59 protein-coding genes and 2 pseudogenes (1 of these 61 only partly in view) are annotated in these 54,165 nt (G+C 63.5%); 29 read left to right on the forward strand and 32 right to left on the reverse strand.

The window, feature by feature from the left end; all coding sequences use genetic code 11:
• Window positions 1–96 precede the first annotated feature (96 nt).
• Window positions 97–276 carry a hypothetical protein gene (locus tag UP10_RS44440; protein ID WP_156180165.1) on the forward strand — a complete coding sequence of 60 codons (180 nt, stop codon included), beginning with the start codon at window positions 97–99 and terminating at the stop codon, window positions 274–276.
• Between the two features lie 53 nt (window positions 277–329).
• Window positions 330–557, forward strand: coding sequence for a hypothetical protein (locus UP10_RS19565; protein ID WP_044588932.1), 228 nt, complete (start codon window positions 330–332; stop codon window positions 555–557).
• Between the two features lie 1,445 nt (window positions 558–2,002).
• On the opposite strand, the gene UP10_RS19570 is transcribed toward UP10_RS19565, so the two are convergent.
• The 4 genes from UP10_RS19570 to UP10_RS19585 all read right to left on the reverse strand — a co-directional run bounded on the left by UP10_RS19570 (window position 2,003) and on the right by UP10_RS19585 (window position 4,616).
• Window positions 2,003–2,635 (reverse strand): class I SAM-dependent methyltransferase, encoded by a 633-nt coding sequence (locus UP10_RS19570; RefSeq protein WP_044589009.1) that lies wholly within the window; start codon window positions 2,633–2,635, stop codon window positions 2,003–2,005.
• Window positions 2,636–2,768: 133 nt separating this feature from the next.
• Window positions 2,769–3,362, reverse strand: a complete 594-nt coding sequence (locus UP10_RS19575) for a malonic semialdehyde reductase (protein WP_044588933.1) — start codon at window positions 3,360–3,362, stop codon at window positions 2,769–2,771.
• A gap of 80 nt (window positions 3,363–3,442) precedes the next feature.
• Entirely contained in the window at window positions 3,443–3,853 is a 411-nt protein-coding gene (locus tag UP10_RS19580; protein WP_044588934.1) for a nuclear transport factor 2 family protein, read from the reverse strand.
• Between the two features lie 28 nt (window positions 3,854–3,881).
• Entirely contained in the window at window positions 3,882–4,616 is a 735-nt protein-coding gene (locus UP10_RS19585; protein WP_044588935.1) for an SDR family NAD(P)-dependent oxidoreductase, read from the reverse strand.
• A gap of 276 nt (window positions 4,617–4,892) precedes the next feature.
• On the opposite strand from UP10_RS19585, the gene UP10_RS19590 reads away from it, so the two are divergent.
• A complete protein-coding gene (locus UP10_RS19590) occupies window positions 4,893–5,789 on the forward strand; it encodes a LysR family transcriptional regulator (RefSeq protein ID WP_044589010.1) in 897 nt (298 codons plus the stop codon).
• 450 nt (window positions 5,790–6,239) lie between these two features.
• On the opposite strand, the pseudogene UP10_RS19595 reads toward UP10_RS19590, so the two are convergent.
• The 4 genes and pseudogenes from UP10_RS19595 to UP10_RS19610 form a co-directional block, all read right to left on the reverse strand.
• Window positions 6,240–7,183: pseudogene (locus UP10_RS19595) on the reverse strand (IS110 family RNA-guided transposase); the annotation flags it as partial.
• A 24-nt stretch (window positions 7,184–7,207) separates the two neighbouring features.
• Window positions 7,208–9,046 (reverse strand): Vps62-related protein, encoded by a 1,839-nt coding sequence (locus UP10_RS19600; RefSeq protein ID WP_044588936.1) that lies wholly within the window; start codon window positions 9,044–9,046, stop codon window positions 7,208–7,210.
• Window positions 9,047–9,222: 176 nt separating this feature from the next.
• Window positions 9,223–9,720: a peptide deformylase gene (locus tag UP10_RS19605; protein ID WP_044588937.1), complete on the reverse strand. Its 498-nt coding sequence runs from the start codon at window positions 9,718–9,720 to the stop codon at window positions 9,223–9,225.
• 53 nt (window positions 9,721–9,773) lie between these two features.
• Entirely contained in the window at window positions 9,774–10,646 is an 873-nt protein-coding gene (locus tag UP10_RS19610) for a bifunctional helix-turn-helix transcriptional regulator/GNAT family N-acetyltransferase (protein WP_044588938.1), read from the reverse strand.
• Window positions 10,647–10,772: 126 nt separating this feature from the next.
• Here UP10_RS19610 and UP10_RS19615 point away from each other — a divergent pair, with 126 nt between their 5' ends.
• Window positions 10,773–11,789: an alpha/beta hydrolase gene (locus UP10_RS19615; RefSeq protein ID WP_050043744.1), complete on the forward strand. Its 1,017-nt coding sequence runs from the start codon at window positions 10,773–10,775 to the stop codon at window positions 11,787–11,789.
• A 67-nt stretch (window positions 11,790–11,856) separates the two neighbouring features.
• Here the strand turns inward: UP10_RS19615 and UP10_RS19620 are convergent, their stop codons facing one another.
• Window positions 11,857–12,420, reverse strand: a complete 564-nt coding sequence (locus UP10_RS19620; RefSeq protein WP_044588939.1) for a TetR/AcrR family transcriptional regulator — start codon at window positions 12,418–12,420, stop codon at window positions 11,857–11,859.
• Window positions 12,421–12,532: 112 nt separating this feature from the next.
• Between UP10_RS19620 and UP10_RS19625 the strand changes: the two genes are divergently transcribed.
• Window positions 12,533–13,189, forward strand: coding sequence for a glutathione S-transferase (locus tag UP10_RS19625; protein ID WP_044588940.1), 657 nt, complete (start codon window positions 12,533–12,535; stop codon window positions 13,187–13,189).
• A gap of 174 nt (window positions 13,190–13,363) precedes the next feature.
• The gene (locus UP10_RS19630) at window positions 13,364–14,620 is read left to right on the forward strand and encodes a serine hydrolase domain-containing protein (protein ID WP_044588941.1); all 1,257 of its coding nucleotides are present in this window, start codon (window positions 13,364–13,366) and stop codon (window positions 14,618–14,620) included.
• 16 nt (window positions 14,621–14,636) lie between these two features.
• Here UP10_RS19630 and UP10_RS19635 read toward each other — a convergent pair whose 3' ends face one another.
• Entirely contained in the window at window positions 14,637–15,572 is a 936-nt protein-coding gene (locus tag UP10_RS19635; protein ID WP_044588942.1) for a LysR family transcriptional regulator, read from the reverse strand.
• Between the two features lie 79 nt (window positions 15,573–15,651).
• Between UP10_RS19635 and UP10_RS19640 the strand changes: the two genes are divergently transcribed.
• A complete protein-coding gene (locus UP10_RS19640) occupies window positions 15,652–16,470 on the forward strand; it encodes a class I SAM-dependent methyltransferase (protein WP_044588943.1) in 819 nt (272 codons plus the stop codon).
• Between the two features lie 23 nt (window positions 16,471–16,493).
• The gene (locus UP10_RS19645; RefSeq protein ID WP_044588944.1) at window positions 16,494–17,015 is read left to right on the forward strand and encodes a DUF8737 domain-containing protein; all 522 of its coding nucleotides are present in this window, start codon (window positions 16,494–16,496) and stop codon (window positions 17,013–17,015) included.
• Here UP10_RS19645 and UP10_RS19650 read toward each other — a convergent pair.
• From UP10_RS19650 to UP10_RS19660, 3 genes are all read right to left on the reverse strand, one after another.
• Window positions 17,005–18,591 carry a tetratricopeptide repeat protein gene (locus UP10_RS19650; RefSeq protein ID WP_050043745.1) on the reverse strand — a complete coding sequence of 529 codons (1,587 nt, stop codon included), beginning with the start codon at window positions 18,589–18,591 and terminating at the stop codon, window positions 17,005–17,007. The genes UP10_RS19645 and UP10_RS19650 overlap by 11 nt on opposite strands.
• Before the next feature lie 96 nt (window positions 18,592–18,687).
• Window positions 18,688–19,545, reverse strand: coding sequence for a DMT family transporter (locus tag UP10_RS19655; RefSeq protein ID WP_044588945.1), 858 nt, complete (start codon window positions 19,543–19,545; stop codon window positions 18,688–18,690).
• Window positions 19,542–20,048: a MarR family winged helix-turn-helix transcriptional regulator gene (locus UP10_RS19660; protein WP_044588946.1), complete on the reverse strand. Its 507-nt coding sequence runs from the start codon at window positions 20,046–20,048 to the stop codon at window positions 19,542–19,544. Before UP10_RS19660 ends, UP10_RS19655 begins: the two co-directional genes overlap by 4 nt.
• Before the next feature lie 209 nt (window positions 20,049–20,257).
• Here UP10_RS19660 and UP10_RS19665 point away from each other — a divergent pair, with 209 nt between their 5' ends.
• On the forward strand, window positions 20,258–21,058 hold the full coding sequence (locus tag UP10_RS19665; protein WP_044588947.1) for a DUF899 domain-containing protein: 801 nt from the start codon (window positions 20,258–20,260) through the stop codon (window positions 21,056–21,058).
• A 32-nt stretch (window positions 21,059–21,090) separates the two neighbouring features.
• Here UP10_RS19665 and UP10_RS19670 read toward each other — a convergent pair whose 3' ends face one another.
• Window positions 21,091–21,990, reverse strand: a complete 900-nt coding sequence (locus UP10_RS19670; protein WP_044588948.1) for a LysR family transcriptional regulator — start codon at window positions 21,988–21,990, stop codon at window positions 21,091–21,093.
• Window positions 21,991–22,096: 106 nt separating this feature from the next.
• Between UP10_RS19670 and UP10_RS19675 the strand changes: the two genes are divergently transcribed.
• From UP10_RS19675 to UP10_RS19685, 3 genes are read left to right on the forward strand one after another with little or no spacing between them, the layout of a single operon-like run.
• Window positions 22,097–22,645, forward strand: a complete 549-nt coding sequence (locus UP10_RS19675; RefSeq protein WP_044588949.1) for a GNAT family N-acetyltransferase — start codon at window positions 22,097–22,099, stop codon at window positions 22,643–22,645.
• Window positions 22,642–23,820, forward strand: a complete 1,179-nt coding sequence (locus UP10_RS19680; RefSeq protein ID WP_044588950.1) for an MFS transporter — start codon at window positions 22,642–22,644, stop codon at window positions 23,818–23,820. Before UP10_RS19675 ends, UP10_RS19680 begins: the two co-directional genes overlap by 4 nt.
• A 43-nt stretch (window positions 23,821–23,863) precedes the next feature.
• A complete protein-coding gene (locus UP10_RS19685) occupies window positions 23,864–25,345 on the forward strand; it encodes a M20/M25/M40 family metallo-hydrolase (protein WP_197086857.1) in 1,482 nt (493 codons plus the stop codon).
• Window positions 25,346–25,396: 51 nt separating this feature from the next.
• Here UP10_RS19685 and UP10_RS19690 read toward each other — a convergent pair whose 3' ends face one another.
• Window positions 25,397–25,816, reverse strand: coding sequence for a cupin domain-containing protein (locus tag UP10_RS19690; RefSeq protein ID WP_044588951.1), 420 nt, complete (start codon window positions 25,814–25,816; stop codon window positions 25,397–25,399).
• A 104-nt stretch (window positions 25,817–25,920) separates the two neighbouring features.
• Entirely contained in the window at window positions 25,921–26,322 is a 402-nt protein-coding gene (locus UP10_RS19695; protein ID WP_044588952.1) for an Ohr family peroxiredoxin, read from the reverse strand.
• 118 nt (window positions 26,323–26,440) lie between these two features.
• Here UP10_RS19695 and UP10_RS19700 point away from each other — a divergent pair, with 118 nt between their 5' ends.
• Window positions 26,441–26,962, forward strand: coding sequence for a MarR family winged helix-turn-helix transcriptional regulator (locus UP10_RS19700; RefSeq protein ID WP_044588953.1), 522 nt, complete (start codon window positions 26,441–26,443; stop codon window positions 26,960–26,962).
• Window positions 26,963–27,151: 189 nt separating this feature from the next.
• On the forward strand, window positions 27,152–27,601 hold the full coding sequence (locus UP10_RS42145) for an EF-hand domain-containing protein (protein WP_050043747.1): 450 nt from the start codon (window positions 27,152–27,154) through the stop codon (window positions 27,599–27,601).
• Between the two features lie 8 nt (window positions 27,602–27,609).
• Here the strand turns inward: UP10_RS42145 and UP10_RS19710 are convergent, their stop codons facing one another.
• From UP10_RS19710 to UP10_RS44445, 3 genes are all read right to left on the reverse strand, one after another.
• Window positions 27,610–28,956, reverse strand: a complete 1,347-nt coding sequence (locus tag UP10_RS19710; RefSeq protein WP_044588954.1) for an ATP-binding protein — start codon at window positions 28,954–28,956, stop codon at window positions 27,610–27,612.
• The gene (locus tag UP10_RS19715) at window positions 28,953–29,669 is read right to left on the reverse strand and encodes a response regulator (protein ID WP_044588955.1); all 717 of its coding nucleotides are present in this window, start codon (window positions 29,667–29,669) and stop codon (window positions 28,953–28,955) included. Before UP10_RS19715 ends, UP10_RS19710 begins: the two co-directional genes overlap by 4 nt.
• Window positions 29,670–29,865: 196 nt before the next feature.
• Entirely contained in the window at window positions 29,866–30,249 is a 384-nt protein-coding gene (locus tag UP10_RS44445; RefSeq protein ID WP_044589015.1) for a hypothetical protein, read from the reverse strand.
• A gap of 357 nt (window positions 30,250–30,606) precedes the next feature.
• On the opposite strand from UP10_RS44445, the gene bamA reads away from it, so the two are divergent.
• The 5 genes from bamA to UP10_RS19745 all read left to right on the forward strand — a co-directional run bounded on the left by bamA (window position 30,607) and on the right by UP10_RS19745 (window position 36,318).
• A complete protein-coding gene (gene bamA, locus UP10_RS19725; protein ID WP_245321795.1) occupies window positions 30,607–33,060 on the forward strand; it encodes an outer membrane protein assembly factor BamA in 2,454 nt (817 codons plus the stop codon).
• A 129-nt stretch (window positions 33,061–33,189) separates the two neighbouring features.
• Window positions 33,190–33,741, forward strand: coding sequence for a carboxymuconolactone decarboxylase family protein (locus tag UP10_RS19730; protein ID WP_044588957.1), 552 nt, complete (start codon window positions 33,190–33,192; stop codon window positions 33,739–33,741).
• Window positions 33,742–33,764: 23 nt separating this feature from the next.
• Entirely contained in the window at window positions 33,765–34,352 is a 588-nt protein-coding gene (locus UP10_RS19735; protein WP_156180169.1) for a hypothetical protein, read from the forward strand.
• Entirely contained in the window at window positions 34,349–34,891 is a 543-nt protein-coding gene (locus UP10_RS19740; RefSeq protein ID WP_044588959.1) for a hypothetical protein, read from the forward strand. The genes UP10_RS19735 and UP10_RS19740 overlap by 4 nt, the downstream gene beginning before the upstream one ends.
• A 209-nt stretch (window positions 34,892–35,100) precedes the next feature.
• Window positions 35,101–36,318: an MFS transporter gene (locus tag UP10_RS19745; RefSeq protein ID WP_044588960.1), complete on the forward strand. Its 1,218-nt coding sequence runs from the start codon at window positions 35,101–35,103 to the stop codon at window positions 36,316–36,318.
• A 48-nt stretch (window positions 36,319–36,366) separates the two neighbouring features.
• Here the strand turns inward: UP10_RS19745 and UP10_RS19750 are convergent, their stop codons facing one another.
• Together UP10_RS19750 and UP10_RS19755 are read right to left on the reverse strand one after the other, a co-directional pair.
• A complete protein-coding gene (locus tag UP10_RS19750) occupies window positions 36,367–37,011 on the reverse strand; it encodes a Vgb family protein (protein ID WP_044588961.1) in 645 nt (214 codons plus the stop codon).
• Between the two features lie 33 nt (window positions 37,012–37,044).
• Window positions 37,045–38,265, reverse strand: a complete 1,221-nt coding sequence (locus UP10_RS19755; RefSeq protein ID WP_044588962.1) for a hypothetical protein — start codon at window positions 38,263–38,265, stop codon at window positions 37,045–37,047.
• Between the two features lie 92 nt (window positions 38,266–38,357).
• On the opposite strand from UP10_RS19755, the gene UP10_RS19760 reads away from it, so the two are divergent.
• Window positions 38,358–38,612, forward strand: coding sequence for a hypothetical protein (locus UP10_RS19760; RefSeq protein WP_050043748.1), 255 nt, complete (start codon window positions 38,358–38,360; stop codon window positions 38,610–38,612).
• A 5-nt stretch (window positions 38,613–38,617) separates the two neighbouring features.
• Here the strand turns inward: UP10_RS19760 and UP10_RS19765 are convergent, their stop codons facing one another.
• Complete coding sequence (locus tag UP10_RS19765; protein ID WP_044589017.1) at window positions 38,618–39,709, reverse strand: adenylate/guanylate cyclase domain-containing protein; 1,092 nt, start codon at window positions 39,707–39,709, stop codon at window positions 38,618–38,620.
• A 76-nt stretch (window positions 39,710–39,785) separates the two neighbouring features.
• On the opposite strand from UP10_RS19765, the gene UP10_RS19770 reads away from it, so the two are divergent.
• The gene (locus UP10_RS19770) at window positions 39,786–40,244 is read left to right on the forward strand and encodes an SRPBCC family protein (RefSeq protein WP_044588963.1); all 459 of its coding nucleotides are present in this window, start codon (window positions 39,786–39,788) and stop codon (window positions 40,242–40,244) included.
• 112 nt (window positions 40,245–40,356) lie between these two features.
• Here the strand turns inward: UP10_RS19770 and UP10_RS19775 are convergent, their stop codons facing one another.
• The 6 genes from UP10_RS19775 to UP10_RS19800 form a co-directional block, all read right to left on the reverse strand.
• Window positions 40,357–40,731 (reverse strand): hypothetical protein, encoded by a 375-nt coding sequence (locus tag UP10_RS19775; protein ID WP_044588964.1) that lies wholly within the window; start codon window positions 40,729–40,731, stop codon window positions 40,357–40,359.
• A gap of 92 nt (window positions 40,732–40,823) precedes the next feature.
• Entirely contained in the window at window positions 40,824–41,327 is a 504-nt protein-coding gene (locus tag UP10_RS19780) for a DUF6644 family protein (protein WP_044588965.1), read from the reverse strand.
• Window positions 41,327–41,824, reverse strand: a complete 498-nt coding sequence (locus UP10_RS19785) for a DUF6644 family protein (RefSeq protein WP_044588966.1) — start codon at window positions 41,822–41,824, stop codon at window positions 41,327–41,329. Before UP10_RS19785 ends, UP10_RS19780 begins: the two co-directional genes overlap by 1 nt.
• Window positions 41,825–41,830: 6 nt before the next feature.
• Window positions 41,831–42,223: a DUF6152 family protein gene (locus UP10_RS19790; protein WP_050043749.1), complete on the reverse strand. Its 393-nt coding sequence runs from the start codon at window positions 42,221–42,223 to the stop codon at window positions 41,831–41,833.
• Between the two features lie 12 nt (window positions 42,224–42,235).
• Window positions 42,236–43,018 (reverse strand): hypothetical protein, encoded by a 783-nt coding sequence (locus tag UP10_RS19795; RefSeq protein ID WP_156180171.1) that lies wholly within the window; start codon window positions 43,016–43,018, stop codon window positions 42,236–42,238.
• Between the two features lie 398 nt (window positions 43,019–43,416).
• On the reverse strand, window positions 43,417–44,058 hold the full coding sequence (locus tag UP10_RS19800) for an HD domain-containing protein (protein WP_044588968.1): 642 nt from the start codon (window positions 44,056–44,058) through the stop codon (window positions 43,417–43,419).
• A gap of 205 nt (window positions 44,059–44,263) precedes the next feature.
• Here UP10_RS19800 and UP10_RS19805 point away from each other — a divergent pair.
• Together UP10_RS19805 and UP10_RS19810 are read left to right on the forward strand one after the other, a co-directional pair.
• A pseudogene (locus tag UP10_RS19805) lies at window positions 44,264–45,227 on the forward strand (GlxA family transcriptional regulator).
• Between the two features lie 150 nt (window positions 45,228–45,377).
• Complete coding sequence (locus tag UP10_RS19810) at window positions 45,378–45,956, forward strand: hypothetical protein (protein ID WP_044588969.1); 579 nt, start codon at window positions 45,378–45,380, stop codon at window positions 45,954–45,956.
• A 29-nt stretch (window positions 45,957–45,985) separates the two neighbouring features.
• On the opposite strand, the gene UP10_RS19815 is transcribed toward UP10_RS19810, so the two are convergent.
• Window positions 45,986–46,339, reverse strand: coding sequence for an MmcQ/YjbR family DNA-binding protein (locus UP10_RS19815; protein WP_044589019.1), 354 nt, complete (start codon window positions 46,337–46,339; stop codon window positions 45,986–45,988).
• 190 nt (window positions 46,340–46,529) lie between these two features.
• Between UP10_RS19815 and UP10_RS19820 the strand changes: the two genes are divergently transcribed.
• From UP10_RS19820 to UP10_RS19835, 4 genes are all read left to right on the forward strand, one after another.
• Complete coding sequence (locus UP10_RS19820; RefSeq protein WP_044589020.1) at window positions 46,530–47,147, forward strand: PadR family transcriptional regulator; 618 nt, start codon at window positions 46,530–46,532, stop codon at window positions 47,145–47,147.
• Window positions 47,148–47,173: 26 nt separating this feature from the next.
• Window positions 47,174–47,821, forward strand: coding sequence for an O-methyltransferase (locus UP10_RS19825; protein WP_044588970.1), 648 nt, complete (start codon window positions 47,174–47,176; stop codon window positions 47,819–47,821).
• Between the two features lie 76 nt (window positions 47,822–47,897).
• Complete coding sequence (locus UP10_RS19830; RefSeq protein WP_044588971.1) at window positions 47,898–48,593, forward strand: GNAT family N-acetyltransferase; 696 nt, start codon at window positions 47,898–47,900, stop codon at window positions 48,591–48,593.
• 133 nt (window positions 48,594–48,726) lie between these two features.
• The gene (locus tag UP10_RS19835; RefSeq protein WP_044588972.1) at window positions 48,727–49,893 is read left to right on the forward strand and encodes an EstA family serine hydrolase; all 1,167 of its coding nucleotides are present in this window, start codon (window positions 48,727–48,729) and stop codon (window positions 49,891–49,893) included.
• Window positions 49,894–49,904: 11 nt separating this feature from the next.
• Here UP10_RS19835 and UP10_RS19840 read toward each other — a convergent pair whose 3' ends face one another.
• From UP10_RS19840 to UP10_RS19850, 3 genes are all read right to left on the reverse strand, one after another.
• The gene (locus UP10_RS19840; RefSeq protein ID WP_044536506.1) at window positions 49,905–50,318 is read right to left on the reverse strand and encodes a GFA family protein; all 414 of its coding nucleotides are present in this window, start codon (window positions 50,316–50,318) and stop codon (window positions 49,905–49,907) included.
• A gap of 91 nt (window positions 50,319–50,409) precedes the next feature.
• The gene (locus UP10_RS19845) at window positions 50,410–51,309 is read right to left on the reverse strand and encodes a right-handed parallel beta-helix repeat-containing protein (protein WP_156180173.1); all 900 of its coding nucleotides are present in this window, start codon (window positions 51,307–51,309) and stop codon (window positions 50,410–50,412) included.
• A gap of 6 nt (window positions 51,310–51,315) precedes the next feature.
• Entirely contained in the window at window positions 51,316–52,326 is a 1,011-nt protein-coding gene (locus UP10_RS19850; RefSeq protein ID WP_044588975.1) for a hypothetical protein, read from the reverse strand.
• 134 nt (window positions 52,327–52,460) lie between these two features.
• Here UP10_RS19850 and UP10_RS19855 point away from each other — a divergent pair, with 134 nt between their 5' ends.
• Complete coding sequence (locus UP10_RS19855) at window positions 52,461–53,141, forward strand: GntR family transcriptional regulator (RefSeq protein ID WP_044588976.1); 681 nt, start codon at window positions 52,461–52,463, stop codon at window positions 53,139–53,141.
• Window positions 53,138–54,165: the 5' portion of a dicarboxylate/amino acid:cation symporter gene (locus tag UP10_RS19860; RefSeq protein ID WP_044588977.1), read on the forward strand. Its footprint extends 238 nt past the window's final position; only the first 1,028 of its 1,266 coding nucleotides appear in the window; its start codon is at window positions 53,138–53,140; its stop codon lies beyond the right edge, outside the window. The genes UP10_RS19855 and UP10_RS19860 overlap by 4 nt, the downstream gene beginning before the upstream one ends.

Below are 54,165 nucleotides of genomic sequence, written 5' to 3' on the forward strand. Positions count from 1 at the left end.
CTGTGACTCGCATCACAGTCTAAACAAACCGGCCGCGATATTCCTGCGACACCAGATGGGAGGGAATAATCCCTTCCTCGACAGCGGGAGACCCAAATGACTGAGCGCAGCAATCGAGAGCGTAAAGAGCTGGACGACCGTGAGTTGGACGCCGTGTTCGGTGGCTTCATCAATGATGGAGGTTGCATCGGCCCTTGGATTGTTGATGGAAAGATCACCACCCATCAGCCTGCCGGGCCGAACCCATGGCTGCCTGGTGGCATTTTTCACCGCTGAGAACCACACGTTTCAACATCTTCGCATACATAACCTGGATAGGAGCGATCACAATGCTGAACTTGGAACATGCCAAATCGGAAATCATCGAACTGAATGATTCGGAACTTGAAATGGTCGTCGGCGGCAACTGGCTCGGTGACGCATTCCGTGCCATCGGCGGCGCCATCAAAGACGCCGTCCTGTGGGTCGGCGGCCTGATCTTTGGCGGCTTGCAGGGCCCAGGCAATCAGCGCGGCCCGTTTGGTCCGGGGTCGGGACCGGGGCAGCCGCCTTTCTGAGTTGCTCGCGAATTGGAGGTCGCCTCAGTTGGCGGCCTCTTTCATTTTTGACCTAACTTCAGTCCGCTTCTGGCGGCAGACCGGTGATTTGGATGACCCGATGTGCGGTTGGGGGCCGGGCTCAATGCCGGCAAGCCGATAAGGTTGCCAATAGGTCATCTGCGTCCTTCTGGTCGGTGAGTTGGACAAAGTACGTCTCCGATCGTCTGAAAAGCTAACGCAGGTTCGAAAGGTGCCTGCACGAGAATGACTAGCCTTACTATCTGAAGAGGTCGCTGCAACGATGCGTGGCATCCAGTGGAGCAGGCTTGCTGTTGTGCGGAGGCGAAAAGCGATTGAGCGGGCAAGGCAATTGGAAGATAGAATTTTAGACGACCCGCATGCATGCAGGGTGTTAAAAATCCGATCGCTGGCGTCAACAGCAAGTGAGCCGCGCAATTTGCAGGCTTAGCCACGAAGAGTCATTAGAAATACGGTTTCGGGGAAGCCCTCTTCATCACATCCACCGCTGATGGCGCGATAGGCCCCGGCGTTCAGGCATCTCTGATGGGATAGAGCGACCAAGCCTTGTTGGAGACGAGCTGGTGCTCGTGCGGCGAGATGCATGTCCACTCTAAAGCACATTACCGACACGGGCAGGATAATCTGCCATACCAGACAAGGGCCAAAAGGCGACTTGCCGGGGAGGGCAGCTCTTGGCGCACAGCGGACATTCGGTTGACCGAGAACGCAATCCGTACGACCTTTCGGCTCGACGGCGCTATCGCGGTGGATACTCGTAATTCGAAGTTCGTGAGCGCGGCTTGACACATGTCAGCTATCCGGCGAAGTGCAGATTCAAACCGGACATTGTGTCGCGTTGTTCTGATTGGAATCGTTTGGTGACGGTACTTTGCAGACGGAGATCGAACACGGCGCCGGCCGCTTCGAAGTGCTACAATCGACCGAATGATGCCGATAGCTAGCGAAACCACAAAAATATTTTTGCGATGATTTTCCCTTTAAAATCAAAAGCGTAACTTTTTGGCGGAACCCATCGTTGGAATATGTTCGGCCGCAGGAAAAATTTCGGAGGAATTTCAATATGCTGTGCGTGATTTGAACAATCGAGTGGGAGCAGGGGTCGTAGAAACGGCGGCTACGGGGTGGAATTAGAATGCTTCAGCCGGGGCATGGGATGTTCACCCCTCACGCCGAAAGCGAACTGAGGGCTGGTTCCGGTTCGACCAGACATCGCCGAAGCAACTTGCGGCGCTTACGATCGCGAGGCTCTCCGACGCGGCTATCTGGTTGGAACTCGGTCCTCTCGGCCAGCCAGATAAGCTTCACCTTCCGACCAATCACAGGCAATTACGGTGCACTGAATAGCAATTAATAAGCCGCGCAGCGGTGGAAGCTAGTTAAGTGCAGCGCATTGTAATTCATGAAGTTGGCACCGGCACCTGTTAGGGCTTCACGAACCGATAGGCGAAGCGATCGGTCTCGCCCTTGATCGAGGGATCGAATACCTTGATCGAGTGCGGATCGTCCTTGTTCGCGAGCATGGTGCTTTCCGCGTCCAGTACGAAGCCGGCTGCCTCCACTTCCTCGCGAACGGATGCAGGCTCAATCCGATGCAGCGACGGGGCGTCGCTCGTGCCCACGCCTGCGGCGGCGGCGTGGTCTACGATGACGTAGAACCCACCGGGCTTGAGCCGCTCGTAGACGGCTCGATTGAACTGGGCCGCCGTCGCGCCCCTGGCCTGGATCAGCGCGGTGTGGAGATCGTGGTAGAACAAGTGCAGCCAAAGGACATCCGCTGATTGCGTGGCCACCGGCATCGCGACGAGGTCCGCCGAAACGGCGTCGACGTTCTTTCGGCCCGGCTCATTCGCGAGCGTCCGCATGCGGCCGACCGGATCGTTCTTGAAGTGAGCGACTTCGGCCGGCACGAAGCTGTAGACACGTCCTTCGGGTCCCACGACGTCGGAGAAGAGGCGGGTCCAGTCGCCGTCGCCTGGGTAAACGTCGATGATGGTGGAGCCCGCATCTACGCGTGCGAACCGGATCAACTCGGATAGCTTGGATTGATCGTACATCGGGATTTCCTTTGCGGTTGGGCATTCGACGAGCGCACGGGGTTCGAGGCGGCGATCCACGGGTCATTCACCTTCGACCCGAACCGGTGGCGCAGACGGCTGGCGCTTTCACTGTTCGCTCCGAAGCCTGGACTTAGGCCCAGCGGCCGGCCTCCTCAAAACTAAGGCGAGGATTGCGCGGGAAAACGGAAGCCGGATCGCCGTGCCCAATGCTGCAGATGAAGTTCGACCGAACCCGCGTGCCTGAGAAGAACGCCTTATCCACGCCGGCGTTGTCGAAGCCGGACATGGGCCCGCAGTCCAGTCCCAACGCCCGGGCAGCGACGATGAGGTAAGCGCCCTGTAGCGTTCCGTTTCGCATTGCTGTCACCTCGGCCACGTCTGGTGCCGCAAAGTATCTCTGCATGACCTCGGCAGCGTGAGGCAAAAGCTTTGGCAGTTCGCCAGCGAAATCCAAATCGTGGCCGATAATGACCGTGACAGGAGCCTTCAGAATCTTCGGCTTATTCGGTTCCGCAGCAAGCCCGGCGAGCCGTGCCTTTCCATCGGGGCTACGCACCCAGACAAACCGCGCGGGGCTGCTGTTCGCAGATGTCGGGCCCCATTTCAGGAGGTCATAGATCTCGCGTACCAGATCGTCCTCTACAGGACGATCTGCCCATCCGTTGGGGGTGCGAGCGGAGCGAAAGATCTGATCAAGCGACTGATCATTTAAAGCGGAAGTCATAGGTGGGAGCCTTTTCAGGAAATGGATGATGGTCGGCACAACATCGTGTCATGCCACCACGATGCACACGTCGAACTTGACTAGGTCCTTGCGTCGATCTGCGAGGCCCGCGCCAGTTCTTGAGTGTCGATGTACTCCTGGATGCGGGTGACTTTGCCGTCTCGAACGGTTATGTCGAAGACCCACTCGTCCTTGAACGGCCTATTCGTGGCTTTGATTTTTCCCGTTGCGACGCCGACGACCATAACCCGGTCTCCCTGCGCCACGAATTCGGGGGGCTTCGGGTATTGCGTTTCGACCTCTTCGGACGCCTTCTTGAGCACAGCCGCCAACTCCGCGTGCCCGCGGTGCGTGCCTGCCAGCGGCCAGCCTTCGCCCGGAATGATCCACTCGATATCTTCGGCAGCCAACGCCAGCAGATCGCGCGCGTTGCTGCCGCCCATGGCTGCAAAGAAATTCTTCACAAGCTTGACATTCTCTTCGGTGCTCATCGTATCGCTCCGTTTTCGCTCGGCGCTTTCAGATGGCCGAGAATCCGCCGTCGACGGACAACTCCACCCCGTTCACGAAGCTCGAATCGTCTGAAGCGAGAAACAGCGCGGCTGCCGCAACTTCCTCGGGACGACCCATCTTTCCCCGCGGGATCAGGGATTCGAACATCTGCTTCGCTTCCTCGGTGAGAACCTGGTCCTGCATCGGTGTGGCGATCGGCCCTGGGTGCAGCACGTTCACCCGGATATTCCTGCCCTTGAGTTCGTTGAGCCACCCGCGTGCGAATGCGTGCAGCGCCGCCTTGCTCGCCGCATACACGCTGTAACCAGGAAAACCTTTGATCGAAGCAACTGACCCGGTCATGAAGATCGATCCGCCGTCGTTGAACAGCGGCAACGCCTTCTGGACCGTAAACAGCGTGCCGCGCGTATTCAGGCCGAATGTCGCATCGAAATGCTGCTCGGTAATCTCGCCGAGTGGGACGGCTTCGCCGATGCCGGCGCTCGCGTACAGGACGTCGATCCTGCCCTTTTCCCGCTTGACCGTGTCGAACAGACGGTCGAGGTCGTCAAGATTGGCCGCGTCGCCGCGCACGCCGGTCACGTTCCGGCCAATCAGCCTGACGGCCTCGTCGAGCGCCTCCTGCCTCCGGCCCGTGATGAAGACGTAGGCGCCTTCTTCAACAAACCGCCTGGCGCTCGCCAGCGCCATGCCGCTCGATCCACCCGTGATGACTGCAATCTTACCGTCTAGCTTTCCCATGACTTTTCCTTTTCAGACTTCGTCTTTGGCTCGTCCGGGGAGGTCCCCGACAACCTGGAAATGGGGCCGCCGGCGTCAGGCGTTGAGTGCGGAAGCGCGCACATCGGTGGTGCGAAATCGATCCGGCTGGACGACTGATGCCAGTCGCGACGATGGGGGGCCGCCATTCAGGATTGGGCCGCGCTCGTCGACATAGGCTATGATGACCGCCTGTACCGCTGTTCGATGTGCTAGATTCGGGCTTTGGAGGCGCACCGCGTGGTGCCGGATTGCACCATGATCGACTGGGATGACGTTCGCTACTTTCTTGCCGTCGCGCGCGGAGGCTCGGTACGGGCTGCCGCCGAGCGCCTCGGCGTGAACCACTCGACCGTGCTGCGACGCATCGCCCAGCTCGAGGAACGCCTCGGGGTGCACATGTTCGAAAAGCTGCCCTCGGGCTACCGCCTGACGGCTGCGGGCGAGGAGATCCTCGAGTTCGCGGACCAGATGGAAGCGTCGTCGCACCTGCTGGAGACGCGCGTCTTCGGCCGCGACCAGAGCGTGCGCGGGCTTCTGCGGGTGACGCTGGCGCCGCCCCTCGTGACACACCTGCTGATGCCGGACTTCGCCGATTTCGCGCGTCTGCATCCGGACATCGAGATGGAAATCCTGTCGTTTGGCGAGCTGGCAAATCTGACCAACCGAGAGGCCGACGTCGCGATCCGCGTCGTCTACGACCGCAAAACCCTGCCGCTCAATCTTCACGGCCTGAAGGGACCGGAGTTGTTCGGAGGCGTCTACATGTCCCGCGATCGACTAGCCGCGTGGCGTGCGGGCGCGCCTGATCCCATCCGGTGGATCGTCATCAGCATTCATGGAATCCCGGACTGGGCCAGCGAGGGTGAGGTTCGCACCACGGGGGTTCCATTCAGGACCACGGACGCCGAGGCGCAGATCGCTGCAGTACGGCAAGGGCTCGGGATCACGACACTGCCGTGCTTCGTCGGAGATGCCGACCCGCTGCTGGTGAGGGTGCCGGGTACAAACCTGCACATGTACGGAACGCTCTGGCTTCTCACGCAGGGCGAGACCCGCAAGACGAAGCGCGTGCGGCTCTTCACCGAGTTCGTATCCCGCAGGCTCGCCACGTACGCGCCGCTTCTCGCCGGGCTGTCCGTATCGCGCGACTGATGCGCGACAGGGCGCCGGCGACGCTTGCCGTAATCGCCCGGGGCGAGGGTGCTTGCACGATTTCGGAATAATGGAAGAATACCGCTGAGTTGCCCGACGTGTCAAGTGGCCGTGTCGAACGCCGGCGCCGCCGGCTACTTTGCATGGGGTTGTTTTCGATATTTTGGCGGTCGCGCTGCTCATGCGGGCTTCTGTAACGGGCCTCGATGAGTCAATCCCTTTTTGCGTTATCCACTCGCCGGGGACTTACTTCTGTACGGGATCGGCGCAAGGCCGTCGCCTGATGGAGTTCGTGGAGGATGGGCCGGCCAATCTACGAAAGCGTGATCACATCTTGGATGTGTCGACATCCCGCATGACGGCCTGACCCGATCCATCGTCCCGGCGAAGGGACTTCGCTTCGGGAAGGCTGGTGTCGTGACCCGCCCGAAGACCTGTTTCGTCTCCCTGTTAAGCTGCAGCAGCAGCGGGGTTGAATGGTGTTCCGTTGGCGAGCATGCGGTGCAGGATCACCGCGAGTTTGCGCGCCAGTGCGACCTTCGCCTTGTTCATGCCGGCTCGCTTGGCGATCCGCATAGCCCAGCCTTTGAGTTCCGAGCAGCCCTTGGTCGGCTTGGTCAGCATGACGTGAGCGGCCTGGTAGAGCGCCTCGCGCACCGATGCGTCACCGATCTTGCTAATCCGCCCGGAGCGGTCGGTTTCTCCAGATTGATGCTTCTTCGGTGTCAGCCCAAAGTGCGACCCTGCCTGTTTGGACGATTTGAACCGCGCCGGATCGTCGATCGCTGCAGCATAGGTGAGCGCCACGATGGACCCACCGCCGGGGTCGACATCAGCAGCCTGGTTCTTGCATTCAAACGCGCCATCGCACGCACTCGCCTCTCAAAGGCATTGAACTCGCGTTGCAGGATGGCACGCACCGAGAGCAGCGCCTCTCCGATCGCCTCCAGATTCGGATGGCCATCTACCAGCTCCTGGACTCGTCCGGCAAAGCTGCGTGCGGTGGTTTTGCCAACCTTCAGCCCGAAGCCGCGCAAGATCCCGCGCAAGCTGTTCTCGACATCGAGAAGCTTGGTCTGGATCAGCTTGCGAGCCGTCAGGACGGCGCGTACTTCCTGCGCATCCATCGACTTGCAGTGCACCGGCCGGAACCAGCCCAGCCGTATCAGTTGCGCGATCCCGCGCGCGTCGTTGCGGTCCGACTTCACCGGCATCGCCTTGAACGCATCACGCACGTGGCGGGTCTCCAGCAGTTCCACCGCCAACCCCGCTTCCCGCATTGCCGCATAAAGCCATTGCGACAGCGGGCCAGCTTCCAGCCCGATCCGCTCCAGGTCGAAACCAAGCGAGCCGAACCAGCCGATCAGCGCCTCAGGCTCGCTGGCCACCTTCGCTAAGCCGCCCTACAGACTGCGCGTCTATGTCGGCGTCGGCGGGAATATCACTGACCCGTCCGACCACTTCGCGCCGTCCGACGAGAAATTGAGTGTGATCTGGTTCGAAGAGTTGATGCAGCCCAGCCACAGCGTGTCGTTGAACACGGTCAGGGTCGGGGCCGCCTGGCTGGTCAAGCCCGCGAACTGCGTACTGGCGGGCCAGGACAGACCGTCGGTGGAGGAGGTGACCCGCACCTCGTTGTCGCCGTCGATGAACGCCAGCCAGAGCTTGCTGTTGAAGACCGCCAGCGCCGGCGCATACGCGCTGGCGACTTTGTACACGAGCGAATTGCTGCTCCAAGTCTCGCCGTCGCGCGATGAGCACACCAGCACCTGATTGCTGGAGTTGTTGGCAATGAACGCGACCCACAGGCTGGCGTTGAACGCGGCCAGCGCGGGGCCCGTCATGGTGGTCTGTCCGGTCACCTGCTTGTCGTCGCTCCAGCTCTTGCCGTCCTGCGACGAACAGATCAGGAGCCTGTCGCTCGGGTCGTTGGCGATGAACGCCAGCCACAATTTGCCGTTGAATTCTGCCAGAGCGGGCCGGGCCGGGCTGGTCTGGCCGGCATTCGAATCGTCCGTCCAGGTCTGGCCGTCCGTCGACTGGCAGGTGAGGATCCGGTGATCGCTGTCGTTGGAGATGAACGCCAGGCACAGGGCGCCATTGAATGGGGCCAGGCACAGCGCCGCGCTGCCGGTCTGGCTGTGAACCGAAGCGGCCGCGGTCCAATCCTCCCCGTCGTCGGAGGAGACAGCGACAATCTGGTCGCTGCTGGCGTTGACGACGTAGACCAGCGACAGCTGGTTGTCTTCGTCGTTCTGCTCGAACGGCGCCAGCGCCGGCGCGAACTTGCTCGACAGCGGCGGGTTGAGCGGCAGCGCGTTCTGCCATAGGCCCTTGGTGGGAGGATTGGTCGGCGCGTCCTTCGTGCTCGGATAGAGAGCGGCGACGAGGGCGCCGGCGGTCAGCGGCATTGCCGCGATCATCACGAGAGCCGGTATGAACGGAATCATGACCGGCACGGTCTTTGCCACCAATATGATGGCGTCCACGATCTGACCAGCGCTTGCTGTCGTGGACAAAGGCTGGCCCCATGTGCCCAGGAAGTTGAGCCAGCCCGGGTCGGGCGGCTGGTCCGTAAAGTATTGCGTGGCATTGTTGGCGACGATGACGAACGAGGCCGAGTAGTCCACCACCTTGCCGCCGCCGTCGGCGTAGTCGACCGGGCCAAACGTGATCAGCTTCCAGTCGAAGGCCCTGATCCAGAACGGGCCGCCCGGAGTGGGGCGGTTCGCGTGCGACCCTCTCGACACATACACATTGGGCTGCGTGCCGGTGAAGCTCATCTCACCCGGAAGGCACCACTGCTCGGTGGAATGCTGCGAGAAGCAGACCGCGACCGCCTGTAGGTTGCTGTTGACCCGAATGGTTACGCACTCCCAGTCGCCCCAATGATTGGACTGCGGCAGGTCCATCTCGCCCGAGAAGCCGAGCAGCGGTTCGGCCCGCAGCGTCTCCGTGCCGTTGAAGTTGTAGAAAAGCCAATACTGGATATCGACCAGATCTGCCTGGCCCTGCACGGCCTGAACGTGGACATAGGCCGTCGCGTGACCCAGATTGCCGCCCTGGAACGTGCTGGGGACGGTGCTAGGCACCGACAGGAAATCGTTCGGGCCGAATGTCGATATGTCAGTCCATTTCCAGCCCGGCGGAAGATACTGCCCGTTATAGACCTGATATCCGACCTGCGACGTGAAGTCGGTCGTCGCGGCCGGAAAAACCACTTCCTGCGAATCCAGGAATGCCTTCGGCGCGAACATTTTGACGAGTGTTGTGAGAGCGCCCCAAGCCATTTTGTCATTCCCCAATGATACAACTTATAATTGCATTATAAACGATAGCATCTGTAGGATAATTCGCAACTACAAGTATCATTGACGTATGGCGCGCGCGATAAATTGACCGTGATGACTTTGTCTTCAATCCGAGATTTATCCTAACTCCGCGACAGCTTCTCAAACCTCTTGACCAGCCGCTCGCGTTTCAGCCGGGACAGCCGCTTGATCCAGAACATACCGTTCAGCTGATCGATCTCATGTTGATGACAGACCGCGCGCAGTCCGCTCGATTCTTCGGTTCGAGCATTGCCCTCGACGTCGTGATAGCTGATCCGGACCCGCGCATGTCGCTCGATGTCGTCGTTGACGCCGGGCATCGAGATGCTGCCCTCCTGATGCATGATCATCTCGGACGAGGTCCAGATGATTTCAGGATTGACATAGGTCCGCGCGCCAGCGACGGGGTCGAGGTCGAGCACCACCACCCGCAAGGAGACGCCGATATGCGGCGCGGTGATGCCAATGCCGGGTGCGGCGTGCAGGGTCTCCAGCAAATCGCGCGCGAGCTCGCGCAGCGCGTTGTCGAACACGGTCACGGGTTGCGCCGGGAGCGCGAGCCTTGGATCGGGATAGCGGACGATCGGGCGGATGGTCATGGGAATCGTCTTAGGCCAGCGCATGGCGCCGGACAACACGCGCAGCGCGCCACTCAGAGCCGCTTTTCGAAAAACAAATCAGGGTAGGGGTCGTCGTTGAAGCGCTGGATCTCGGTCCAGCCGCTGTTGCGGTAGAGTTGACCTGCTTCCGCCAGCGCGCTGTTGGTGTCGAGCCGCAACACCGCGATACCGAGTTCGCGCGCGGCGCGCTCGGCCGCGTCCATCAGGCGCCGGCCGAGGCCGAGGCCACGCGCGGCTGGCGCGACCCAGAGCCGCTTGATCTCCGCCTGCTCAGCCCCGCTGCCTTTCAGCCCGACGCAGCCGAGCGGCAGGCCGTCCGACATCGCCACGATGAATGTGCCGAGCGGGCGCACCATGTCCTTGGCGTCGGGGTCGCGCGACAGCTTGACGTCAAACCCCTGTTTGAAGCGTCGCGCGAGCTCGGCGTAGTACGCAGACAGGCAGTAGCGCGCCTCGTCGCTGCGCGGGTCCGTGTCATGCAAGGCTGTGCCGTCGTGCCGGAGCACGGACGCGATCATGTCCATCGCCGCCAGCAAGGCCTCGCGTTGCGGGTGGTGGGCGAGGAAATCCTCGGCCTGGCGATTGGAGATCGCTTCATAGGCGTTAAACTCGCGCCGGCCGGCTGGCGTCAGCCTGATGGTGCGACGGCGCGCGTCGTCCTTGTGCGCCGTCGTCTCGATCAACCCTTCGTCTTCGAGGCTGCGCAACAGACGGCTCATCAGGCCGGAATCGAGGCCGAGATAATCTCTGATGCCGCTCACATCCGAGCGTCCATGCCCGATCGCGTTGAGCACGCGCGCCGCCCCGAGCGGCCGGCCGCGCCCGAGAAACGAGGTGTCGAGCGCGCCGACGGCTGAGGTCACGGCACGGTTGAAGCGGCGGACGCGGGAAACAGGGTCGAGCATATATCTGACTTTAGTCAGATATCATGCCGTCGTCAATTGGCCGCTAGCCCATCGAAAATTGACTGCGTCGGCGCGCGGCATAACAATGCCGCTTACAAGAAGAATCAATATCGGGGAGGGCACTTCATGCGCACGATCGCCATCGCACTGGCCGCAACGATCACGGCGGCGACGCCTGCCGCGGCTGAGTATCTGGTCAAGGAGGTCGGCAGCTTTCATGTCGGCGGACACACCGAGACGCTGAACGGACTGCCCTCGAAGGAGATCGTGTTCTCGCCCGGCGCGCCGCCGATCAAGGTCGATCCGAACGGCGAGTTCGAGGTCGAGCAGATGTATGTCCAGTTCGTCAAGCAGGCCAACCCGAAGTCGAAGCTGCCGCTGCTGCTGTGGCATGGCGGCGGCCTCTCTGGAGTCACCTGGGAGACCAAGCCCGACGGCAAGCCTGGCTGGCAGCAATTCTTCCTCAATGCCGGCTATGACGTCTACGTCTCCGACGCGGTCGAGCGCGGCCGCGCCTCCTGGGCGCGCTATCCGGAGATTTTCAAGAGCGAGCCGTTCTTCCGGCCCAAGAAGGAGGCCTGGGAGCTGTTCCGGATCGGGCCTGCTTACGAGGTCGGCGGCAAGCGCGAGGCGTTCGAGGGTGAGCAATTCCCGATCGAGGCGTTCGACCAGTTCGCCAAACAGGGCATTCCGCGCTGGGCCACCAACGACGCTGCCACGCAAAAAGCCTATGACGCGCTGGTGCAGAAGATCTGCCCGTGCATCATCATCGTGCACAGCCAGGGCGGCAATTTCGGCTTCACGGCGGCGCTCAATGCGCCCGACAAGGTGAAGGCGCTGATCGCGCTCGAGCCATCGGGCGCGCCGGATCCGACCAAGGCCGATGCGGCGAGGCTGAAGGACGTGCCGCATCTGATCGTGTGGGGCGATTTCCTCGACCGGGTCCCGGTGTGGTCGAAACTCGTGGTCAATCCCACCAAATGGAGCCAGGCGATCACCGCCGCCGGCGGCAAGGTCGATACATTCGAGCTGCCCAAGATGGGCATCAAGGGCAACACCCACATGATGATGATGGACCGCAACTCTGATGATATCGCGAAGCTGGTGAGTGACTGGATCGCAAAGCAGGGGCTGGTGAACTAGGCGTCCAAGCGCGGCAGCGATCCGCAGGAACGGCCGGCGCCGATTGTTGCGGCGCCTATTTCAAGGTCTACGCCGGCAGCAGACCTGCTGCGCGATAGCCCTCGATCAATGTGTCATAGAGCGAAATATCCGAGTGGCTCCTCGCCATGAGCTGCGCGCCCGCGATCGCCGCGAAGATGGCGCGGGCCCGCTGTTCGCTTTTCCGGGGGGAAACCACGGCCGCGGCCGATAGCAGCTTGCTCAGCCACGCCACGTTGACGTCGGCAAAGGTCTCGACCTCCTGCTTCACCGCGTCCGGCAGGTCGTCATATTCGGCCGCCATGAAGCTGCAGAGGCACATGCGATTGCCGTTCGCGAGCGCTTTGCGAAACACCTCCGGATATTGGCGCAGGCAACGGACCGGATCCGGGGTTTTGGCCAGCAGGGACTCGAGATCAGCCGCCGTGTCCTCCCAATAGCGCCTCGCCACGGCCGCGCCGAGATCGGCCTTGCTCGGGAAATGATGGTAGATGCTCGCGGCCTTGATGCCGACCTCGTCGGCGAGATCGCGGAAATTCAGGCCGCTATAGCCATGCGCCTGCGCGGTCCGTTTGGCGGCCGCCAGGATGGCTTCCTTGGAGCTTGAACTCATTTCTTAGCCTCACCGTCTCGTTACCTACCAAGTGATAGATAGGCGTTGACGGGGTGAATTTGAAGGGCCTATATGAAGTCTACCAAGTGATAGGTAGAGAAAGGCCAATAAGATGAAGATTCACGACTGGGCCACCGGTCCATATCCGGCGCGCATCCGGATTGCTCTGGCCGAGAAGGGCCTGCAGTCGCGCGTCCAGTTCGTGTCGGTCAATCTCTATAAAGGCGAGCACAAGAAGCCTGCGTTCCTTGCCAAGAACTACTCAGGCACGCTGCCGGTGCTCGAACTCGACGACGGTACGTTCATCGGCGAATGCACCGCCATCACCGAATATCTTGATGCGCTCGACGGCGCGCCCGTACTCACCGGCAGGACACCGCGCGAGAAGGGCGTGATCCACATGATGAGCAAGCGCGCCGAGCTGGAGCTGCTCGACGCCGTCAGTGTTTATTTCCACCATGCAACGCCCGGGCTTGGACCCGACGTCGAGATTTATCAGAACGCCGAGTGGGGCTTCCGTCAGCGCGACAAGGCCATCAGGGGCATGCACTACTTCGATGGCATTCTGCAAAGACAGCCGTTCGTTGCCGGTGAGGTGTTCTCGATGGCCGACATCACGGTGATCGGCGGCTTGATCTTTGCGGGACTCGTGAAGCTGCCGGTGCCGGCGGAGTGCGAGGCTCTGCAAGCCTGGTACGCAAGAATGCAGGAGCGTCCCAGCGTGAAGAACCGCATAACGATGTCAGAGGCGAGCATGGCGTCGGCTTGAAATCGTCGTCCGTTATTGAGCTGTTCTGCTGTCATCGCCCGATCGAGCCAGGCGATGACACCGAGGGGCATAGGCAAGCGCGTGCGGCGACGGGCACCCCGGCGCAAACGCGGGATGTCCGTCTTGCGGCCCCATGATACGACCTCCGCATCGTCCCCTCTGGAGCCCGCCTTGATGTCCGATGCCGTCCCGAGCCAATCGCCCGCAACCGCAGCTGAGACCGATCCGCAAACGCTTGGCTGGATGAAGGGCTTTCCGCCGCCGCCGGACCGCACCATCACATTTCAGAACGGGTCGTTTCGTAGCTTCCCTGAGTTGCGCTGGGCCTGGAGCAATGTGCGGCAATTGGTGCCGACCGTGAATGTCTGGCGCGGGGTAGGGCCGGCGTCGGCGCTGCCACGGGCGGAGCGCGATATCGGCGCATCGGCGTCGATCGCGATGGACGGACGTCCGATGACGTTCGCGCGCATGCTCGAGGAAACATATACTGACGGCATCGCCGTGCTGCATCGGGGCAAATTGATCTACGAGCGCTATTACGGTGCGCTGAAGCCGCACAAGCCGCATATCGCGATGTCCGTGACGAAATCGTTCACCGGCACGCTGGCCGGCATTCTCGTCACCGAAGGCAAGATCGATCCGCAGGCCCCTGTGACCGACTATGTGCCGGAGCTGAAGGCAAGCGCATTCGGTGACGCGCGCGTGCACGAGGTCATGGATATGACCACCGGCCTCGAATACACGGAAGTTTATACCGACAAAAATTCCGCCGTGTGGGGGCTGCGGCGCGCCAACGGCATGGCGCCGATCGAGCCGGGCTATGACGGCCCGACCGCGATCTTCGATTTCCTCTGTGCCCAGAAGAAGCAGGGCGAGCACGGCAAGGCTTTTTCTTACAAGACCGTCAACACCGACGTGCTGGCCTGGATCTGCCGGCGCGCCAGCGGCATGACGCTGTCGGATCTGCTCTCCGAACGGATCTGGACGCCGATGGGAGCCGAGGAGGACGCGCATTATCACGTCGACCGCATCGGGACCGAGAGCGGTGGCGGCGGCCTGTCGACGACCTTGCGCGATCTGGCGCGCTTCGGCGAGACGATGCGCAATCACGGCCGCTTCAACGGCCGTCAGATCGTGCCGGCGTCGGTGGTCGAGGACATCGCGCGCGGCGGCGACCCCGAAAAATTCAAGCCGGCCGGCTACACCACATTGCCCGGTGCCTCCTACCGGAACCAGTGGTGGGTGACGCACAATGCGCACGGCGCCTACATGGCGCGCGGCGTTCACGGCCAGGGCATCTATATCGATCCCAAGGCGGAGATGGTGATCGCACGCTATGCCTCGCACCCGTCAGCCGGCAACGCCGCCAACGACCCGGTGACACTGCCGGCCTACATGGCGCTGGCGAAGGAGCTGATCGCGGGAGCGTGAGTGTCGGCGGGCCGCATCAACGCGTTTTCTGACTTCGGGCTTTGCCCGAGCGGCTCTTCACGTGATCGATGAAGGCGCGCAGTTTCGGCGTCATGTGATGGCGGCTGGGATAGTAGAGAAACACGCCCGGCGCCATCACTGCGAACGGCTCCAGGACCTGCACGAGCTTGCCGGCTTTCACCAGCCCGGCCGCGATCGGCCGAGGCGCTTGCGCAAGCCCCATGTCTTCCACCGCCGCGCCAACGATGGTCGGAAAATCGTGGGCGACGAGTGGTCCCGAGACGATCGCCTCGATCGGCTTGTTGCCGCTGACAAAGGACCAGGGTGCGATTGACCCGTCGGTGCGGCGAATCCGCAAGCAGGCATGCTGGCGCAGATCGTCGATACGCTCGGGCTTTCCCCGCCGGCGCAGGTAGTCGGGACTGCCGACGACCACGAAGGGGAAGGGTGGCGAGAGCGGGAGCGCAACCATGTCCGCGGCGATGAACTGGCCCATCCGGACGCCGGCATCGAAGCCTCCGGCCGCAAGGTCGACCAATTCCTCGTTCGCGGAGATCTCGACCTCGACCTCGGGATAGGCCCGGCAGAAGGATGCGATCAGCGGCTCCAGCAGGATCGGCACCACCGACCGTGGTACCGTAAGGCGTAACAGTCCGGCTGGCCGCTGTCCAAGGTCACGCGCGACCGCGCTTGCCGCGACAAGCTCTTCGAAAGCGGGCTTTGCGCGCGCGCGAAACCGCTCGCCGGCTTCACTGAGGCCGACACTGCGCGTCGTGCGGATGAAGAGTGCTGCGCCGACGCGCGCCTCAAGTGTGCGGACCGCCTGGCTGATCGCCGACGGCGTTACCCCGAGTTCCGCGGCTGCTTTACGAAAGCTGCGGTGCTGGGCCACGCTCAGGAACGCCTCGACGCCGTCGAGCGCGCCCTGCCTGACTGTGAAGTTCTGCTTCATAACCCGATGACATTATCGCGGATAGTCGATCGCGGGAAGCGGGCGTATATCAGCAGCCGACAGCCGGGAGGAACCTACGATGACCAATGTCCTTGATAGCGTGCGCGACCACTATCGCGCGACTGGCCTGACCGAGCGGCTGAAGGCGGCGCTCATGGCGCTCGGCCCGGAGGATCAGCGGCTCACGCCCGAGCAATTGGGCGCCCTCGACCAGTTTCACACCCGGGGGCTCGTGGCGACCGCAGAGCTTGCCAAATTGGCCGGGATCACTGCCGACAACTCGGTTCTGGATGTAGGCTCGGGCGTCGGCGGACCGGCGCGCTTTCTGGCTGCGGCGTATGGCTGCCGGGTGACCGGTGTCGACCTGAGCGATGCCTTTGTGGATGCCGCGCGCTATCTGACCGAGCGCACGGGGCTGAGCGCGCAGGTGTCGTTCCAGACTGCGAGTGCGCTGGAGCTTCCGTTCGACGACGGCCGCTTCGACGTCGCATTGCTGCAGCATGTGGCGATGAACATCTCCGACCGGGCGCGGCTCTACCGCGAGATCCATCGTGTGCTGAAATCCGGCGGCAGATTTGCGACCTACGACGTCGTATTGAACGGCGGCGAGCCGCACTATCCGGTCCCCTGGGCGCGAACGCCGGCGACGAGCTTTCTTCTCACCGCCGCGGCGACGCGCGAGGCGATCGAAGCGGCTGGCTTTCACGCGCTTGTATGGCGAGACGATTCGGAGGCGGCCAAGGCCTGGATCGCCCAGTTGCGCGCCTCCGGGCCGCCGCCGTCGCCAAATCTCGGCGTGGTGATGGGACCGGACTTCGCTCAGCTGTCCGCGAACTTGGGCCGAAACCTCATAGAAGGCCGGCTCGGCATTCTGACCGCAGTGCTCGAGGCCGCCTGAAACAATCCGCGATAGGAGTTCTCATGTTTCCGCAAATCCTGTTCCAGACCCATCTCGTGCTCGGATATGTCGCCTGGCTGCTTTGCTTTGGCGCGTATATCTGGCCCCGGCTCAAGACGATGGACCATTTCGACGCCCAACGTGCGATCGCGACGCTGCACAGCTTCCGCTTCTTCGGGCTGGTCTTCATGCTTCCCGGTGTCGTCGGGCCCAACCTGCCGGCCAGCTTCGCAGCTCCCGCCGCCTATTGGGACTTCACAACGGGCGTGCTGGCCATGCTGGCGCTGCTGTCGGTCAGGATCCGTCCGCTGTTCTGGCTGTTCGTCGTTGCCTTCAATCTCGTCGGGTTTGTCGACTTGCTCTTCAATTATTACCACGCGGTCCAGGTCGACCTGCCTGCGAAGGCCGGGGAATTGGGCGCCGTCTATGCGATCCCGATCCTCATCGTGCCGCTGCTGATGATCACGCACGTCGCCGCGTTCTATTTCCTGCTGCGTCGTCAGCCCAACGCGACTCAGGCTTTCGGCGGTGGCGTCACCGCATGAGCGGATGCAGTTCGTCGCGCAGGCGAGCGATCACGCTGTCCCAGTCGCCAAAGGCCGGCTGGCGGAGCAGTTTGGCTGTCGGATACCAGGGCGTATCGGTGCGATCGCGCATCCAGCGGAAATCTGCGGCATGGGGCAGCAGGATCATGACCGGCTTGCCCAGCGCCCCGGCCAAATGCGCGACCGCGGTGTCGACCGTAATGACGACATCGAGCAGCGAGATGATGGCCGCCGTGTCGGCGAAATCGCTGATATCGTCGCCGAGGTGAAGCAGGTTCGGCAGGTCGCCGAGGACGTCGCGGTCAGCATCGCGCATTTCGCTTTGCAAGCTGATGCATTGCAGGGCCGGAGTCTCGAACAGCGACGCCAGCCGTGCGAGCGGAATCGAACGGTTGGCGTCGTTGTTGTGGGTCGACGATCCCGACCAGACAAAACCGGCGCGCGGCCGGCCCGGCGGCAAACGGTTTCGCCAATGCTCCAGTCGCTCCGTGGGCGCCGCGAGATACGGAACGGACGCCGGAATGGTCTCGACCTCAGTCTTGAACGCAAGCGGAAGGCTGAGCAGGGGGCAGTGCAGGTCGACTACGGGACGCGGCGCGCCGGCAGCGATCACGCTAACGCCTTCGAGCTGCGACAGCAGCGGCTGCAACCCGGCCTGAACTTCGCAGATCACGTTGGCGCCGCGGTGCGCCAGCAGCGGTGCATAGCGGATGAACTGGATTGAATCGCCAAAACCCTGTTCGGCGTGCAGCAGAATGGTCTTGCCGTCGACCGGCTCGTGTCCCAACCATAACGGCGCCGAAAACTCCCGGTGCTGCCCGGCAAATGCCGCCGTCTTCCAGCGCCATTCATACGCGCTCCAGCCGGCGTCGAAATCACCCAGCGTCAAATGCGCCATCGCGGCTTCGAAATGCGCTTCGGCGAACTCGGGCGAGGCGGCCAGCGCCGCCTTGAAATCCACCAGCGCCTCGACCGGCCGGTCGAGCCGGCGCAGGGTATGACCGCGGTTGGTCAGGATCTGCGGATGACCGGGCATCGCCGCCTGTGCGGCGTCGTAGCTCGCAAGCGCCTGGACCGGCTCGTTCAACCTCAGGAGCGCATTGCCGCGATTGACCCGCGCGCCGACGTGATGGGGCTGGCTTGCGAGCGCGGCCTCAAAGCTCGACGCCGCCTCGGCGAAGCGGCGGAGCTTCAGGCAGGAATTGCCGAGATTGTAGAGAATCTCCGGATGTTCCGGCGCTAATTGCAGTGCGCTGCGAAAATGCGAGATCGCCTGGTCAAAATGTCCGGCGGTGTGAAGCGCGAGCCCCAAATTCGACATCGCATCTGACGACGCGGGATTGGACTTCAGCGCGGCTGCGAGAAAGCGCAGCGCCTCCACCATGTGCCGGCGCTCGAAATTGAGCAGTCCGAGCAGATGAAGCGCATCGAAATCATCCGGCCGGTGTTCGAGAATCCCGGAGCAGAATCTCTCAGCCTTGTCGAAATCGCCCTGCTGAAACGCGCCATAGGCCTTCCGCTGCAGGCGCGACAGGTTCGGTATCTCCCGAGAGGTGTTTTTCGAATTTGCCGGCAAATGACCGTGTTCCGGGAGCAAACCAAGGCGATCCGAAAGCGACCAGACTCGAATCAGCTGATGTCTGGAAAGTTAGCATTTTCTCGGCGTCTCGCGTCACTGCGACAGCACCAGCACGTTGCCGAGCAGGATCGCGGACGCGCCGGCGAGGACGGGCCAGCCCAGCGCGAGATGCTCGAACAGCGCCGACAGCACGAGGGCGACAAGCGGCACCAGTGCGAGCGTGTAGGCGGCGCGGCCGGGGCCGAGCCGGCGGACCAGCTCGAAATAGAGCATGAAGGTGATGCAGGATGCCGCGATTGCGAGATAGAGGAAGCTCACGAGATACGGCACCGACGCGTCGGCCGCGAAGCTTGCGCCTGTCGCCATAGCCCAGAGCGCGCTCGCCGCAGCACCTACCAGCGCTCCCCATCCGAGCACGGCGACGACGGGCAGCCCCGCGCGCTGATTGCGCGCACCGATCGTCGTGCCGGTGCCGGTCGCGACCGCTGCAACGAGCGCCCATGCGAAACCGGCAAGCGGCGCTGCTCCCGTCGCCGTGGCGCCAGGAACGAAGATAATGGCCAGCCCGAGGATGCCGCAGAGCGCGCCCCACACGAAGCTGGTGGAGATCGGGGCGCCAAGCGCCGCGCGTGCGATCAGGGCGGCGAACAGCGACGATGTCGACAGCACGAGCGCCGCAAGGCCACTCGGCATCCGCGCGGTCGCTTCATAGAAGGCGATGAAGGCGATGGAAAAGAACAGCAGGCCCTGCAAGGCCACCGCCGGCCGGTCTCGTGCGGGGATCGCAAGCGGCATGCCGCGAAGCCGTCCGTAGCCAAGCAGGATGAGACCCGCAAGGGCCATGCGCAGCGCCACCGACCAGGGCGCCGGGGTCACGCCGGCCTGCATCGCGGTTGCCAGCGCGCCGCCGCCCCAGAGCATCGCGGTCAGCGCAAACAGAAGGAGCGTCATGAGGCAGCGGTGCTGTCGAGGAGCGAGCGCCAACCGCCGGTGTCGATGCGCGCGCTTTCGGATTCGAGCTTGTGCAAGGCGGAGTTGAACGTCACGCGCTCGGCCCCGGTCAGGCGTGCCAGCAGTCGCGCCTCGATCGCGCTGCCAAGTGCGGCGATCCGGTTGAAGGCGGTCCTGCCGCTTCTTGTGATGCTGACGGAAGCGAAGCGCCGATCGGTCTTGCCCGGCCGCCGCACTGCAAAGCCGAGTTCGACGAGCTGGCCGATGCCGCGGCTGACCGCGAACGGATCCAGCGCGCAGGCGCGGCCGATCTCGGAGGCATTGGCGCCGTCGCGTTCGGCGATCACGGCGAGGATGCGCCAGCCGGCCTGGCTCAATCCGAAGGTCTCGCTGTAGAAGCCTTCGAGCGGGCGCGCGACCTGGGCTGCGACGAGGAACAGGCGGTACGGCAGCCAGGCGCTGAGCTTCAAATCGTCGTCGGGGGCAGGTGCGGGTTGTCGCATATCGGGAGGCTGACATATATAATTGCAGTATGCAAGTATATTGCAAGGAAGTGCCGCGACGAGCGGCGCGCGGAAATCCCGACACACTTGTCACTCCCACCATCCGTCGCCGCTGCGCCAGATTGGGCCATGAGCAACGACAAGCGACGGGCGGCGGTGGAATAGCACGTCAGTCCCGGAGTTTTGTCCCATTCGGAGGTTGAACCATCATGAGCAAATCACCCGAGAACAACGGCAGCGCCGGACAGGCCGCGATGCCCACACCGCCGATCGTTTCGCGAGAGGCCTGGGAGGCGGCGCGGCTGGAAATGTTGGTGAGGGAGAAGGCGCAGATGCGGGCGCGCGATGCGCTTGCCTCCGAGCGGCGGCGGATGCCGTGGATGGCGGTCGACAAAGCGTATGTCTTCGAAGGACCGAACGGCAAGGTCAGCCTGCTCGACCTGTTCGAGGGCCGCCGGCAATTGATCGTCTATCGCGCCTTCTTCGAGCCCGGCGTGTTCGGCTGGCCCGATCATGCCTGCCGCGGCTGCTCGCTCGGCGCCGATCAAGTCAGTCATCTGTCGCATCTGAATCAGCGTGACACCACGCTGGTCTACGCCTCGCGCGCGCCGCAGGCCGACATCATCAGGCTCAAGGCGCGGATGGACTGGGTGATGCCCTGGTACACGATCACGGACGGCTTTGACGCGGACTTCGGTGTCGGCGAATGGCACGGCCACAACGTGTTTGTCCGCGACGGCAATCGGATCTTCCGCACCTATCTCGTCAACAGCCGCGGCGACGAGGCGATGGGGACCATCTGGAGCTATCTCGATATCACGCCGCTCGGCCGTCAGGAGGTCTGGGAGGACTCGCCCAAGGGCTATCCGCAGAGCCCGCCCTACAAATGGTGGAACTGGCACGACAATTACGACGCCGAGGCCACGACTAACGCAAAATGGGACCAAGTGACGGATGCCGGCGTGAAAGCGTTCCGCGAGATCGCCGCCGAAGAGCGCAAGTCCACGTAGCGGCGAAGGAGGGGGGACGCGCAGCGTCCTCCCTAACGGCCGTCGTCCTTCGCTGCGATCGCCTTCAGCGCGGACAGGGTCTTGCGCAGTCCGCGATCGAGCCGCTTGTCGCGGCGGATCACGACGGCGAGCCGGCGGTAGAGTTTTGGCGACAGCGACCGCACGGCCAGGTCGCGTTGCTTGCTTTTCCCCGGGACGGCCATGCCCGGCAGGATGGCGCAGCCGAGCCCGGCGCGCACCATCTCCTTGATCGCCTCGACGCTGCCGAGCGACATCAAGGGCTTTAGCGAGACGCCGCCGCGGGCCAGCCATTCGTCGGCGGTGCGCCGCGTGTTTCCGCCGGGTTCGAACAGAACGATCGGCCTGGTCGCCAGCACCGCCGGCGTGATCCGCGCCGGCAACAGCATGTCGTGCGGCGCGATCAGGACGAACTCGTCATTCATGACAGGCGTAATCTCGAAGCTGCGTCCGGACACCGGCAGCGTCACGAGCCCGATGTCGATCGTATTGTCCTCGACCGCCTTGGCGATGTCAGCCGTGTTGCCCGTGGTGACCGTGATCTCGAGCGAGGGAAGCGCGGTCCGCAACTCTCTCAGGATCGGCGGCAGCAGGAAAATGCATGCGGTCGCACCAGTCCCCAGTCGCACGCGCCCCGCGGTGCCCGTCGTCTGCTGCGCAACGGCATCGACCGCCGATGCGACGGCGGCGCTGATCTGCTGCGCATGGTCCAGCAGCGCGGTGCCGGCGGCGGTGGGCCGCGCTTTTCGTCCGACGCGTTCGATCAAGGTCGCATTGAGGCTTCGTTCGAGCTGGCGCACCTGCAGGCTTACCGCCGGCTGCGTGAGCTGCAGCCGTTCGGCGGCTGCGGAGAAGCTGCCGCTTTCGATCACGACACGGAAGCTATCGAGGTAGTCGAGGTTGAGGTTCTTCATCAAAGCATCTCTTATGCTTTGTATAAAATATCAAAGCTTCACTTATATAACGTGATCCGGCATGCTCAGGCAATGCTAACGGCTTCGGCCGGATCGGGAGCAGGCAATGAACGAGATCGTGATCCGCGACGCGACAGCGGCCGTCATGGCTGATGTGCAGCGCATCTACGCCCACCACGTGTTGACGGGACTGGCAACCTTCGAAGAGGTGCCGCCGACGTTGGGCGAGATGCTTGGGCGACGCGACGCCGTGTTGGCGGCGGGGTTGCCATATCTGGTGGCCGAGGTCGACGGGCGCGTGGCCGGCTACGCCTACGCGACAGCGTATCGGCCCCGGCCGGCCTATCGCCACACGATCGAGGACTCGGTCTACGTGTCGGAGGCGCTGCGCGGCCGCCGCATCGGTGCGGCCTTGCTCCAGGCGCTGATCGCGCGCGCCGAAGCGGGACCCTGGCGGCAGATGCTGGCGGTGATCGGTAACAGCGGCAACGCCGGATCGATCGCGTTGCACCGGCGCATGGGCTTCGAACCTGTTGGGACGCTGAGATCCGTCGGCTTCAAGCTCGGGCAATGGGTCGACACCGTGTTGATGCAGCGCTCGCTTGGTCCGGGCGACGCGGCGCTTCCGTCGGCGCTCGAGGAACCGCGCAATTGATCGCACGCCGGGTCGTCGTCGCCCTCGGGCTCGGCCAATTGATATCCTGGGGCGCCACCTACTATTTGATCGGCGGCTTCGGCGAGCAGATCGGCGCGGACCTCGGCTGGAGCCGCGATATCGTCTATGGCGGCTTTGCCGTAGCGCTGCTGGTGATGGGGGTGGCGTCCCCGCTGGTGGGCCGGTTGGTCGATCGCCGTGGCGGCCGGGACGTCATGGCCGCCGGCGCATTGGTGAATGCCATTGGATGCGCCGGTCTTGCGGTCTCGCATCAGGTCGCGACGTATTACGCTTTCTGGATCGTCCTTGGCCTCGGCATGCGGCTGACGCTGTACGATGCCGCCTTTGCGGCGTTGGCGCGGATCGGCGGACCGGAGGCGCGTCGCGCCATGTCCGGGATCACGTTGCTCGGCGGATTAGCCGCCACCGTGTTCTGGCCGCTCGGCCACATCCTCTCGGAGCACTTCGGCTGGCGCACAGCGTTGCTCGTTTACGCCGGGTGTGCCCTCCTGACGATCCCGCTTCATCTGTTGATTCCGACCCAACGGTATGCCGGACCATCGAGCCATGCTGCGGCCGCACCACGGCAGCCGCTCGCCGTCAGCCAGCGGCAGGTCGCGCTCGGAGGCGGTCTCTATGCCGTGATCATGACCGGGGCCAATTTCCTCAACGCCGGTATGTCCGCCCACATGATCGCAGTGCTCACCGGATTGGGGCTCACTGCGTCGGTGGCTGTATGGATCGCGACCTTACGAGGAATCGGGCAGTCCGCAGCCCGTCTCTGCGAGATTCTGTTCGGCAGGCGGGTCGATCCGCTCGCACTCAACCTGATGGCCTGCCTGATCATGCCGCTGTCCTTCATCGCCGGGCTGTTCAGCGGCGGCTCGACGGAGATGGGAGTAGCCTTCGCGTTGCTGTATGGCGCCTGCAACGGCATCCTGACCATCACCAGGGGAACGTTGCCCCTGATCCTGTTCGACCATCGCAGCTACGGGACGCTGGTGGGCCGGCTGATCGTTCCAAGCTTCATTCTGCCCGCGGCGGCGCCACTGCTTTACGCCATCGTCATTGACCGATCGGGCAATGCGGGGGCGCTGTATCTATCGATCGGCCTCGCTATGATGACGCTGCTCGCGGCCGTCATGCTGAAGGTGTTGTTTCCGAGAGCGCCCTGAGGCCATTATACCCCTGCTGATGTACCGCATGGGGAACAAGAATATGAAACGCCTGATCAAAGGTCGTCTCGCCGCGCTGGTGTTTGCCGCAGGCCTGCTTTGCACCGGAACCAGATACTCGCTCGCTGAATCTGCCGCGCCTCCGCAATCGCAGGGCGACAAGACCGTCGCATTGCTCAAGAAACTGATCGCCTTCGACACGTCGAACGGGCCGGGAGATACGCGGGCGCTCGCCGAATATCTGAAGTCGCAGTTCGAGCCGCTCGGCGCCGAAGTCGAGATCTTCGTCGCTCCGAATGGCAAGGCCGCGCATTTCATCGCGCGGCTCCGCGGCGATGGCTCCAAGAAGCCGGTTCTGCTGGCCGCGCATGCCGACGTCGTTCCGGTCGAGCGGGAGAAGTGGACGGTGGAACCGTTCGCCGGCGTCGAGAAGGATGGTTTCGTCTACGGCCGAGGCGCGATGGATTTCAAGGGCGGGCTCGCCGTGTTCGCACGCGCGGTGATGCGGCTCGCGGAGGAGAAGACGCCGCTGGCGCGCGACGTGATCTTCATGGCCGAGGCCGACGAGGAGCAGGGGCAGTACAGCACGGTGTGGCTGGCCAGGAATCACTGGGACAAGATCGATGCGGAGTTCGCGCTCAACGAAGGCGGCTATGTCCTGCAAGGGCGCGACGGCACCGTGCGGCAGATCAACGTCACGACGGCAGACAAACTCTCCGCCACTTTCGCGCTGAAGGCCACCGGCCGCTCGGGCCACTCCTCGCGCCCGTTCCCGCCGGGCGAGATGGCCAACGATCGCCTGATCGCGGCGTTGGCGAAGCTGGCCGCGCATGATCCGGCGGTCAAGCTCGTGCCGGCGACGGAAGCCTATTTTAGGGCGTTGCTCCCGATCAGCTCGGAACAGACGGTGTCCGACATCAAGCAGCTTTTGAACGCGAAAGATCAGACCGATCTTGAAGCGGCGGGAAAGAAGCTCGTCGCCGACAATCCCAAGGACGGCCTCCTGCTGCACGCACTGCTCCGCGACACCATGGTCATCACCATGATCGAGGCCGGCATCAAGCCCAACGTCATTCCCGGCGACGCCAAGGCGATCGTGAACACACGGCTGCTTCCGGGAACGACGGCCGATCAGATGATTGCGGAAATCAAGGCCGCGATTGGCGATCCCGACATCGAGGTCAGCCTCGTGACGCCGCTAACGCAGCAGGAAGCCAGGGACATCTATCTGAAGCGCACCAACGCTCCGCCGTCGCCGGTTGACACCGCGCTTTACGCGGCGCTCGACCGCAATGCCAAGCTGATGTGGAAAGACGCCGTGCTGGTGCCCACGCTGTTCGAGGCCGGCACCGACGCCATGGCCTGGCGCGAGCACAACGTTCCCGTCTATGGCATCTACCCTTACCCGCTCGACGACGACATTCTGAGCCGGATGCATGGCAATGACGAAAGGATCGGGGTCGAAGCCATCAAGCAGGGGTCAGAGTGGATCTACAACACGCTGCGTGAGGTCGCGAAGAAGTAAATCGTCGTGCCGACGATGGAGTTGCCCCCAAGACGTCGCGCTTGCCAGGCCTCACTTGACCAAGGTCAGCAGCGGCTTTTCCTTCTCGACGATATAGGTCGCAAGCTCGCTGGCGGTGACGCTGCCGACGTTCTTGGCCGCATGAATCGTCCCGGCCGGAATGAACAGCACGTCGCCGGCCTTCAGCGTCGCCGGCGGCTTGCCCTCGACGTCATATTCGAGCGTGCCGGCGAGCACATAGATGATCTCTTCACCCGGATGGGTGTGCTGGGGGAATGCCACGCCGGGCTCGATATCGACGCGCACCTGGATGGCTTCGCGTCCGGGAGCGCTGAGGTCGTGGCGTTGCAAGTCGGTTCGCTTGATGCCGGTCGGCTGCTGCGCCTGTGCTGCGGGGAGGGCCAGGATGCTTCCGGCGACTAGAGCTGCGAACGCGACGGACCGGATCGTCTTTGCGAAGAGACTGCTCATGTCGAACTCCTGATGTCCTTGGTTTCGCTGACCCGCGCAGACCGGGCCGTCAAGCGGCCGGTCCGCACCGGGAGTCTGGATCTCATGCTGTCACTCTGGTCGCGTCAGACCAGGGTGGTCGTCACATCGATGTTGCCGTGGACGGCCTTTGAGTAGGGGCAGATGCCGTGCGCCGCCTCGATCAGCTCCTGTGCAACCTCGCGCGCCACGCCGGGAACCTGGACGTTGAGGCGCGCACGCAGGAAGAAGTCGCTGCCGGCCAGATTCAGATCGATCTCGGCGTCGACCGAGGGCTCGCTCGGCAGCTTGACCTTGCGCTGTCCCGCGGCAAGCTGGATTGCGCCGATGTAGCAAGCCGACCAGGCGGCCGCGAACAGGTTTTCGGCGGCCGGATGCGGCTGCGGCAGCTTGACGTCGAGGAAGCCGTCGCTGGAGCGGGCGGCGCCGTTGGGGCCGGCGGTGACGTGGGTCTTTCCGGTGAAGAGAACTTTTGCGGTGGCGGTCATGGCGCAATCCTTTCTGCTGGAGATATATCGTATCCGATCTAATCGGATCCGCATCGAAATAAACCGCAGACAGAGTCCTGTCAAGCACTTCCGATTTAATCGGATGCGATTTATATGGATGCGGACTTCACAAACTCCGGAGGCATCCGTGACCCGCGCTCCCAAGGCAGAACCCAAGGCAGAACCCAAGGCAGAACCCAAAGGCCGAAAACTCTCGAATTTCCTGTGCTTTGCGGTCTATTCGGCCAATCTGGCCTTTGGCCGCGCCTACAAGCCGATCCTGGATGCGGTCGGGCTGACCTACACCCAGTACATAGCGATGGTGGCGCTGTCGGAGGCTGATGACCAGACCGTCAGCACGCTGGGCGAGAAGCTGTTTCTGGAATCCAACACGCTGACGCCGATCCTCAAGAAGCTGGAGCTATCAGGCTATCTCACGCGCACCCGCGATCCCGCCGACGAGCGGCAGGTGCGGGTGAGCCTGACGCCGGCCGGCCGGCGCCTGCTCGACACGGATCTTAGCCATGCTCTGATTGGCGCCTGCGGGCTCGGGGACGAGTTCCCGGTCGTGCAGAAGAGCGTCGTCAGGCTGCGCGACAATCTGTTGCGCGCCACGAAAGGCCAAAAGCAGGACAGTTAATCCTGCTGCGCTGCTCGATCATTGCGCCGCGCGAGCAACGCATCGGTCCGAATTGTAACGAGGTGTATCGGCGCCGTGTCCTTCCCCATTTCCGCCACGGCGAACCGACAACTCCGGCTGACGTCAGGACGACGTGGAGGAGAGATCATTTTGCGCGGAAAGTCGGCATCCATCTGTGGGAAGATCGCAATGGTGAGTCTGCTCTGCACGGCAGTGCCCTTTGCATCGGCGCAACCGACCCCGGATCAGGATTCGTCGCGCCCGCAATCGAGCAGGGATCGTTCGCCGGCCGGCACGGCCGAGAGCTGGGACGCCAATCGTGACGGCGTTTATACTTGCGACGAGTGGAAAGGCTATCTCGGGCGGGCGTTCGATCGCGCCGACCGCAACCACGACGGAATTCTGACCTCTGCGGAGTTCGAGGTTGTTCGTCGGATGGGCAGTGCGCTCGCCGACGCCGACTTCGGCTATTTCGACGAAAACCAGGATGGCAAGATTACGCGCAGCGAATTCGTCGGCAAGCCGAACGAATTCATCCTGCAATACGACAAGAACGGCGACTGCCGCGTCACGCCGGAGGAACTCAAGGATACCGGCACGGACCAGAAGCGACCAGGCGGCAGAGGCAAGAAATCCTGACGCTCAGCCTATCCGGGGACTTGTTCGGGCAGCACTGGACGAGACGAGTTCGCCGCGCTTCGATCCAGTCCATCGCCACCCGCTCCTGGCAACGCAATGCGGACGGTGAGGCCCTGCGGACTATTGTCGTGCAGGGAAAGTTCGCCGCCGTGCCCGTGGACCGCGGCCTGAGCGATCGAAAGGCCGAGTCCGAATCCGCTGTTCTCATTCATGGTCCGGGCCTCTTCCCCTCGGACGAAGGGTTTCAACATGTCGGCTTTGCGGTGCTCCGGAATCCCGGGACCATTGTCCGACACTTCGATGGTGGCCTGGTCGGCGGATGCGGTCAGCCTGATATCGACTTCGCTGCCGAACCGAATGGCGTTTTCGACCAGATTTGTCACAGCGCGGCTGATCTCGCCGGGGCGGATCGTGAATGGGGCTCTGACAGGGCCCTTGTAGCGCACCAGATGACCGCAATCGGAGAATTGCTCGCAGATTGTGTGCAGCAAAGCCGCCACATTGACCAGGGTCGGCTTTGCCGCGCTGCCGCTGCTCAGGAATGACAGTACGGATTCCAGCATGGCCTGCATCTGGTCGAGGTCGTGAAGGGTTTCGGCGCGTTGTGCCTCGTTCTCGATATATTCGGACCTCAGCCGCAGCCGGGTGATCGGCGTTCGCAAATCGTGACTGATCGCGGCGAGCATTCGCGTCCGGTCGTTCATCAGGGCGGTGATGCGTTCACGCATACGATTAAGCGCGACCGCCGCGGCACGAATTTCCTCTGGCCCTGTTTCGGGAAGGGGGGCCGATGTCTGGCTGACACTGAAGTTTTCGGCAGCGCGGGCGAACGCGGATAGCGGCGCGCTGAGCTCGCGACCCGCCCATACGCCAAGCAGTGTGACGCTCACGAACAGGAACAGGACCGTGCTTGCCCAAAGTCCTCCGACAAAGGGCGGGACTTGTGGCGAGCCGATCGTTGCTTCGACCACGGCGCCGTCAGGCAATCGGACTGCGGCCAGTGTGCTCTTTGCGGAGAAATCCACATCAACGGTGTTGACGCCGGGCACCTCGGAAATGGCGCCGATAGACTGGTCCGGATCACCTTCGCGCAAGGTGAGCTGGAGGCGAGGAAAAGCCCGATCGACCGCCTCAAGAACAACCGCGCGGCCGGCCGCGGGTGTCTCGGCAAGGATTTTCGCAATCAGTTGGAACTGATGGATAGGTCTTTCCGCAAAAGATCGCGGCTTCTGGCCGACGACATAGAGCGCGATAAGCACGTGGATCAGCACGAGCGAAATCAGAACAAGCGCGGCGATCTGGCCGCTGATCCGCCGAAAGCTGAAAAGCGTGACAATCCGGTAAGTCCAATTCATGCGTCTTCCACATCAGGCGTGAAGATGTATCCGCCCGTTCGGACTGTCCGGATCACGGATGAGCCCTCGATCATATCGAGCTTGCGACGAAGCCGGCTGACCAGCACATCGATGCTGCGCCCGAATGGGCTGACAGGCCGGCTGCGCGTCATGCTCAGCAAACCGTCCCGCGTCAAAATCCTCCCGGGCCGCTCGCAAAACGCCTGCAGGAGATCGAACTCCGCGCTCGTCAGCGGCACCTGGGCTCCTTCCGGATCGCGCAGTTCGCGCAGCCGAAGATCAATGATCCAGTGCTGAAAGCGCAAGCGAGCGGAGTTCCGGCCGGATCGGTCGAGAAGGCCAGCCTGGCGACGCAGGACGGCGTTGATCCTCGCCAGCAGCTCGCGCGGATTGAAGGGTTTGGAGAGATAGTCATCCGCCCCCATTTCAAGCCCGAGGATCCGGTCGAGATCCTCACCTTTCGCCGTCAGAATGATGATCGGAATCGCCGAGTCGTTACGAAGACGGTGACACAGGCTCAGTCCGTCTTCTCCTGGCAGCATGAGATCGAGGATGACAAGATCGAGCGAATGTCCGGCCAGGTAGCGAGCCATTTCGCGACCATTCGAGGCGGTGGCGACCAGGCATGATTGATCCCGCAGGTAACGGGCAATCAGGTCCTTGGTTTGCTGGTCGTCTTCGACGATCAGGATTCTTGGAGAGCTCGTAAGCATGGTTGGGGGCCAGTGCGATGGTCATGCGCACGCGAAGGCGCGCGTCCGGCCGCCAGATTGACCAGCATATGCGTCACTTGTGGGCGGGATTGTGCCTTTTCGTCAGCATAGTGTTTCTGGACTGTAAGGGGCGCTCCCGACTGGAAACAAATCGGGAGGCCGGCGTACGACAGCCTGCAAGAGCGTTCTGCGTCTCTCAGTAAAGCGGAAATTGATCCGGGTATCCGCCGAGGTCGGACGCAGGGCTGAGCGGTGCTCGATCGAGCGGCCGGCTGTTGTTGTCCCGGGCAGACGAGGAGGCGGGTGGAAACGCATAGTCAGTGAACTTGCGCTCGCCAGGCAAGACTTCCGTCCCGGCGTCCAACCATGATCGTGTGGTCACATAGATCCGGGTGCGCGGCCCGGCCTGGTAGGAGTGGTTCGGTCCGGTCGGGCCGTAATCGTAGACGGAGCTGATTGCGGGCGCTTTCCGCCGCCGGTCTGCAGCGGCCACGCTGTTGCAGCAAAGAGCAAGCCCAAGAGAGAGCCCAACAGTGGTGACAAGCAGCACGTGTTTCATCTTGCTCGTGGTCGTACTCATCGTTTCTTTCCACCTGTCAGCGCGGAGCCCAGTTGGCTCTGGCATCGGCTGTTCCTGAAGTAAACGATCGGCTTCTTGCGCAACATTGCTGTGCGCTGGCCGGACAGGGGCGCTGGGCTGCGGATCGAGCCGCATGGAGGCGAGCAGAATAGAGCGAATGGCGGTCGTGCCGCGCAGGCGCCCGGCGTCGCGTTGCGCTCACAGTCCCAAATCACTGGAAACAGTCCCGCAACTTTGGAGCCACACCGTAGCCATCGCCGTCCCGTCACAACGAGCGTGTTGTTGGTGAGGTGTGGAATGAAGACGTGGCGGAGCGTTGTCGCGGCGATCGTGGTCGCGGGTTTGTCGATCCTGGGGATGCCGAGCAGATGGCTATTGTTGCCTCCGGCGGCAGCCGAATCTCTCGATGCGATCACGGTCGAAGGCAACCGCCGGATCGAGGCGGAGACCATCCGCTCCTATTTCAAGCTGGGCGCCGGCGGACATCTCGATCAGTCCGAGATTGACGACGGGCTCAAAGCGCTGGTCGAGACCGGGCTGTTCCAGGACGTCAAGATCAATCATGCCGGTGGCCGGATCATCGTTTCGGTGATCGAGAATCCGGCGATCGGCCGTGTTGCGTTTGAAGGCAACAAGAAGATCAAGGACGAGCAGCTCTCGGGCGAGGTGCAGTCCAAGCCGCGAGGCACGCTGTCACGACCGATGGTGCAGTCCGATGCATTGCGAATCGCCGAAATCTATCGGCGGTCCGGCCGCTACGACGTCCACGTCACGCCGGAGATCATCGAGCAGCCGAACAATCGCGTCGACCTCGTTTTCACGATCGAGGAAGGAGCAAAGACCGGCGTCAAGGGGATCGAGTTCATGGGCAACAGCAGTTTTTCGGCGGCGCGCCTGAAAGACGTGATCAAGACCCATGAGGGCAACTTTCTGAGTTTTCTCGGCAACAACGACATCTATGATCCCGATCGCGTCGAGGCCGATCGTGACCTGATCCGCCGGTTCTACCTGAAGCGCGGCTTTGCGGATGTCCAGGTCGTGGCGGCGTTGACCGAGTACGATCCGGCGCGCAAGGGTTTTCTCGTCACGTTCAAGATCGAGGAAGGACAGGAGTATCGCGTTTCGACGGTGGGCTTCCGATCGAACATCAGGGGATTCGACCCGAATACCCTGCGCCCGTTCTCGCGCGTGAGCGAAGGGGCGCTCTACAATGCCGAAGCGGTCGAGAAATCGGTCGAGGACATGCAGATCGAGGCCTCGCGCCGCGGTTATGCCTTCGCGGCAGTTCGCCCCGATGGCGATCGCAACTTCGAGGCACACATGGTGGCAATCGTGTTTCGGGTGGAAGAGGGGCCGCGGACGTATATCGAGCGCATCGAGATTCGCGGCAACAGCCGCACGCGCGATTATGTCATTCGCCGCGAGTTCGATCTCTCCGAGGGCGATGCATATAACCGCGCGCTGGTCGATCGTGCCGAGCGGCGACTGAAGAATCTGGACTACTTCAAGTCGGTCAAGATCACCACGGAGCCGGGTTCGTCGAGCGATCGCGTGCGCTTGATCGTCGATCTCGAGGAAAAATCGACCGGCGATTTCTCGATTTCGGGCGGCTATTCCACGTCCGACGGCGCGCTCGCCGAGGTGAGCGTTTCCGAGCGCAATTTACTCGGCCGCGGCCTGTATGCGAAGGCAACGGTCAGCTACGGCCAATACTCGCGCGGCCTTTCGCTGTCCTTTGTCGAGCCGTACCTGCTGGACTACCGCATCGCGCTCGGGCTGGACGCATACTACAAGGAGCAACTTCCGACGGACTACACCACCTACGGCGTGAAGACGATCGGGTTCTCGCCACGGCTCGGTCTGGCCTTGCGCGAGGACCTGACTCTCCAGCTGCGGTATTCACTCTACCAGCAGGAAATCACGCTCGATAGCACCTTGGCGAACTGCAACAACAATCCATCCAATCCGTCGCTCGCGCTCAATCCCACCCCTGCTTACATTCAGAGCGTCCTGAAAGGCGTGGATCCGACCAACGCGACCGATTCCGGCCTTTACGGATATGGTTGCTACGGTGACGGCGAATCCACGTTGCCGGTGCGCGAGGAGCTGGCCGCGGGCCCGACCTGGACCTCCCAGATCGGATACTCCCTGACCTATAATACCCTCGATAACACCAAGAACCCGACCGATGGCCTCCTGATCGATTTCAAGCAGGACTTTGCCGGCGTCGGCGGCGACGTCAGTTATTTGAAGAGCACGGTCGACGCAAAATACTACGCGCCCATGGTGGCCGATATTGTTGGACTGATTCACCTGCAGGGCGGCGTTCTCACCAAGGTCGGCGACAATGAGCTGCGCATGCTCGATCAGTTCCAGATGGGACCAAATCTCGTGCGCGGCTTTGCCTCGAATGGCATCGGGCCGCGCGACATCACCTATGCGAACTTTGGCGTGACGGGGGATGCGCTGGGCGGCACGAAGTACTGGGGTGCGTCGTTCGAGTTGCAAATGCCGTTCTGGTTCTTGCCCTCGGAGGTTGGACTTAAGGGGGCGGTCTATGCGGACGCCGGCTCACTTTGGGGTTACCAGGGGCCGACGTCGTGGACTGCGACAGGCGAAGTGAATACGCCCTCCTGTCCGAACTGTGGTCTGCAATACGATGACAACAACGTGGTGAGAACCTCGGTGGGTGTCGGTCTGATCTGGGCGTCGCCATTCGGACCGCTTCGCTTCGATTACGCGATCCCAATCACGAAGGGCAAGTACGACATCGTGCAGGAGTTCAGGTTCGGGGGAGGGACGTCATTCTGAGATCGCAATCGCTCGACTTGCCGCGGAGTTGCGCCATTTCTTCGCGTGACGTTTGCAATTGTGCGGCTTGTGGCAGCCTGCGAACAGAGGCAGGCTGGGCCGATGCAATTCCGATCCGGGGTGAAATGAATGTCACGCGTGTCCATCAAGACCAGGGACGACCTGCCGCCGGCGCTCCAGCCGCTGTGGGACAAGATGACGACCTATGGCGCCTTCGAGAACCAGGCCGGGGTGATGGCGCAGCGGCCGCCGATCTTCAAGCATATGTGGTCGCTGCTGGTCGATCTCGCCAACGAGGCCGTGCTGTCGAAGCGCCATCTCGAGCTGGCGCTGGTAACGGTGTCGCTGTTAAACAAGTGCGACTACTGCGTCGCCCACCATGCGCCGAAGCTCGCAATCCAGGGCGTCTCGGAGGCCGGCGCCGAACGCCTGCTCGACTACAGTGATCATCCAGAACTCGACGCCGTCGACAAGCTCGTGGTCGAATACACGATCGCCGTCACCAATAACTGGAACAAGACCCGCGACGAGATCTTCGAGCGACTTCGCGGCCATTTTTCGGAGGCACAGATTGTCGAGCTGACCTGGCGGATCGCGCTCTGCGGCGCGTTCAACCGTTTCAACGACATCCTGCAACTCGACATCGAGCAAGGCGTTCCGCATTGCGAAGCCGCCGAGTAACGGAAGGCGTTGCGGAGCTGCTGATGCCCAAAATGAAACGGTTTGCTTTTCTTGCTGCGTTGGTCTTGCTGTCCGCGCCGCTGGCGGCCCGTGCCCAAAACGCCGTCCGCGGCGTCGATTTCGTGCATCCGTTGCAGTTCAGCGAGGCGGAACAGGATGCCGCGCTCGCCCGGATAGCGTCCGCCGGCGTGCGCGTGATCCGGTTCGGCATGTATCAGCCGGATCTGGACAAGAACATCGCCTTCATCGCGCGGGCTCATGCCCATAACATCGCGGTCGACCTCATTCTTCACGGCCTCTATCCGCCTGACGCCCCGCAGCGGCCTTATCGGGCGAAGGAATTTCCAAACATGTGGGCAGGACCGCTGATCTCCTCTCTCAGCCCGGAGCTGTCCCGGCCGTATTTTCAGCAACTCCTGGACAAGCTCGACGCCGACGGCATCATCCTCGCCGCCCTGGAGTTCGAGAACGAGATCAACATGGCCGGGGACAATCCAGACTTCAGCCTTCCAGGCCAGGGCCGGGTGCTGGGGCTGAACGATCTCATGATCCCGAAGGACAAAAGGTCGCAAAAGGCTATCTACAATATCTCAAGGTCCTGGCCGCATTGAAGCAGGTGCGGGACCATTCCAGGCTGAACACGCATACGCCCCTGCTGCCCACGAGCCTGGTCGACATCGTCGAGGAAGGCCCCTGGCCGACGCCGAAGCCCTATGACGGGGTGAGCGTCGGCGCGACGATCGCGTTCATGCGTGCCAACGGGCTCGATCAGCTCGTCGACGCATATAATCTCCACACCTATCCCTGGGCCGACCACCTGGGCGACAAGACGTCGGCGATCCATCGCGCGCGACGCCTCGCGGCGCTGATCCAGCCGGTCTGCGCCGCTGCCGGCTCGGCCGGCGGCAAGCCTTGCTGGATCACGGAATGGGGGTTCAGCTACGGCAGCAAGGCCTGCGCCACGGACGAGGCGGCGCGCAGCGAGCTCGTGCAGGAGATGATGGGCGATTTCGCGCAATGGATCCGCGAGCGGCGTCTCACCGGACTCCTCTACTACTCCTGGACCTGCGATCCGCCCTTCGACGTCGAGCGCTGCGGGGCCTTGACGCGAAGCGGCCACGCCGCGATTGATCCGATCACCGCGAGGTGAGGCTGGTATCGTCGAGGCTCGCCAGCACGAAGTCGTTCCGAGCGGATGGAGACGTCTTCGGCAAGGGGACCGCCTCGTAGTCCAGCTTTAGAAGCATTTGCGAGTTCAGCCGCCCTCGCAAAAAAGTGAGCCTGAGCTACAATCGCCTGTCGGTTCCGCGCCACCCCGTTCGTCTTCCACCCAGACCAAGCTGCACTGGGAGATCTGGAATGAGCAATTCTCACTATCGCTGGGTGATCGTCGCGGCCGGCGGCCTGCTGGGCTGCGTCGCGATCGGCGGCATGTTCTCGCTGCCGGTGTTCCTGAAGCCGATGGCGCAGGAGACCGGCTGGTCGGTGACCGGCATCTCCAGCGCCATGACGATCGGTTTCCTGGCGATGGCCTGCACCAGCATGGCGTGGGGCACGCTTTCTGACCGGCTCGGTCCGCTGCCGGTGGTGCTGACCGGGTCGACCGTGCTGGCGACGAGCCTGGCGCTGGCGAGCCAGGCGCCGTCGCTGCTGGCGTTCCAGCTCATCTTCGGCGTGATGGTCGGCGCGTCCTGTGCCGCGATCTTCGCCCCGATGATGGCCTGCGTCACCGGCTGGTTCGACACCCATCGCAGCCTCGCCGTCTCCTTGGTGTCGGCGGGCATGGGCATGGCGCCGATGACGATGTCGCCGATCGCCGCCTGGCTCGTCTCCAACCATGGCTGGCGGACCTCGATGCTGATTGTCTCTTGTATCGTCGCGGCGATCATGATCCCGGTCTCGTTCCTGGTGCGCCGTGCGCCCGCGCTTGCGAACGACCATGCCTCCGCGGTGTCCGGGAATGGGGAGCCGGCGATGTCGCGCTCACAGGCGCTGCGCTCGCCGCAATTCATCATCCTGGTCGCGACCAATTTCTTCTGCTGCGCCACCCATTCGGGGCCGATCATCCACACTGTCAGCTACGCCATCACCTGCGGCATTCCGATGATCGCGGCGGTCACGATCTACAGCGTCGAGGGGCTCGCCGGCCTGGGCGGTCGCATCGCCTTTGGCCTGCTCGGCGACCGCTTCGGCGCCAAGCGTATCCTGGTGCTCGGCCTGCTGGCGCAGGCGTTCGGCGCGCTCGGCTACGTCTTCGTGCGCGAGCTCGCCGCGTTCTACGCAGTGGCGGCGGTGTTCGGCTTCATCTATGCAGGCACCATGCCGCTCTATTCGGTATTGGTGCGCGAAAACTTCCCGTTGCGGATGATGGGCACCGTGATCGGCGGCACGGCGATGGCCGGCAGCCTCGGCATGGCGACCGGGCCGCTGGCCGGCGGCCTGATCTACGACACCTTTGCCAGCTACACGTGGCTCTATGTCGGCTCCTGGGCGTTCGGCCTCGGTGCCTTCCTGATCATCATGATGTTCAAGCCGTTCCCGGCGGTGCGGACCGCAGCCGTAGCAGCGCCGGCGTGAGGATTTGATGCTGAGGTGATCCGCTCAGCATGGATCACCTCACGCGGATCACGAGCGGATTCGCTTCGGCCGCGCAATCGCGCGCACCGTGTTCTTGGCGCTGCCGCCACCGCAGAAGAACCGGTCGCCGCCGTCGGACTCCAGGCCCGAGACGTTGACGCCCGGCGGCATCTCGAGCCGTTCCAGCACTTCGCCGGTCTGCGGATCGATGCGCCGCACGTCGCTCTCGTCGTTTTCCCATGTCCCGTGCCAAAGCTCGTCGTCGACCCAGGTGACGCCGGTGACGAAGCGATTGGACTCGATGGTGCGCAGAATCGTGCCGGTGTCCGGATCGATCTGGATGATCTTGCGGTCGCGATATTGTCCGACCCAGAGCGCGCCTTCGGCCCAGGCGAGGCCGGAGTCTTTGCCGCCGCCGGGCGAGGGGATGGTGGAAACCACGCGGCCCGTGTTTGGCTCGATCTTCAGGATGCGGTCCTCGGCGATCTGATAGAGGTGCTTGCCGTCGAAGGCAGTGCCGGCATGGGCCGCGACGTCGATGGTGCGGGTGGTCTTGCCGCTGTCTGGATCAAAGGCGACCATGCGGTCGCCGGCTGCGAACCAGACCTGCTCGCCATCGAAGCTGACGCCGCCCACGCTCTCGACCCCCTCGAAAGCATATTCCCTGACGATATGGGCCGTCGACTTCTTCATGCTGTGCTCCTGCTCTTTGATTTCTGCGTGATACTACCCGTTCGGCAGCGGGGCAGGGAGTAACAAGGCCGTCGTGAATCCCGGCACCATCGGCATCATCCAGCGGCGCGCCCGGGCGCGGCCATAGGATTGCACCTTGCCGGCCGCAGCCAGCGTGTCGAGCGCGCGCTGCACGGTGCGCTGGCTGGTACCGAGCGCGAGCGACAGCGCCGAGCTCGACCATGCTTCGCCGTCGGCGAGGCAGGCCAGCACTGGGGCATGTTCCTCCTCGACCGGGCGCGCCAACACCACGACATCGCGCCGGCGGTGCGGCTTCAGCACGAAACCGTCCGGTGTCGCGCGCAGATCGGCGAGCGGCCGCAGCGAGCGGCGCAGCCGCCCGATCTCGACCCGCAGCCGCGCGCGATGTGACTCGTCGGCATGCTTGCCGCGGAACGCCCGCGCAATCAGCGCGCTGCGCGCTGCGTCGTTCGGCCAGGCTTCGCCGAGCGCACGGGCCAGCGCGAACAGCACGGGCCGTCGGGTCAGCGAGATCTCGGTGCTGATGTCGCGTACGACATATGTGATGGCGTCGATGACGAGCGCCTTGGAGGCCATCACCGCCTCGACCTCGTCGAGCCGCAGCGCCCGCTCGCCGCCTTTCCCGATCAGGCGCGCCGCGGGCACGGTCAACAGCTGCGCGGCACGTTCGACTTCGGCCGCCAGTGCGCCAATGCCGGCGCGGCGCGCGGCGGCATCGGCGCGAGCGAGCGCCTCGCGCGCGGGCTTGGTCCGCAGCCGTCGCATCGCGATCCCTGCGGTGACGAGCTCGTGGCCGACCCGCAAGGCGGCAGGGAGAGGCGCCGGGTCGAGGTCGGCGAGCATACGCTCGGCTTCATCGAGATGCCCAATCAGGAGCAGGCGGCGGATCTCGAGACAGCCGGCATGCGCGGCATTGAGCCGATCGCCATGCGCCTCGAGCGTCGCGCGAGCAGCCGCCAGCGTCCTCGCGGGAAAGCCGAGGTCGCGCAAGACCAGCGCGATCTCCGCCTCGGCGACGGTGCAGCGCGCGCGGGCGATAGCTTCGCGCGGGCCGAAGGCCCGGCCGGCGCGCTTCAACAGGTCCTTCGCACGGACGAAATCGCCGAGCCGGGCCATCGCGATGCCGCGTATCGCCAGCGCCGGCGGGTCGTCGCGCAAGCCCACCCGCTTCAGTGCGCCGAGGAGATCCCCCGCCGCGAGCGCGAGCGCCGCAGCCGTGATCAGCGAGTCCATCCGAATCCCGACACACTTGTCACTCTCACCCTCCGCGGTCCGGCCCTAGCCTAGCACATGACGGGACACGCCATGTCCACGGAGATCGAACGATGACCGACCACGGAATCGGAACACGCCAGGATTGGCTTGCGACACGGTTCGGCGGATATGGCCATGCCGCGGCGCGCTTGCTGTCGCTGGCGGCCGCGCCAACTTTCGCGATCATGGCGCTGATCGCGGCGTTCGGTCCCGCCGATATGCTCTGCGCGGCCATGCAGGGTCCGTTTTCGCTTCAGGGCATGGTTCCGATGTATGGGCTGATGAGCGCGTTCCATTTGGCGCCGTGGCTGCGGCTCGTCCGATGACCGGCTCAATTCTCCGGCAGCGCGAAGACTGTGCATGGCAGCGCGATGCCGCGCAGCTCATGCATGCCGAGTGCGACCAGCGGCATGTCGGTCTCGGCGGCGAGCGCGCCCGAGACCAACACCGTCTTTTCCAGCGGTTTGCACAACCCTTCGAGCCGGCTGACCAGATTGACGGCAGAGCCGATCGCCGTGAAGTCGAGCCGGTCGGCAGCGCCGATATTGCCCCAGTGCACCTCACCGAGATGCAGCGCCGCGCCGAATGGCAGCGGCGGCAGACCCTGCTTGCGCCGCTCGGCATCGAGATGCGTCATGCCGACGCGCGCGGCCGATATTGCGCGAAGCGCCGCCTCGCATGCGCTGCGCGGACCTGTCGTGACCGGAAAGATCGCGAGCAGACCGTCGCCGATGAATTTCAGCACCTCGCCGCCAAAGGCGTGGATCGCGCCGGCGATGCGGTCGAACCAGGCGTCGAGTGCCGCGATCACCTCGGCCGGCGGATGGTTTTCGGAGAGCGCGGTGAATCCGCGCAAATCGGCAAACAGCAGCGCCGCCCGGATGGTCTCGCCGGTGTTGCGCCGCAACGGGGATGCCAGCACGCGCGCGGCGCTGCGTCGGCCAAGATAGGCCTCCAGCGTCACCGTCAGCGTGGCGCGCGCAGTCAGGGCAGCCAGCGGTGCCGCGGCGAAACGCGCGGCTTGTCGCAATCGATCCGTCTCATCGGGCGTGAAGGCGCGCGTTCCGATCCAGCCGAGCGTCGGCCCATCCGGCCGCGGTCCGATCGCATCCTCATGCACCGGGCCTGCCGCAAGCCCGCGCAGCCAGCGCCGGCCGGCATCGCCGGGTGGTCCTGCATCCGGCATGGCGAACGGCTGCTGCGGCGCGAAACCCAAGGCCTCGATGACGTCGCCATTGCTCGCCTGCCACAGCCAGGTGCGCCGAGCGATCAGCGGGTGCGGAACCTCGAGCGTCAGCGCGCCGCCGGCGAGCGGCAGGCCATCCGCAACCAGATGGGCACCGAGTTCCGCCAGCAACCGGTTGGCGCCCGCGGTCTCGGCAGCGGCGTCGACCAGAAAGCTCAATGTCGAGGACAACTGCATCACCCCATCATGGGGTTGGCGCGCCACCCTTGTCACGCGCTATCCCTGTAACCACATCGCAATCGGAGGATGATCGATGACCGAAGCCTTCGTCGTCAAACGCGAGATCCAGATTGCAGCTCCGCTTGCGAGCGTATTCGCCTTCCTGACCGATCCGCTGAAGATCGTGAGCTGGATGGGCCTCGAAGCGTCGACCGAGTTGCATCCCGGCGGACTGTTTTATCTCAAGGGCGTCGCAGGCGATCACGCGCGGGCTGCCCGCGGCGCATTCCGCGAGGTCGTGCCGGTGCATCGTCTCGCCTACAGTTTTGGCTGGGAGGGCGGCGAAGAGGTGCCGCCGGGATCGAGCCTGATCGAGATCGACCTGATCGACAAGGACAGCGGCACGCTCGTGCGCATGACCCATAGCGGCCTGCCGAACGCAGCGCAGTGCGCGAGCCACGACAAGGGATGGGCGCATTATCTCGACCGGCTCGCGGACGCGGCTGCGGGCCGGGATCCAGGTCCCGACAACGGTCCGGTGCATAAGGCTTGAGATCAGGGGTGAAAGGGGTGGCGCCGCCACGGGCGGCGTCGGTTGCGTGCCGCGGCAAACATCTTTAGTGCGTCACCGGCGCGCCCGGAAAGTGGATGGCCCAGAGAACAACTTATTCCAGACCGTAGTGACGATGGCAGGCGGCGCAGATGCCGTCGAGGTGATCGCTGACGTCGGCGACAGTTTTTAGGTCATGCACTTCCGCACCCTGGTAGGCCTTGTCCGCGGCATCGGCAAGTTTCTTCACGTAAGTGTTCCACTCCGGATCGAGCGCGCGCTGTGGGATCATCAGCGCGTTGGTCGCTTCCGCAAGCGTCGCAGCGCCGCTGGTGATGTTTTCCCAGTCGTCGTCGGTCTTGGGTGAGAGGTCGTGCTCACCGCTGGCGTCGATCACCGAGCCGTTGACTCTCCAGATCACGTTCGCGGCCGGCGTCAGCACGTGGTCCATAAAGGTTTTCATGTCGACATGCGTCTGGAACGGCGGCATCGCTGGCGTTGTATCTGATATCGATGGGGAGGCGGCGAGGCTAGACAAGACGAGCCCGGCAAGGGTGGCGCGTGCAAGGGACCTTTTCAACATCACAGCTCCTGCATGGTGAAGCCGATCCAGCGCCCGCAGGCCACGACCGCGATCCAGAGCAGGATCGATAGCGCGCCGGCTATTCGCGCCCGCAGCGGCGGCGATTTTTGCTTCTCCCATTGCGGCAGATCCTTCGCGCTGATGGCATGGAAGACGATCATGTTCACCCCGGCCGTGCAGATCAGGATGATCTTGGCATCGAAGTAGCCATTCGCCAGATATTTGGTGGCGTTGGAAATGAACAGCAGGAAGCCGGAACTCGCCGCGATCGCGAACGCGCCCCAGGTCACCGGCAGGATCGCACGCGTCAGCCGGCCGACGGGCCGGTTCATCGAGGCGAAGCCGAGGAGCCGCAAGTCCAGCACGAGAATCGAGCCGACCACAAGGCAGATCGCAACGACGTGAATCGATTCGATCGTGGGAAACAGCGTGTCGTTCTCGCGGATGCTGTCCGCAACGCTGCTGTCCTCGAATAATGCGATCAGGTTCTGGATGTACGACATCAACCGGCCTGCGTGTAAGCGATCCAGCGTCCAGCGAAAAGGATGCCGCACCAGACCAGGATCGACACCGTTGCCAGCGCACGGCCTGCCATTTGCCGGCTGCGATCCTCAAAGACGCCTGGCGACGTCAGCACCATCCGTTGCAAGGTCGCCGTCAGCAGGATGGCCACAAGCAGCAACGCCATCTTGAGATAAAACGTGGTGTTGACCAACGAGCGTCTCGGCTCGCCGATGATCAGCAGGCTGCCGGTTACGAGCAGGATGAGCAGGACCGGCAAGATCGGGGGCAGAAAGCGCCGCGTGACCTCGCGCAGCGGCTCGTCGCGCTCGAACACCCGAAAGATCCGCAAATCGACCAGCACTGCGGAGGAGAACACGATCGCCACGCAGAGAATGTGGATCGTCTGGAGCGTCGGGATGATCCAGGTGACGGTCTGGATGGTGTGACTGAGCGACGTCGCCGCCAGCCACTTGGAAAACCCGGTCAGCGCTAACATGTGAACTTACTGCTCGTCCGGCGTCAGGCTGTAGGTCAGTTCCTTGCCGTCTTGCAGAATAACCTTGCGCAGGAAGCCGCCGGGTTTGCCGTCGCGCAGCGGCAGATAGTCGAAGACGGCGTGATCGCCGGGCTGCAGCGAGCGCTTGGTCCAGCCGGATCGCGTGAGCACGCCAGGGCTCGACACCTCGAACGTCCAGGTGCCGGCTTGCGGTCCTTCCTTGACGTCGGTCTCGACCACGAAGCTGATATGCGGGTTGGTCCAGTTGACCTGTTTGACGGTGCCTTGCACGGTCAGCGGATGGTCGCTGTCATAGGCCGCGTTGGAATGGTGCGCGGCTGCAACGCCGACAAAGCCCAGCGTGAGGCAAGCGGCAAGAAACACGGCCTTGGGCGACATCTCGGTCGTTCCTTATTTTCCGGTGTGGACCGTTCCGAACGCGCCTTGCGCGTTGGGGACGAATATGTCGTTGCCGTGCTCGTCCTTGCCCGGCACGAGATCTTCTTGCGCGCACTCGCCCTCGGTGACTTCATAATGGCGCTCGGGGTAGCGACGATAAATTCGCGTCGTCTTCCAGGTCGTGGTGAGAACGTTCGGAGCCGTAATCTCCAGATCGTCACGCATGATATTCGGTTCGGCGAGACGAATATGCTCGACGATGTGCATGCCGCCATTGTTCGGGATGCCGACAGCTTCGCTGATCGCGATATAGGCCTGCGGCACGATCGACGTGGTGTCGATCACCAGCGTGTCGGCATCCCAATGGCCAATCGAATAGCCGTGCAGCGACAGGTCGGGATCTTCGGGCGGTTTGCGGCCATCCATGTAGATGCGCCGCATCCGGTTGCCGTCGACCTCGCCAAGCATGGTGATGCGGCCAGGCGTGACGAGCAGCTCGAATGCATTGTGCGTCATCAGCATCCAGCTCGGCATGCCGTGCGGCAGGCAGTGGCTCAGGACGAGGAATGGCCGTCCTGCTTTTTCCTCGGCAACGAGGTGCTGTACCTGCTCGAGGATATCAGGCTTCCAGGGCGGCATGTTTGCCGTCTCCTGGCGCTTTTGATCCCTGATGTCGGGAAGCCAGACGCCGCTGAGATCAGGCTCGGCATGCGCGCTCGGTAGAGCAGCGATCTGCTGCATGACAAAAACACTACAGACGATCGCAAGCGCTTTAACAAATTGTCCGATAGCCATGCGACCTTCCAACCGATGCGTCACCACGATAGGCGGCACAAGGACGAAAGGAAAGCTGGGTCGGTTGTCCAAACGCTTCAAGATTGCGGGAGGTCGGATCGCGTTCGTGCAATCGACTCCTGGGTGTGCCGCGTGAGTGAGTCCGAACAAAATCAGATCAAAGAGAACGTGATGCTTATTTTGTCACGCGTTGCCGAAGTTTTTGCCAGCGGCAAGCGTTCTGCGGAAATCAGGCGCCTCACGCATGTGCAGAACGCGCAGGATCGGCAAACATTGACTGCGCACCCGCGCAATCACCCACAGCGGAGCAAACGGCACCCCTCTGCTTTCCCCTGCAAAGGAGGAGGGAACCCTTCCGCTGATGCTTCCCTCACTTGCCCGCCGCGGTTGGCCGTACGTCATCCCGGCCATTTCGAGCCGAGGATGATCGAGCAGAAATTCAAGCGCTTGTAGGTCGGATCCTTCAGCGCCAGCACGTCGGCCTTGACGTTGCCAAAGGTGGTCAGCGGCTTCTTGATGGTGCCATCAGCAAAGTGGTCGATGATGCCCTGCTTGAAATCAGCCTCACGCGGATGTTGTGCGCAGACGTGGTCGCGGTGCTCGTGCGAGAAATCGTCATAGGCGATGCCGAGCACGTCCATCTCGACGCCTGCGGTCACCAGCGCGATGGTCGGGCGCATGTGCTCGGGGACGCCGGGCGTGGTATGCAGCGCGATTGAGGTCCAGACGTCCTCGATGTCGCGCTCTGGCACGCCATAGCCTTTAAGGAAGTCGCGCGCGGCATTGGCACCGTCGACCTCGAAGCGAAGATCGGGGCTCGCATGCGCTGCGGTCAGACCCATGTCGTGGAACATGGCGCCGATATAGAGCAATTCAGGGTCGAATTTCACCGCGCGGCGATTGCCGGTCAGCGCGCCCCACAGGAACACGCGCCGGCTGTGATTGTAGAGCAGGTCGTCCTCGGTATCGCGGACGAGCTGGGTGGCGGCGCGGGCCATGGTACTGTCGGGGACGCGGATGCCTGCGATGATCTCGGTCATTTCAAGTTGCTCCTTGATGTGGCAAGACGCTGCCGTGGCGCGAGAGCACGCGCAGGGCGGTCATCGTTGCGATCTGTGTTCGGGTCGCCTGACGGCGCGATCCGCACCGTCGTTGTCGCCTGTTTCGGCTATCAGTCGCAACGAACGCGCGCCGCCGGATCGGGCCAACGACACGTCGTTTTGCGCCAGCGCGGAAGGAGAGGACATGCCCGTTCAAAGGGTGGCGATCGCGATCCACGATGGGGTGCAAGCGCTGGATATCGCGGGCCCGGTCGACGTGTTTGCCGAAGCCAACGGCTTCGTGGCCGAAGGCGAAGGCTATGAGACGCTTCTGGTCGCGGCCAACTGCGCGCCGTTGCGGGCCTCGAATGGAATGAAGATTTCGGTCGATCTCAGCTTTGACGAGGCGCAGGAGGCGTTCGACATCGTGCTGGTTGCGGGCGGTCCGGCCCTGCCCGATGCGGCGCCGGATCCGGACATTACAATGGCTGCGATCGGCATCGGGGCGCGCCGGGCTGTACGGCTCGATCTGCACCGGCGCGTTCGTGCTCGGCCATGCCGGGCTGCTCGACGGCCGCAAGGTGACGACGCACTGGCAGAACGCGGAGCATCTTGCCGCGCGCTTTCCGGCCGCCGAGGTGATGTTCGACCGCATCTATATCCGCGACGGGCGGCTGATGACGTCGGCCGGCGTGACGGCCGGCATCGATCTTGGGCTCGCTTTGGTCGGAGAACGGCACGGCCCGCGGGTTGCGGTCGCGGTCGCAAAACGGCTGGTCGTGGTGGCGCAGCGGCAGGGCGGTCAGTCCCAATTCAGTCCCTATCTCACGGCGCCGGTCGATGAGGGCTCGCCGATTGCTCGCGCCCAGGCGCATGTCAAGGCGCAGGTCGGCGAACGCCACACGCTGCAATCGCTGGCGGAGGCGGTCGGCATGAGCGTGCGCAGTTTCGGCCGCGCGTTTGCGCAGGCGACCGGACTCACACCGCACGAATTCGTCGAGCGTGCGCGGGTCGATGCGGCGCGGCGGCTGCTCGAGGGCAGCGACCGACCGCTGAAGGCGGTGGCTTTCGATTGCGGCTTCGGCTCGGCGGACCGCATGCGCATCGTCTTCACCGAACGCCTCGGCGTGTCACCCGCGCAATACCGCGCCAGCTTCAGGACACTGTGACTCTGGCGCGGCGCCGGTCGAATTGACGAAACATCTTGAGGTAGATCATATCAAATACACATTGTTGTGATTGTATCGGCCGATCGCGTTGGATAGGATCGGAGCCGCTTTCGATATTTCCAAGCACCAGCATTTTTCCGCGAGGCCGACATGGACGCGCTCACGCTTTTTATCATTCGTCATGCCGAGAAGCCCGATAAGACATTGCCGGCGCTGGGGCCGGGCCTGACGGCGAATGGCGTGTCCGACAGCGAAGCGCTGGTGATCCGCGGCTGGCAGCGCGCCGGCGCCTGGGCCGCGTTGTTCGGCACCGCGCTCACGGGAGGCGACTATGCCAAGCCGGACGCAATCTATGCCGCCACGCCTGGTACTATGTTCAATCAGCCTCCGAGCAGCCGTCCCGCCGAGACGATCTCGGCGCTCGCCGCGCGCCTGAAACTGACGCCGAACCTGGGCTTCGCCAAGGGCAGCGAGGCGCAACTCGTCCCCGCGCTGCTGAAGCTGAGTGGCGTCGTGCTTTTGTGCTGGGAGCACAACGCGATCATCTCCGACATCCTTCCGCTGATCCCGGTCAACAAGGGCACGCCGCCGGGCAAATGGGAAGGCGACCGCTTCGACGTCGTGCTGCGCTTTGACCGCGCCAAGGGCGACGACAAGTTCGCCTTCAAGGAGCTGTTCCCGAAGCTGCTGTCGGGCGATTCCGACACGCCGCTGGATCACGGCAAATAGCGAGGGCGTCGGCGCCGAGCCGCACTCGATCAGTCGAGACCCAGCGCCTTGCGCGATTTGCGCGTCAGCTTCGCAGCGACAAGCGCGTGCGCTTGGTTGAGATAGGCCTTGAGCTCGGTGTCTGATAGGGCGCCGTTGCCAATCAACTGCACCCATTTGGCGCGCGCGAGGTACGGCGCCGGTCGCGCGAAACCCTGCTCGATCAGGAGCTGATAGGCCATGTTCGAAGTCTTCAACATGAAGCCGCCGGACCGCTCGATGAAGCCGCCTGATAGCGCGAACATCTTGCCGCCGACCTTGAACACGGAGGTGCCTTCCCATTGCACCACCTTGGTGGTGGCGGGGAGCCACAGACAATGAGCTTCGAAGGTCTTGGGGCGCATGACATCGCGGGGATGGAAGAGGGCGCCCAGCCATAGGCCGGGTGCGCGAATGCCGACAAGTCTGATGTGAGAGTCATCGCCTGCCGGTCCGGCCGATCGCGGTCGGCGGTCGGCCATTCACGAAAACGTGGGTTGGCTGGATCGCCATCTCAAAATATATCGTAAGATATGTTTTATGAACGAGGTGACCATGTTTAGAGATCGAGACAACGACGGCTTCCGGTTTGGAATTTTCGCCATGGGCCGGCACGGCGGCGGGCATCGCTTTGGCCGCGGCGGGCACGGCTTTTTCGGGCGGGGCGGAGGCCGCGACTTTCCGGGATCGCGGCGGCTCTCGTCGCAGGACCTGCAGCTCGTGATCCTGGCGCTGCTCGGCGAACGTCCGGCGCACGGCTATGAGCTGATCAAATTGATCGAGGAGCGCTCGGACGGCTTCTACAGCCCGAGCCCGGGCGTGATCTATCCGGCGCTGACATTCCTGGAGGAGATCGGCCACACCAGCATCACCCAGGATGCCGCGCGAAAACTCTACAGCATCACCGAGCAGGGCAAGGCGCATCTCGCCGAGAACCGCGCCACGGCGGACACCATCCTCGAGGCGCTGTCGCGGATCGGCCGCCGCATGGACGAGGTGCGGGACGCCTTTGCCGGCGCCGGCGATCTCGATGGCGACCCGTCCGACGACCTGCACCGCGCCCGCCACGCGCTGAAGCGCGCGCTGCGCCACAAGCACGGCGCCGATGCCGCCGAGGCGCGGCGGATCGCAAAGATCCTGGAACGCGCGGCTGCCGAGATCCTGCAGCAGTGACGCAGTCGCACCGAAGGAGACATGGCATGTCCGACGAGCAACCGCACAGTGCGATTGCCGATCCACGCGTCACCGCCGTCATCGATCGGTTGCAGGCTGCGCGCCGCAGGCCGACCGGCGGCGGCCCGCGCGGCGGTTTCAGCGACCGCGATCCGCACGCCTATGCAGAGCAGGGGTTTTCGATCCACCCCGAGCAGGGCGAGCTGATCTATCTGTTGTGCCGCGGCATCGGCGCCAAACGCGTCGCCGAGTTCGCGACCTCGATCGGGATGTCGACGCTCTATTTCGCCGCCGCGGTGCGCGACAATGGCGGCGGCACGGTGATCGGCTCGGAGATCGTGCCGGCCAAGGTCGCAACCGCGAGGCGCAACCTCTCCGATGCCGGCCTCGCCGATTATGCCGAGATCCGCGAGGGCGATGCCCGCCAGACGCTGCGCGATCTCGGCGGTCCCGTGGACTTCATCCTGATCGACGGCTGGCCCGGCGATAGCGGTCCGTCGCTGGCGCGCCAGGTGATCGAGATCACAGCCCCGCAGCTGCGCGTCGGCGGCTATGTCATGAACGACAATGCCGAGCCGGATTTTTTGGAGTTCGTGCGGAATCCCAAAAACGGCTTCCTGTCGATCACGCTACCGCTCAAGGGCGGCACGGAGCTGTGCCTGAAGGTGGCGTGAATTCGGTGCAGCGCGAGGGCTGGATTTCACAGGCGGTTGCTGCTCTGCTCCAGGCAAAACGGGAGCTAAGAGCCGCATGTCAGCAATCCCATCCACTCATCCGCTGGATCGTCCGATCTGGAGCGCGCTGACCACACGGCAGCGCGCGCTGGCTGAAGGCGGCGCCGCCGCGCGCCGCTTTCCGGTTGCGATCGCGCCGTTCGCCGACATGGTTGATATGTCGGCGCAGAGTTTTGCCGCGCTGGGCGATCTGATGTCGGGGCCTGACATCGTGGTGCTGTTCACGCCTGATGCCGTCACCGCGCCGCCGGCGTTCAAGGTCCTGCTGGCCGAGACCGGCGAGCAGATGATCGGCGCGCCCGTCGAGAGTTCGCTGTCCGGCGTCGAGATCGTCACGCTCGGTGTTGCAGATGTTCCGGCGATGATCGCGCTGACCGAACTGACCAAACCCGGGCCGTTCAGTGCGCGGACGCATGAACTCGGCACCTTCCTCGGCATCCGCGTCGATGGCGAACTGGTCGCGATGACCGGTGAGCGGATGACGCCGGGCAATTACACCGAGATGACCGCGGTGTGCGTCCATCCCGCGCATCGCGGCCGCGGCTATGCGCAGGCGTTGCTATCGGCGGTCTCGCGCCAGATCGTAGCGCGTGGCGAAATTCCCTTCCTGCATGTCTTCACCAGCAACCTCTCGGCGATTGCGCTCTACCGGCGCCAGGGCATGGAGATCCGCTGCCGTCTGCACATCACAGTGTTGCAGAAGCAGGGGTGAGGTCGGCGCTGGTGGGGGATCTCTCCCCTATTAAATGGGGACGAAAGAGTTCAGTTCAAGAATTGCCAGTACCTGTCGCGCCGCGTATGTCCCGCCTCCCTCGAAATCGAGGGATGGAGCGGGGAGCACAGCCATGCAGGACACGAAAATCTCCGGATTTGCCCACGACCAGTTCTCGGCGGCGCGCGATGCCTTCGAGGCCAATTTCGCTGACGGCGAGGAGCTCGGCGCGTCGTTCTACGCCGCGATCGAGGGCGAGACCGTGGTCGATCTCTGGGGCGGCTATGCCGACGAGGCGCGGCAGCGGCGCTGGACGCGCGACACCATCGTCAACGTCTATTCGATCACCAAAACGATGACGGCGCTGACCGCATTGTGGCTCGCCGATCGCGGCGAGCTCGATTTTGCCGCGCCGGTCGCGCGCTACTGGCCGGAATTTGCCGCCAACGGCAAGGACCGTATCACCGTGGCACAACTGATGAGCCACACGTCTGGCCTGTCGGGCTGGCATCCCGCAATCAGCGGCGAGGACTTTTACGATTGGGACAAGGCGACCTCGACGTTACAGGCGCAGGCGCCGCTGTGGGAGCCGGGCACCGCGTCCGGCTATCACGTCTACACCTTCGGCTTCCTGATCGGCGAGGTCGTGCGCCGCATCACCGGCAAGACCCTCGACACCGTGTTCCGCGAACAGATCGCATCGCCCCTGAACGCGGACTTCTGGATCGGCCTGCCGGAATCCGAAGACCACCGCGTCGCCGACCTCGTGGCGTTCCTGCCGTCATCAGTCGCCGATGGCGTCGAAATGACCGAGATCCAGAAGATCACCTTCAGCGACACCCGCACCGACGTGCCGTCGACCCGCACCCGCGCCTGGCGCGGCGCCGAGATTCCGGCGGTGAACGGGCACGGCAATGCCCGCTCGATCGCCGCGATCCAGACCGTCCTCGCCAATGGCGGTGTCGCCGGCGGCAAGCGGATCATGTCGGACGCAGGCTGCCGACGTGCGCTGGACGTCCAGGTCGACGGGCCTGATCTCGTGATGCGCGGCATCGGCGTGCGGTTCGGCCTCGGCTTCGGCCTGCCGTCTCAGATCCTGGCGCTCGAGCCGCCGAACCCCAACACACTGTTCTGGTCCGGTGGCGGCGGCTCGTTCGTGCTTGTCGATATCGATGCACGGATGACTTTTGCGGACGCGATGAACCGAATGCAGCGGGGTCTCGTCGGCGACGAGCGTTCGTTCCGGATCATCCGCGCGATCTGGCGGGCGACGGGGATGGCACGCGAGAGAGCGGGGTAGCCGGCGCGGCTCTATGTCGAGGCCGGATACCACTCCGGCAATTTCCTGATATCGGGATCGAGATGGTCCCAGGCCTGGCGGCGTGAGCAGAACAGCGCGACGGCAGGCTTGAAAGCCGAGGCGTCGTCGAGGCAGCCGACATAGATGCCGACGAACTCCGGGCTCTTGTCCGGCTTGTTGTAGATTGGCGAGCCGCAATTGGGACAGAAGCCTTTTCGTTTGATCGTGCCGCCGTCGGTGGTTCGCGCGATCTCGCGCACCTCCCCGGTCACCGTGAGCGCGTCGCTCGCGAACACGAATACGGAACTGTGGCCGCCGCCGGTGTCGCGCTGGCAGTCCCGGCACAGGCACTGGAAGCCGCGGATCGGGTCCGCAGAGATGGTGTAGCGCACCGCGCCGCACGAGCAGCCGCCCGAGAAACCCATGGCCATCCTCCTCCCGGAGTGTGTCGTCATGACATGGCGACGACTTTGCGAATTGGCAAGGCGGCGGTCAATCGACGTCCGCGTCGCGCGCTCACGCCAGCCGGTTGTTGGCCAGATGCACCGTGGGCTTGTCGCAGGTGGCGTCGATCGCGACGGTGTTGGTCGCGATCCGGCCGCGCGCGGCGACGTTGTTGCTGATCTCGACGTTCCTGCTTCGGCCGACGAAGACCGCACTGTCGGGCTTGATGCCGTACAGGGAGCCGGCCCCGAATGTGTTGCCGCGGACAAAAGTCTGGCCGATCTGGTTGCCGGCGATCTTCACGCCGTCGGCATTGCTGACGAAGATTGCATAGATGAAGGAGTCGTCGATGTGGTTGCCCTCGATAATGATGCGCCGGTTCTGGACATTGTCTGGAAATCCCCTGACACTATCCGGTGCGACCATGCCGACATAGATGGCGCCGAGCGTGCCGCTACCTGCGGTCATTTCATTGGCGCCGTTGACGCAATGGCTGAAGCGGTTGTTGCGGAACGCGAGGTTGTCGGCAAACCCGGACTCCGACCAGAAGCCGATGTCGCTTCCGGCCTGCAACGCGACCCCGGTCGAGAACGTGAACTGGCAGTTCTCGACGATGGCGTTCGGCGCCTTCATCAGCACGCGGCCGCAGGCATGGAAGCTGCAACGCAGCGCGGTAGCGCCGGACCCGATATGCGTCAGCGAGGTGATGGCATCGCCGACCTTGAGCGGCAGGTCCTGCTGCAGCACGACGTCGTAGATCAGGTCCGGCTGGGTGGTCGGGCTCTTGTTCTTCCAGATCTGGGCGATCTTCGCCTTCAGCTCCGGCGCGTGGCGTTTTGTGAGCTGCTCGACCTTGCTGCGTCCGAGTGAACGAAAGGTCGCGTGATCGCAGCTCTCGACGTCGTCGCCGGCCAATAGTCCGATGTCCCATTTCGGGCTCAGCAGGAAGCGCCGCGGCGCGGGCTTCGCCACCACGTATTAGTAGAAGCCGTGGACGTTGATGGCATCGTCGGAGGTGTTGGCGAAGCTGCAATCCTCCAGGGTCGGGCCGCGCTCGACCGCGGTGAAGTGCGATCCGTCCGAATTGGTGGAGATCAGGCGGTCGGTCGCAGCGCCCTTCGGCCGGGGTCCCGGAACGACCGAGACCTTCTGCAGCAGCATCGAACCTTCGCCGCCGCTTTCGACGATCCCCATGCCCGGCGAGGCCAGCACTTTCACATCGATGAGACTCGTCGCCACGCTGGAATCGACGGCGATCGCGGTCGCGCCGCCATTGGAGATCGCGACCGCGTCGCCGACCGCGATCGGCAACTGGCTCGGGAAGCGATCGTTCGCGCTCCACGCGAGATGCACCTTGATCAGGCCGTCGCTGACGCGTTCCACCCGACGGGGCGAGAGGAAGTCCCGGGCGCCTGACTTCAGCGCCCGGTTGCGGCGGTCCATCACCTTGAAGAAGCCGTCGGTATAGGTGGCGAGCAGCGCGGCGTCGTCGGGGAAGCCGGGATCGACCTTCACCGTGATCTCGAGCGCGCCCTTGTCGAAGGCGGCGATGGTGCCTTGCGTGAATGGCAGCGGGTCGTAGTCGATGGTGAGATCGCGGACGGTGAGGCGATTGCTGCCTGATATCGCGAGGCTGCCGGTGCGGGCCATATTGATCAATTGCGCGCCGTTGCCGTTGAGCTCGAACCCATGCAGCTGCCTGAACGCGAGCGGCCGCTTGATCCGGTAGCTGAAATTCTTCTCGAGGTTGAGGACGATGTGAACCGGCCCGGCCTTGCCCGCGTCAACCGCCGATTTGGCGATCGCCGCGATCGCCTTGGCAAAGGCTGCATCGGCGTCGCCGCCTGATGTGGCGGTGAAGGTCGCCATCTCGAAGGTGGCCGATCCGGGTACCGCCGCCTGTTCGGCACGGCTCTCGGTGCCGAGCAATGGGCTTGCCATGACGAACGAGGCAAGCGTCAGCGCTCGCCGGCGGCTGAGCTGTAGCATGCAAGGCTCCTTCCGAGATCGCGGTTGGCCGCGCACGCACTATCCGCCCGCCGAGATGAACCGGAGTCAAACGGTGGACACGACGGTGATTTCGAGTTGACACACCACTGACATACTGCTGGTATGTCAGAGACATGTCGACGTCCCTTCACCGCGACCGGGCCTATGCGCGTATTCGCGACCTCGTGCTCTCAGGCGAGTTCGCGCCTGACGAACCGCTGTCAGAACGCAGCCTTTCCGATCGGCTCGCGCTTGGGCGAACGCCGGTCCGCGAGGCCTTGAGTGCGCTCGCGAGGGACGGCCTGCTCACGATCCATCCGATGCGCGGCACCTTCGTGCGGCAATTGTCGTTCGACGATCTGCGTGAGATCCACGAGCTGCGCCTCGCGCTCGAGGGCATGGCGGCCTATCTCGCCGCGACGCGCGGCCCGACCGAAGGCCTTGAGCGCTGTGCGAAGGACTTGCGCCGCGTCCGATCGCGCGCGGCGATCGATGTGGAGGAAGCGCAGCAGATCGGCTGGACCTTCCACGACGAACTGTTCCGCGCCACCGGCAACGACCGGCTGGTGCAGGCCTATGACAATCTGCGCGCCCAGAGCGGCCTCGCGCTGCAGAAGATGCCGCAATACAGCACCGAGCGGACCCGGCAGGCCGTCAACGAGCATCTCGAGATCTACGCTTCCGTCGAGGCGCAAGACCCCGACGCTGCGCAACAGCGGATGTGGCGGCATCTGTCGTCGGCGTTCGAGGCCCGCCTCAAGGCGCTGGGCGCGGTGCGACCGCAGACCTCGGCGAAGGGAGATCATCGGTCATGAGCGTGCGATCCGGCATCCGGCGTGTTTTTGCGTGGCCGCTTGCGGTGCAGATGCTGATCGGCCTGGTCGCGGGGCTCGCCGTCGGGCTGCTGTGGCCGGAGTTCGGCGCGAGCCTGCGTCCGTTTGGCGCCGGCTTTGTCGAGGCGGTGAAGATGATCGTCATTCCCGTCGTGTTCTCATCGGTCGCGCTCGGCATCTACCGGATGGGCACCGAGATGAAGGTACTCGGCCGCGTCGTCGTGATCTGCCTCGGCTATTTCTATCTCGCAACCGTGATCTCGATCGTGATCGGCCTGCTGCTCAACGGGATCTTCCATCCCGGCGCCGGAGCACCGCTCGCCACAACCGGCAAGCTGCCGGCCAACCTCGCGGTGTCGGTCGACTGGGTTAAATTTTTCATGGACATGATCCCCTCGAACATCGTCGCTGCGATGGCCGAGCAGAAGATCCTGCCGACACTGGTCTTCGCCATCCTATTCGGCCTCGCGCTGGCCTCGATCGGCAAGGTCGGCGAGCCTGTCGTCGCGGTGCTGGAGGCCGTGATGGCGGCCATGTTCAAGATGACGAAATGGATCACGGCGCTGGCGCCGCTCGCGGTGTTCGCCATCATGGCCTGGTTGTTCGCGACCCAGGGCCTGGCGACGGTGGTCGCGCTCGCCAAGCTCGTCGCCGTGATGTATCTCGGCCTCGCGGTCATGGTCGTGATCTTCTGGCTGATACTGCTCGCGATCGGCGAGAAGCCGATCGCCGTGACGAAGGCGGTGATGGAGCCGATGCTGCTCGCGTTCTCCACCCGCTCCTCGGAAGTCACGCTGCCGCTGCACATGGAGAAGCTGCAGGCGATGGGCGTGCCGAACCGGATCGTCTCGGTGGTGCTGCCGCTCGGCTATGCCTTCAACCGCGACGGCGCGATCATGTATTTCGCGCTCGCCGTAACCTTCCTGGCCGAGGCCTATGACGTGGCGCTCAGCTGGTCGACATTGCTGACCATCGTGATGGTCACCACCATCGCCAGCAAGGGCAG

The organism is Bradyrhizobium sp. LTSPM299 (genome assembly GCF_000938235.1).
GTDB lineage: Bacteria > Pseudomonadota > Alphaproteobacteria > Rhizobiales > Xanthobacteraceae > Bradyrhizobium.

Bases quoted from the DNA above. Each gene is read 5' to 3' on its own strand.
- UP10_RS19600 (WP_044588936.1), bottom strand. From the start codon at position 9,046: ATGTTCGCGCCGAAGGCATTCCTGGATTCGCAGGAAGTGGTTTTTCCG.
- UP10_RS19590 (WP_044589010.1), top strand. From the start codon at position 4,893: ATGATCGACTGGGATGACGTTCGCTACTTTCTTGCCGTCGCGCGCGGA.
- UP10_RS19585 (WP_044588935.1), bottom strand. From the start codon at position 4,616: ATGGGAAAGCTAGACGGTAAGATTGCAGTCATCACGGGTGGATCGAGC.
- UP10_RS19660 (WP_044588946.1), bottom strand. From the start codon at position 20,048: ATGCGACAACCCGCACCTGCCCCCGACGACGATTTGAAGCTCAGCGCC.
- UP10_RS19630 (WP_044588941.1), top strand. From the start codon at position 13,364: ATGTCCGATGCCGTCCCGAGCCAATCGCCCGCAACCGCAGCTGAGACC.
- UP10_RS19820 (WP_044589020.1), top strand. From the start codon at position 46,530: ATGTTTAGAGATCGAGACAACGACGGCTTCCGGTTTGGAATTTTCGCC.
- UP10_RS44440 (WP_156180165.1), top strand. From the start codon at position 97: ATGACTGAGCGCAGCAATCGAGAGCGTAAAGAGCTGGACGACCGTGAG.
- UP10_RS19655 (WP_044588945.1), bottom strand. From the start codon at position 19,545: ATGACGCTCCTTCTGTTTGCGCTGACCGCGATGCTCTGGGGCGGCGGC.
- UP10_RS19830 (WP_044588971.1), top strand. From the start codon at position 47,898: ATGTCAGCAATCCCATCCACTCATCCGCTGGATCGTCCGATCTGGAGC.
- UP10_RS19685 (WP_197086857.1), top strand. From the start codon at position 23,864: ATGAAACGCCTGATCAAAGGTCGTCTCGCCGCGCTGGTGTTTGCCGCA.
- UP10_RS19835 (WP_044588972.1), top strand. From the start codon at position 48,727: ATGCAGGACACGAAAATCTCCGGATTTGCCCACGACCAGTTCTCGGCG.
- UP10_RS19690 (WP_044588951.1), bottom strand. From the start codon at position 25,816: ATGAGCAGTCTCTTCGCAAAGACGATCCGGTCCGTCGCGTTCGCAGCT.
- UP10_RS19825 (WP_044588970.1), top strand. From the start codon at position 47,174: ATGTCCGACGAGCAACCGCACAGTGCGATTGCCGATCCACGCGTCACC.
- UP10_RS19855 (WP_044588976.1), top strand. From the start codon at position 52,461: ATGTCGACGTCCCTTCACCGCGACCGGGCCTATGCGCGTATTCGCGAC.
- UP10_RS19750 (WP_044588961.1), bottom strand. From the start codon at position 37,011: ATGAAGAAGTCGACGGCCCATATCGTCAGGGAATATGCTTTCGAGGGG.
- UP10_RS19675 (WP_044588949.1), top strand. From the start codon at position 22,097: ATGAACGAGATCGTGATCCGCGACGCGACAGCGGCCGTCATGGCTGAT.
- UP10_RS19775 (WP_044588964.1), bottom strand. From the start codon at position 40,731: ATGCCGCCGTTCCAGACGCATGTCGACATGAAAACCTTTATGGACCAC.
- UP10_RS19710 (WP_044588954.1), bottom strand. From the start codon at position 28,956: ATGAATTGGACTTACCGGATTGTCACGCTTTTCAGCTTTCGGCGGATC.
- UP10_RS19580 (WP_044588934.1), bottom strand. From the start codon at position 3,853: ATGAGCACCGAAGAGAATGTCAAGCTTGTGAAGAATTTCTTTGCAGCC.
- UP10_RS44445 (WP_044589015.1), bottom strand. From the start codon at position 30,249: ATGAGTACGACCACGAGCAAGATGAAACACGTGCTGCTTGTCACCACT.
- UP10_RS19620 (WP_044588939.1), bottom strand. From the start codon at position 12,420: ATGAGTTCAAGCTCCAAGGAAGCCATCCTGGCGGCCGCCAAACGGACC.
- UP10_RS19665 (WP_044588947.1), top strand. From the start codon at position 20,258: ATGAGCAAATCACCCGAGAACAACGGCAGCGCCGGACAGGCCGCGATG.
- UP10_RS19755 (WP_044588962.1), bottom strand. From the start codon at position 38,265: ATGGACTCGCTGATCACGGCTGCGGCGCTCGCGCTCGCGGCGGGGGAT.
- UP10_RS19745 (WP_044588960.1), top strand. From the start codon at position 35,101: ATGAGCAATTCTCACTATCGCTGGGTGATCGTCGCGGCCGGCGGCCTG.
- UP10_RS19625 (WP_044588940.1), top strand. From the start codon at position 12,533: ATGAAGATTCACGACTGGGCCACCGGTCCATATCCGGCGCGCATCCGG.
- UP10_RS19645 (WP_044588944.1), top strand. From the start codon at position 16,494: ATGTTTCCGCAAATCCTGTTCCAGACCCATCTCGTGCTCGGATATGTC.
- UP10_RS19815 (WP_044589019.1), bottom strand. From the start codon at position 46,339: ATGCGCCCCAAGACCTTCGAAGCTCATTGTCTGTGGCTCCCCGCCACC.
- UP10_RS19715 (WP_044588955.1), bottom strand. From the start codon at position 29,669: ATGCTTACGAGCTCTCCAAGAATCCTGATCGTCGAAGACGACCAGCAA.
- UP10_RS19810 (WP_044588969.1), top strand. From the start codon at position 45,378: ATGGACGCGCTCACGCTTTTTATCATTCGTCATGCCGAGAAGCCCGAT.
- UP10_RS19730 (WP_044588957.1), top strand. From the start codon at position 33,190: ATGTCACGCGTGTCCATCAAGACCAGGGACGACCTGCCGCCGGCGCTC.
- UP10_RS19840 (WP_044536506.1), bottom strand. From the start codon at position 50,318: ATGGGTTTCTCGGGCGGCTGCTCGTGCGGCGCGGTGCGCTACACCATC.
- UP10_RS19605 (WP_044588937.1), bottom strand. From the start codon at position 9,720: ATGACCATCCGCCCGATCGTCCGCTATCCCGATCCAAGGCTCGCGCTC.
- UP10_RS19565 (WP_044588932.1), top strand. From the start codon at position 330: ATGCTGAACTTGGAACATGCCAAATCGGAAATCATCGAACTGAATGAT.
- UP10_RS19765 (WP_044589017.1), bottom strand. From the start codon at position 39,709: ATGCAGTTGTCCTCGACATTGAGCTTTCTGGTCGACGCCGCTGCCGAG.
- UP10_RS19780 (WP_044588965.1), bottom strand. From the start codon at position 41,327: ATGTCGTACATCCAGAACCTGATCGCATTATTCGAGGACAGCAGCGTT.
- UP10_RS42145 (WP_050043747.1), top strand. From the start codon at position 27,152: ATGGTGAGTCTGCTCTGCACGGCAGTGCCCTTTGCATCGGCGCAACCG.
- UP10_RS19800 (WP_044588968.1), bottom strand. From the start codon at position 44,058: ATGACCGAGATCATCGCAGGCATCCGCGTCCCCGACAGTACCATGGCC.
- UP10_RS19610 (WP_044588938.1), bottom strand. From the start codon at position 10,646: ATGCTCGACCCTGTTTCCCGCGTCCGCCGCTTCAACCGTGCCGTGACC.
- UP10_RS19615 (WP_050043744.1), top strand. From the start codon at position 10,773: ATGCGCACGATCGCCATCGCACTGGCCGCAACGATCACGGCGGCGACG.
- UP10_RS19790 (WP_050043749.1), bottom strand. From the start codon at position 42,223: ATGTCGCCCAAGGCCGTGTTTCTTGCCGCTTGCCTCACGCTGGGCTTT.
- UP10_RS19695 (WP_044588952.1), bottom strand. From the start codon at position 26,322: ATGACCGCCACCGCAAAAGTTCTCTTCACCGGAAAGACCCACGTCACC.
- UP10_RS19770 (WP_044588963.1), top strand. From the start codon at position 39,786: ATGACCGAAGCCTTCGTCGTCAAACGCGAGATCCAGATTGCAGCTCCG.
- UP10_RS19795 (WP_156180171.1), bottom strand. From the start codon at position 43,018: ATGGCTATCGGACAATTTGTTAAAGCGCTTGCGATCGTCTGTAGTGTT.
- UP10_RS19640 (WP_044588943.1), top strand. From the start codon at position 15,652: ATGACCAATGTCCTTGATAGCGTGCGCGACCACTATCGCGCGACTGGC.
- UP10_RS19850 (WP_044588975.1), bottom strand. From the start codon at position 52,326: ATGCTACAGCTCAGCCGCCGGCGAGCGCTGACGCTTGCCTCGTTCGTC.
- UP10_RS19735 (WP_156180169.1), top strand. From the start codon at position 33,765: ATGCCCAAAATGAAACGGTTTGCTTTTCTTGCTGCGTTGGTCTTGCTG.
- UP10_RS19670 (WP_044588948.1), bottom strand. From the start codon at position 21,990: ATGAAGAACCTCAACCTCGACTACCTCGATAGCTTCCGTGTCGTGATC.
- bamA (WP_245321795.1), top strand. From the start codon at position 30,607: ATGCCGAGCAGATGGCTATTGTTGCCTCCGGCGGCAGCCGAATCTCTC.
- UP10_RS19575 (WP_044588933.1), bottom strand. From the start codon at position 3,362: ATGACTTCCGCTTTAAATGATCAGTCGCTTGATCAGATCTTTCGCTCC.
- UP10_RS19785 (WP_044588966.1), bottom strand. From the start codon at position 41,824: ATGTTAGCGCTGACCGGGTTTTCCAAGTGGCTGGCGGCGACGTCGCTC.
- UP10_RS19760 (WP_050043748.1), top strand. From the start codon at position 38,358: ATGACCGACCACGGAATCGGAACACGCCAGGATTGGCTTGCGACACGG.
- UP10_RS19635 (WP_044588942.1), bottom strand. From the start codon at position 15,572: ATGAAGCAGAACTTCACAGTCAGGCAGGGCGCGCTCGACGGCGTCGAG.
- UP10_RS19570 (WP_044589009.1), bottom strand. From the start codon at position 2,635: ATGTACGATCAATCCAAGCTATCCGAGTTGATCCGGTTCGCACGCGTA.
- UP10_RS19700 (WP_044588953.1), top strand. From the start codon at position 26,441: ATGCGGACTTCACAAACTCCGGAGGCATCCGTGACCCGCGCTCCCAAG.